This window comes from Paenibacillus harenae, assembly GCF_030812415.1.
Classification (GTDB): Bacteria; Bacillota; Bacilli; order Paenibacillales; family Paenibacillaceae; genus Pristimantibacillus; species Pristimantibacillus harenae_A.
The window spans coordinates 576,713-634,383 of record NZ_JAUSST010000005.1; the positions used below are offsets into that span (position 1 = coordinate 576,713).

Below are 57,671 nucleotides of genomic sequence, written 5' to 3' on the forward strand. Positions count from 1 at the left end.
TAAAGATGCCGTTAAATCATATATTAACGGTATATACGCTAGTGGAGGTACTGCCACCGGCGACGCGGTATCGGTAGCCCAAAATATTCTGGCAAACAATCTTCGTCCGGAAGCACATCCTGTAATCGTGATTCTTACCGATGGAGAGGCAACTGAACCGAGCAACGATCCATTCGGCTATGCGAAGCAAAAAGCAATGGATGCAAAAAGCGCCGGAACGGTTTTCTATACGATCGCGCTGTTAAAGCAGACGGATGATCCTGAGACTAGCGGGCCGAATCAGTTGCTTCAGGAGATGGCAACGACGGCCAGCCACCATCATTTCGTTCTTGGTTCTACCGGTCTGAGCGAAATTTATGCGGCGATCGTTAGGGAAATTGGTTTGGCCAGCGCCTATGACGTAACGGTGACGGATGTCGTGACGCCTGATTTTGAGATCGTTCCAGATTCGTACACCTCTAATATTCCCCAACCTACAGTTAGCGGCAATACATTAACGTGGAAGTTTAATGAGTTGAAGGACAGTACGCTTACGTTTACATATAGAATTAGACCGGTAAGCGCTACGAAGACGGGAGCTTTGCCGATATCTACAGTTAACTCTGTTATAACGTATAAAGATTATGCCGGGGCCGCTCGAACGAAAGCAATTCCTATCGTTAACTTGAACGTGAAGTTGCCTGCTCCCGAAATTACTTCTATCGTTCAATCGTACGGTCATCCTAATGGAGGCGAGACCGTTACGATTGCAGGGAAAAATTTCGTAAGCGGAGCAACGATCACTTTCGGTGGAAAACTGGCGACGAACGTTACGATTATTAGCCCAACGGAAGCAACGGCAACCGTTCCTTCAGGCAATCAGGGTCTTGCAACGGTTACTTTAAAAAACCCGGATAGCCAGACAGCGACCGGAGAATACCGGTATAAAGCCGATCCTATTGTTACCAACATATCACCTGCTAATGGGCCACTCGCAGGTAATAATAAAGTAGTAATTCAAGGAAAATATTTCATGCCAGGTATTACAGTGAAATTCGGGGATAATGTTGCGGCTATGTACTATTACAGAGATCATACGTATATGCAAGTAACCGTTCCTGCAGGAGTGCAGCCGGGTCAGGTGGACGTTACGTTGACGAACCCGGACGGCACATCAACCGTTGTGAGCAATGGTTATACGTACGACACACCGCCAAGCACATTGCCGGAAGTGATCAGTATCTCCCCGAATACAAGTACGCTTACTGGAGGGACGACCTCATACGTAAACGGACGGAATTTCGTTTCCGGGTTGGTAGTGAAAATTGGAGAAAATGAGTCTATTACAACATTCGTATCGGATACCAGACTTCAAATAACAGTTCCGGCGAACAGCACGGCCGGCGTTTACGATGTTACTGTAATCGATAGTCAAGGCAACCAATATACGTTGGTCGGCGCGTTCACTTATACGGCACCGGTGTACCCGGTTCCTAGCGTAAAGTCGATAACTCCAGTATCAGGTCCGCTGGAAGGCGGAACGACCGTCTATGTTAACGGGTCAGGCTTCACGAAAGATTCGACAGTATTTTTCGGTGAACAACAATCCGCAGCAGTAACATTTTTAAGTGACACTCGAGTAAGCGCAAAGTCGCCGGCAGCAACAGCAGCCGGGAAAGTAGACATTACAGTTGTGAACGTGAATCAAACGGGTGTTCTTTCGCAAGCATTCGAGTACATTGTTCCGCAGCCTGAACCCGTTACGATTACGAGCCTTACGCCTAATGTCGGAACAACGCAGGGCGGAGACACTGTTTATATCACCGGTGACAACTTGAAAACAGGTGCAACCGTTTCGTTCGGCACTGTTTCGACGAGTATAACATTAATCAGTTCAACCAGAGCAAGCGTAAGGGTACCGGCGAGCGCAGTGGTAGGATTTGTAGATGTGACTTGGACAAATAAAGACGGAATGTCGAGTACGCTGGCACAAGCCTATGAATATACACCAGTGAAACCTACGATAACGGGTTTATCTCCTAGCACAGGTTCGAAGGATGGGGGAACGACGGTTTATATTAGTGGTACTTTATTTGACGCAAGCATGACGGTTTCGGTTAATAGCGTCATTGTACCTGTAACGCTTGTCAGCGATACAAGGGCGAGAATTGTAACACCGCCAGGACCGCTGGGCATTGTTCCACTAACGGTGACTGCGGCAAATGGCCAGTCAGCTACTACTGATTTTACGTATGTAAATCCGATCTTGGGTCCAGCTCCGATCATTCAGAGTTTGACAAAAACGTCAGGCGTGGCAGCGGGCGGATTTACGTTATATATCAATGGCTCCAATTTTGTTAACAAACCAATCGTAATGTTTGGCTCTGTTGAAGCCACTTCCGTAACTTGGACGAGTTCTACTCGCTTGACAGTGAAAGTTCCTGCAGGTGTCAGTGGTCCGGTTGAAGTGAAGGTTATTAACCCGGATAAACAAGAAAGCAATACGACCACCTTTACCTACTTGTAATTGTGGTCAAATAAAAAGCACACTTGGAATGAACTCGGATCGTACTAATCCGATAAAGTTCCAAGGGTGCTTTTTTTATTAAATATTGTTCATCCAGCGATGAGCGGAATCTATAATTTCTGTGTTTAGCATACGGACATTTTCAGATGAACAATTTTCGTGAATGAGCCCGATGAACAGGGGCGAATGCTCTAATTGATAAGCTTGTAGCCAGCACTGAAACGCTGACTCGGGATCGCCTATGTTGACGTGCAGTTGTCCAAGCAATTGAAGGCTGGAGGCATTCAGAGCTTGATGTTGGAGAAGTAATTCAAGTAACTCGACCGTCTCGTCTGTTCGTCCAATTCTACTGATGGCTGCAGCGAGATTGTTAATGGTTTCTGTATTCTCCACCGTTTCGAGAAGAGCATAATAATGATCAGTATGACCGTACTTAAGCAGATATAGCAATGTATCCATTAACGGTTCCTGCTGAGAGAGAGCTTCTGGTGTGACGTTATGATAGATAATATCTACCATCGCCGATACTGAAACTGGGATCAAGGATTTGGTTTCAGTTATGTCCGGACAACTAGCTGATCGGCTCAGCATAGTGAACAATAATGAGTCCAATGCGTTGATCTGTAAATGCTGATGGATCAATAGCTGGTTGTAATACACCGAAACGGCAAGATTGCCCGCCTTCAAGGCGGCATTATGCAACAGCAATATGTGAAGCGGCTGATGAGAAGGGTATAGTTCATTTAATCGGTTCACAATTGCCTCTGGATCCATGAACAACGTCAGGTGATCCATATATTGTTGCAAGACGGAATAGTTTTTCGGTTGATTTTGCAGCGTTTTTGACCAGTAGGAGATGGCGTCATCTAATCTGCTTTGTTGCCTCGCGATTTCCGCTAACCGATGATACGGAATAACCTTCCTGTGAGACATCTCGAGAACATTGGGAGAGCGGCCGGCGGCATCAGCTTTTTCTGTAAATTTGATGCAAGTTAAATAACGTTCGGATGCGGCATTCAAGAACCCGAGTTCTTCTAATAATAAACCGTGCAGGCAATGATAGTCGATAGTGTCAGGGGCTGTGATTAAGCCTTGTTGGATATGAACGTTGGCTTGCTCGAATTCGCTGGTCTGAAGCTCCAGGCCGATTAAGCTCGTCAAGAGATAGTGATACCATGCATCCGTAGGCCGGCTCTTTTCGTAGGACCGGTAGTAACATTGAAGGGCTTCCTGCTTCTCGTCTGTTGATTTGTACTGGTTGCCTAGGACGAATTGATAATAAGGGTCCGTTTCTTGTCCAGACTTCATTTGTTCAAGAATTAACATATTGCGTGCAGATTTATTCTGTTCGTTGACAACGTTGCTCGTATAACCGGTATGATAAATGGTGAAGGGTAATGCTTGCAAAATTAACTTTTGTTTTTCACAAGTCAGTTGTTCGTGCAAAGGCTGCTTATAATAGATTAGCCCGTTATTCGCAAACAATCGTGCACCTTGCGATTTCAATACTTGGGTTTCATCATCTCCGTCGCCTAGAAGATTCATAATATTTAGAAGAAAAACTTCCGGCTTTCGTTCAGGGCGAGAAGAAAGAAGTTTTCGCAGCTCTTCGTGATTGTACTGTTCGATATATTCATCGGCATCCAATATTAAAATCCACTTTCCGGTGGCGTACTTTAATGATTCATTTCGTGCGGCAGCAAAATCGTTTATCCAAGCAAAATCGTAGACATGCTCCGTATACTCCAGGGCAATTGCTTTGGTCCGGTCTGTAGAGCCTGTATCCACTATAATAATTTCATCGACCAGCGTTTTTACGCTTTCTAGGCAACGGGACAGCAATTTTTGTTCATTTTTGACGATCATGCACAGTGAAAGTAATTTCATAGGCCCTCCGGGGTACAAGTGAATTCGAATGATTTATTCATCTATTATATCGGATTTTCGACGGATTCTGTCGATGATTAATTTCATCAGGTTAATAAAAAAATATAATTTGCCGATAAACACATTAGAACGCTAATCTATTATTCTAGCTTCTATTAACTTATTGTGCAGGAGCTGACGCATGTTGAATAAGCAATTAATCAGACAATATATAGAAATGGGTAAGTTAGAAGAAGCAAACGAAATTATTTCTAAGTTAGAGCAGCAAAAAGCACTTGATATTGAGATTATTTCTATGAAAGTTGTTACATTAATAATGCAACAAGAACTTTCGGAAGCCCTGGAGTGGACGTCTAAAGGGCTGCGTGAAAATCATACATACAGTGATCTTCTATATAATCGGGGCTACATTCTTCAACAGATCGGGGAACTGCATAAGGCGAAAGAATACTATAATCTTTCAATTGAAACGGGTGCAAACCAGGAATTGGAAGAATCCGTAAAATCCTCGTTAGATTCTGTTAATCAACAGCTCTCAGAAAGAGGGATTAAACAAAAACCGCTCGTCAGTATTGTTTTACTTGCCTACAATCACATTGACTACACCAAATTATGTGTTGAAAGTATATTACGTTATACAAGTCATATCAACTATGAGCTTATACTTGTTAATAATGGTTCGTCGGATGGAACCAGGGAACTGTTCGACTCAATAACCGACGCCAAAGTAAGACACCTCTCGAAAAATGTCGGCCCGGTAAACGGGTTTAATGAGGGGATTGAGGCTGCGGAAGGAAAGTATATTGCATGTGTATGTAATGATTTCATATTTACACCAAGATGGATGGATAATCTATTGGCTTGTATAGAATCTGATGAGACGATTGGCTTCGTTTCACCAGGAGCAAGTTTTGTCAGTAATCATCAGTCGATATCCGGCAGCTACACAAACATAGGTGAAATGTTGAACTTTGCAGAACAATATAATAAATCGGATAGTAGTAAGTGGGAAGAGAGAGTAAGGCTGCTTCCATGTGTATTAATGGTTCGAGCGAAATTGTTTCGTGAAATAGGGAAATATGATCCTCATTTTTATTTTGGAGAATTCGCAGATGATGATATAAGCTTTCGAATTCGCCGTGCAGGATATAAATTAGTTTATTGTAAAGATACATTCACCTATCATTTTGGTTCTATTACTACTAAAGACGATCAGATAAACAATAACTCATTGTCAGTTAGCCGCCAATTGTTTATCGATAAACATGGATTAGATGTTTGGGTTGACGGGGTGTTTTCATCCCTTCTTTTAGACGGGCTAAAACTTACGACTCAACGTACGCCTATAGCGATTCTTGGAGTTCATACGAAATGTGGAGCGAATCCTCTTCAACTCAAGAACCGACTGAAGGAGCAAGGCGTTCTCGAGGTGGGGATTACAAACTATTGTATTGATTCCAAGTATATGGCTGATTTGCGCTCGGTTTCGAACTATGTTTTTGAAGGAGATATAGCGCAGCTAAAGAATAAATTAGATGGAGTCAAGTATGATTATATTATATTTGAACATCATATCGATATATTCAAAAGTAATCCCTTCATTATCGAGCATTTAATTCAATTGCTCACGAATGATGGGGAAATTGGACTGTTAATCAAACTGGATCGCGAAGATACACCCTATCTAGATCTTGTCCGCCAATTAGAACAACAAGAATGCAGGATTAATTATTCAATATTAGAGAAAGAACCTTTGAACAGTTATAACTTAATCATTACAGCTCAAAGGAGTATAACACGATGAAGGCAGTCATCTTAGCAGGCGGTCTTGGGACAAGGCTTAGTGAAGAAACGGATGTTAAGCCGAAGCCTATGGTTGAAATCGGTGGCAATCCTATACTATGGCACATAATGAAAATGTATTCTGTGCATGGTATCAACGATTTTGTTATTTGTCTTGGCTACAAGGGTTATGTAATAAAAGAGTTTTTCTCCAATTATTTTCTTCATCAATCCGATGTAACATTTGATTTGGTTGGGAACAAGGTCGAGGTTCATAACACTAATAGTGAACCTTGGCGTGTTACCTTGGTAGATACTGGTTCTAACACAATGACTGGTGGACGATTGAAAAGAGTAAAAAAATATTTGGATAACGATACGTTTTGTTTTACCTATGGTGATGGTGTTAGTGACGTGAATATTCGGCATTTAGTAGACTATCACAAGCAGCAAGGTGCAAAGGCAACGTTGACTGCCGTGGAGCCGCCTGGACGTTTCGGTGCATTACAAATCGAACATGAGAAGGTAAAGCAATTTCATGAGAAGCCGCGCGGCGAAGGGAGCTGGATAAACGGCGGCTTTTTTGTACTTGAGCCTGACGTTTTTCAATATATTACGGATGATTCAACAATCTGGGAGCTTGATCCACTGGAACGTTTAGCCCGTGAAGGTCAGCTTGTAAGTTATAAACACAACGGTTTCTGGCAGCCTATGGATACGCTCCGTGACCGATTGAAACTGGAGGAGCTTTGGGCAACGGGAGAAGCACCTTGGAAAGTGTGGGATTAAGATGAATTTCTGGAGAAATAAAAGAGTTCTAATAACCGGTCACACTGGTTTCAAGGGAAGCTGGCTTTCACTATGGTTACAGCAAAAGGGTGCTGTTGTTTTTGGATACGCACTTCCACCGCAAGACGATACGAGTTTGTTTAAACAAGCGGATGTTGGAGCAAATATGTTATCTATTGAAGCTGATATAAGGGATCGTCAAACCTTGCAAAAAGTTATAAATACCCACAAACCGGAATTCGTATTTCATTTAGCGGCGCAGCCGTTAGTTCGCAAATCATATGAAGACCCAGTGGCTACTTATGATGTGAATGTAATGGGCACTGTTCACCTATTAGACGCTCTTCGGCAATGCGAATCAACCAAGGTTGTAATCAACGTGACAAGTGACAAATGCTACGATAATAAGGAATGGGAATGGGGATATAGAGAAACGGATGCGCTTGGAGGATATGATCCTTATAGCAGCAGCAAAGGCTGCTCAGAAATTGTAACGAACGCGTTCCGCCGTTCTTTTTTTCATGAGAAAGAAGTACATGTAGCAAGTACTCGTGCTGGCAATGTCATTGGAGGCGGTGATTGGTCGGAGGACAGGCTTGTTCCTGACGTCGTACGTGCTTGCCGAGAAGGGAGAGCGCCACTAATTCGCAACCCTTATGCTGTGCGCCCATGGCAGCATGTATTGGAGCCGCTTAGTGGTTATCTAACGTTAGCTGAAGCTATGTGGACCAAGGGAGAAAGGTTTGCAGAAGCTTGGAATTTTGGGCCGAGTGATGACCATGTAATGAATGTGGGGGATATTACTAAACACATTGTAGATCTATGGGGAACAGGCTTGAAATGGGAATATGACAATAAGAAACAGCCGCATGAAGCGAATTTGCTTAAACTTGACTGTTCCAAGGCTAGAAGCAGCCTAGGTTGGAGTCCAAAGCTGACAGCCTACGAAACGTTAAGCTGGACGGTAGATGCTTATAAGCAGGAGGCGGAGGACGCCGATATGCGGAAGGTATTGGAATCTCAAATAGAAGCTTATGAGCGTAAGGGGTCTACAACATGGATACAAGAACATGCCGATTTTGCCATTCGCAATTAAAAGATTCGTTAGTTAATTTAGGATTATCTCCATTTTCCAATAATTTTGTCCGTTCTGATCAGGCAGGCAGAGGTAGTCAATTTTATCCGCTGCACGTATTCGTATGTGAGAATTGTTTGCTTGTTCAGCTTAATGAGTTTGAGTCGCCAGAACATATTTTCAGCAATGAATATGCCTATTATAGTTCCTTCTCGGATAGTTGGTTGCTTCATGCGAAACAATATGTGGATGATATAGTTAGCAATTATAATTTAGATCAGACATCCAAAGTGGTCGAGATTGCCTGCAATGACGGGTATTTACTCCAGTATTTTGTTAAGAGGGGGATACCGGTGCTCGGAATCGAGCCTGCTGGAAATGTAGCAAAAATGGCCGAGACAAAAGGGATAACGGTTATTTCTGATTTTTTCGGGGAGCAGCTTGCTGGACATCTTGTAGATAATGGCGAACAAGCCGATCTAATTATCGGAAATAACGTTCTAGCACATGTGCCGGATTTAAACGATTTTGTGAGAGGTTTAAAGAAACTGCTAAAGGAAACCGGAATTATTACAATGGAGTTTCCGCATTTGTTGAAGCTTATGCAGGATAACCAATTTGATACGATCTATCATGAGCATTTCTCTTATTTTTCGTTTATGACCGTTGAGAAAGTGTTTGCGCGGCATGGTCTGACCATATTTAATGTAGAAGAACTATCGACACATGGTGGTTCGCTTCGAATTTACGTAAGACATGAGCATTACGAAAAATTACAAGTGTCGGCCGACGTAAAACGTCTGGTTGCATTGGAAATGACGGCGGGACTTCACAAAATGGAAGCCTACCATACGTTTTATAAGAGAGTAGAGCAAACAAAACGAGACATTTTATCGTTTTTAATAAACTTGAAAAACAAAGGTGCAACAATTGTTGGATATGGTGCTCCTGCAAAAGGAAATACATTACTTAATTACTGCGGGATCAGAAATGATTTCATTGAATATGTTGTAGACCGGAACCCGCATAAACAAGGAACATTTCTCCCGGGCACGTTGATTCCGGTGTATGAACCGGAGCGTATACGGGATACCAAGCCGGATGTCGTCGTTATTATGCCATGGAACATTAAAGACGAGATTATAGATCAAATGGCTTACATAACAGAATGGGGAGGACGGTTCGCGGTGTTCATACCCGAACCGAAAATGATAGAGTGAAGTTTATCGAGCTGGAATTGCCGGGTGTTTATATTATTGAACTAGAACCAATTTCAGATGAACGGGGTTTTTTTGCACGTTCTTGGTGCATTGACGAATTCGAAAAGCATGGCCTAAACACCAAATTAGTTCAATGCAATGTATCTTATAATCATCGAAAAGGTACGCTAAGAGGCATGCATTATCAGACTAAACCGTTTGAAGAAGCGAAGTTAGTCCGTTGTATACGGGGTTCTATTTATGATGTGATATTGGATTTACGTCCTGACTCCGCAGCATTCGGAAAGTGGGTAGGGGTGGAATTAACGCAGAATAATAGTAAGATGGTTTATATTGCTGAAGGGTGTGCGCACGGCTTTCAAACATTAGAGGACGAGACAGAGGTGTTCTATCAGATGTCTGAATTTTATCAACCTGAATATGGTGCCGGAGTGCGATGGGATGATGCTGCTTTTCAAATTCATTGGCCTTTACCAAATCCCATTATGAATGATAAAGATATAAACTATCCTTATTGGCAGTTGTAGGAGTGATCATAATGATTTTCATATCCGAACAAGCAATGGTTTCAAAATTAGCAGACATAGAACCTTCCCAACGCGGCACGCGAATCGTAATTGAAGAAGGCGTTATGATAGATTCTTTTGTCAAGATAAAACCTGCTGGCGGTACCGGGGATGTCATGATCGGGAGAAATAGCAAAATAAATTCAGGATGTGTCCTTTATTCCGGAAATGGCATTCAAATTGGAGAGGACGTCCTGATAGCCGCTAATTGTACATTAGCACCAGTAAATCATGAATACCGCTCCCGTCACCAGACGATAAAAGAACAACGGTTTATGAAGAGCAGAGGCGGTATTGTAATAGAAGATGACGTATGGATCGGGGCAAACAGTGTCATTTTGGATGGTGCTATCTTGCGAAAGGGATGTGTGGTGGGTGCAAACTCCTTGGTAACTGGAGAACTGGAGCCCTATACCGTATACGTCGGCAGCCCAGTAAAAAAAGTGGGTGTCAGGGATTGAGAACCACCGTTATAGGTGCGAAAGGTTTTATCGGAAGACATGTCATGAATAGGCTTGAACAGCTCGGGATGAAAGCTTACGGGCCTAGTCGTGAAGAATTATCCCTACATGAAAATAATTTAGGGCATGTTATCTATTGCGCAGGGGTTACTTCAGATTTTCGGCAACGCCCGTTCGATACGATACGAGCACATATCAGTTTTCTTGCAGAATTATTAGAGAAAGCCGCATTTGAATCGTTTCTATATTTATCTTCGACTCGGGTTTATGTAAACCAGACGACAGATGAAACGGGTGAAGAAGAAGGAGCGCTCCTCGTCAATCCGTTCCAGGCGGAAGATTTATTTAACTTGTCTAAAATCACTGGAGAATCACTCTGTCTCACGGTTAATAGACCAAACGTCAGAGTGGCTCGTGTATCGAATGTTTGCGGACCTGATTTTGAATCTAATAATTTTATCTACTCGATTATTAAAGACGCTGTAAATGACGGAAAAATTGTTCTTCAAACTTCGCTCGATTCGGAGAAGGATTATATCACTGTAAACGATGTGGCTAATATACTTATTCATATCGCACACAATGGGAAGCAGCGAATGTATAATGTCGCTAGTGGCGTTAATACGACGAATAAACAATGGGTAGAGCGGATTACTCATTTTACGGGGTGCGAGGTTGAAGTTGCATCGAATGCCAAAACTATTAAATTTCCGACCATGAATATTGTTCGACTACAATCAGAATTTAGTTTCAATCCGCAGAACTGTTTGGATATGGTTGAAGATTTAATACGACAATATGCTGACGGAAAGAAGTGATTAAGATAGAATTGTCGCTTTCTTTATATGATTTTAAAGGCTATACGTCTGCTCAACTCAATCATTTTTTTCCGGATAATCAAACGGTTCGTTTTCAAGATGCCGGGCAGTCTTTTTTTGATATTGCATTAGATCGCACAGCTCTTTGTTTCTCGAAAATATCTTTGGAGTCATATCGGAAAAACGGCACTGCGTTTCTTAATCATTTGCATTCAGATCAATATGCCGTTTTTTTATGGTTCCTGTCGAATAGTGTATGGACAGAAAGTGAAAATACGGCTTTAGCTAATAAAATCTTTTATTTAAATAAGTCACTTCACGGATTTAGCTGTATGTACGATACGAAGTTACCTGACATCTTTCTGCTCTTACATACGGTAGGAACGGTGCTGGGTAAAGCTGAATATTCCGATTTTTTGGTCGCGGCGCAAGGCAGCACGGTTGGAGCTCAAGGCGGAAAATATCCGAAACTCGGTAAAGGAGTGTCATTGCTTCCTTACTCATCAATCGTCGGAGATTGTTTAATCGGAAATCGGGTTTCGGTAGGAATCGGTGCTTCAGTATATGAACAGAATATTGAGAGCGGAATGGTTGTTTATAAAGAGCAAGATGGATCTATCAAGCACAAGTTTAAACAAAAATGTTGGGCGCAAAGGTTCTTCTTAAGTGATATATAATTCATGCTTAAAAGGAATGTATCCGCTTCCAATAAATTGTTTGACAATTCCATTAACGTGGTGTTATAGTCAAATTGTGGGCCAGACCTTAAGACGCCTCACAGTATTTTGAAGATGAAGGGAATGTTTGCGATGCAAGGTAAAGTAAAATGGTTTAATGCTGAGAAGGGTTATGGATTCATCGAAACGGAGCAAGGCGGCGACGTATTTGTTCATTTCTCCGCAATCCAATCCGAAGGCTTCAAAACACTCGAAGAAGGCCAATCGGTTGAATTCGACATTGTAGAAGGCGCACGCGGTCCACAAGCTGCAAACGTAGTCAAACTGTAATCATCCGGCTATCATTGGCCACCTTATAGATGGTTCGATTGACAAGTGCCTAACACATAAGCTCCGGGAAACCGGGGCTTTTTTTTGTTATGTACAGTTAGACGACGAAGCACCGCTTTACACTGGAGTTTGTGCTTGGCTGTTATATAAATGAAAGGACTGTGTCATCGACACAGTCCTTCTATTTTAACTGGCTAGGGCGCTCTTTGCTGCATGATTCCGAGGTTTATCAGAGTTCACTTGAGCTGCCGGTATTTACGTTGTAGGCGTTGACTTCGAATGTAATGATCTTATCGAATATTATATAATCTTTGCGATTGACGAACGGACCGATATTGTTTGATGATTTGTCAATTGCGAACGTAATCGGGCCGGTGCCCGATGCACGGAGTTCGTACCAGCCGATAAAGGCGTCGACTACACTCATGGATACGTCATATTCCTTCATTTCGCCGGTCATCAGCATAATTCTCAGTAGAGCGCGAGTACCTTCGTTCTCAACAGGCGGTTCTTGCGGTTCTTCAGTGCCGCTTGGCATTGCCGATGCCTCGTTCGAGTCTGCGCTTGATCCAGTCGCGTTATCCGCGGTGACCACGTAATAGTAGGTCGTTCCATTCGTAACTGCCGAATCGATATATGACGTCGTAGCCGTCGATATGGTCGTCAATACGGTATAAGGGCCTCCTGCTGTCAACGAGCGTTTGATCGTATAGCTTGTCGTATTGTTGACGGCGCTCCAACTAAGCGTAACCTTTTTATCGCCGCCAACTGCCGTCAAGTTCAGCGGGGCGGCTGGCGCCGTTGCGTGATCTTCGCCAAACAGGTTCCATTCTTTAATACTCGAATATTTATTGGTTGTCGTGTTATATCTTAATACGACCAATTTAACATTAGTAACAGACGTAGGCAAGCCTTCAATCGCCTCGCTGGTTATCGGCGTATAAGTCAGTAGGGTTGGAACTGCCGGTGCTGCCGAAGGATGGCCGAATAAATTCCATTCATTGATCGACGATGGATTTGCATTTACTTTCAGAACTGCCAATGACACATTATTCAATGTATTTAGCAATGATTCTACATTTCCACTCCCAATGGGAGTATAGCTTGAGAGTAAGTTTCCATTATCATCGTAAAACTCCATTATAGGGAGTTTATAAGTGGTCGAAATAAACGAAGCCGTAATTACCGAGTTGACTGATTGAGGAGTTGGGAATCGGTAGAAAACAACCGAATTACTTGTTGTAGTCATATTAAAGTTGTTGCTTTCCACATTATCGGTCAGCATCCTCGTAGTCCCGGTGGGATTTGATACAGACATTCCTGTACGCAATTCCGCCCGATCCAATAAGCCGCCTGTATATTTTGTTTTCATAGGCTTTATGCTTTTTGCTGTTGAGTCTGTGCTTTCGCCTGCCTCATTGGAAGCGGAAACAACATAATAGTAAGTATTGCCGTTAACTGCCGTATTGTCGCTATAAGATCTTTCTTTTAAATTGGCAGCGATCGTCGTAAATGGTCCGCTGGCAGAAGAAGAACGTTTTAAATTGTATGATTGCGCACCTGTATGATTCCAGAACAGGTCGACGACCGAATGTGGCCTTGAATCCAAGAGATTTCAGGTGTTACCGGAGCAGCGGAAGGTGTTTGAAAAAGATTGAGTTCGTAAATAATCGAAGATTTTGTGGTGCTAGTGGATTTAACGGCAATAAGAGAAGCATTGTCAATGACCGCAGGCAGCGATTCAACCCCGTCATTGGCCAGAGGGGTATAATTATAAATTAAAGTACACTAGCATCGTAGAAATAGAGTTGAGGGGTTACGATCTCCATCCGTCGTACTCGTATCCGTTCCGACCGTCGTTCCTAATTGCATCGTGACGCCATCAAGCAGACCGCCCGTATACTTGCCGGCTGCGGATGTCGTTTCGGCAGGCATGGTGAGCCATGAGATGAACGAAAGCAAAATCATTAATTTTAAAACATGACTTCTAAATATTTAATTTCCTCCATTGGTAGTATTTAAGGACATGGACAATTATATATTTAGAAAAATATACATGTCAAAAGAACTAGTAATATTATATTTATATTAAATCGGTATTACTTTAGTAGTGGTTTGGCAATGTTATTCTGCAATCTGTATTAATGTTTTTAGTTGTAAATATTTCAACGGTCCTAATAAATGAATTATTAGAAAATTCACAATAAACTAAAAACTATTTTGTGCTCACCGCCCGCATATGATATAATAAGGGCATGTAAAGGAGGAGTTCCCCATGATGTACAACATTCGAGGTCAACGCTTTCAAGTAACTGATGCTTTGAGAGACTACGTCGAAAAGAAACTCAGCCGATTGGAAAGATATTTTGAAACGCCAGTCGCCTCCGAAATCAACGTTACCTTATCGGTGACCAAAGGTCAGCACACGGTAGAGGTGACAATCCCGCTCGTCGGCGTCATGCTTAGAGCCGAAGAGAAGAGCGAGGATATGTACGCATCCATAGACGTTGTAGTAGATAAGCTGGAACGTCAAATTCGCAAACATAAAACGAAGGTGAATCGCAAATTCAGGCAAGGCAGCGGCGTACGCGCTCTATTCCGGGAGGAAGGATCGGCCGTATCCGTATTGGATGAGGAAGATGAGCTGGAACTCGTGCGCACGAAGCGCTTCACGCTCAAGCCGATGGATGTAGAAGAAGCGATTTTACAAATGAATATGGTAGGCCATAATTTCTTCGTTTTCGCCAATGTGGACAACGAGGAAGTGAACGTCGTTTATAAGCGCAGCGACGGCAAATATGGATTAATCGAACAAGGATAATCTGACCATACATGCAAGGTGAAACGGCTGAAGCCGTCCTTTGGCGGCGCGGCGCGTTTCAATCCGGAGAAATATATGGCATGGATTAAGTTGAGACTTACCATTCTTATATTTCATGCGGACAGCGCCCCTTCTCCCTAGCGGAGAGGGGGTGTTTTCCATTTAGAGGCATCCGTTGCGGCGGTGTCTACAAACTGTTACAATTTAAGGCAAAGAGACGTAATTCGAAAGGGGAACATTATGCTCGGATTAGTTAAAAAAATATTCGGTGATGCCAATGAGCGCGAAGTAAAGCGGCTCATGCGAACGGTAGATGAAATAAATGCAATGGAATCGAAATTCACGGCGCTGAGCGATGATCAACTCCGTGCGAAGACGGATGAATTCAAAGCGCGTATCGCGAAGGGCGAGGAGCTTGAGGACCTGCTGCCTGAAGTATTCGCGACAGTAAGGGAAGCATCGAAGCGCGTGCTTGGCATGCGTCATTTCGACGTTCAGTTGCTAGGCGGCATGGTGCTTCACGAGGGCAAAATCTCGGAGATGAAGACAGGCGAAGGCAAGACGCTCGTCGGCACGCTTCCGGTTTATTTGAATGCGCTGCTTGGCAGGGGCGTTCATGTCGTTACGGTCAATAACTACTTGGCACAGCGCGATAGCGAGCTAATGGGCAAGCTCTACAACTTCTTAGGCATGACGGTTGGTTGCAACTTGCACGGCTTATCGCATGACGAGAAGCAGGCGGCATACGCTTGCGATATTACGTACGGTACGAATAATGAATTCGGCTTCGACTATTTGCGCGATAACATGGTTCTATATAAGGAACAGATGGTTCAGCGCCCGCTCTACTTTGCGATTATTGACGAAGTGGATTCCATCTTGGTCGACGAGGCGCGTACGCCTCTGATCATTTCCGGACAAGCTGCGAAGTCAACGGAGCTCTATTACGCGGCAGACCGCTTCGTAAGCCGTCTGAAGCCAGAGGAAGACTTCACGATTGACGTAAAACTTCGCAACGTGACGCTGACGGAGTCCGGCGTAGAGAAAGCCGAGCGTGCGTTCAGCATCGAGAACTTGTTCGATCATGACAACGTGACTATCAATCATCACGTTCAGCAAGCTCTGAAAGCGAACTTTATTATGAAGCGAGACGTTGACTACGTTGTCCAAGAAGACGAAGTCGTTATCGTCGATGAGTTTACCGGCCGTCTGATGTCAGGACGCCGTTACAGCGACGGCTTGCACCAAGCGATCGAAGCGAAGGAACAATTGAAGGTGCAGAACGAGAGCATGACGCTGGCGACGATTACGTTCCAGAACTACTTCCGTATGTACCGCAAGCTGGCTGGCATGACCGGTACGGCGAAGACGGAGGAAGAAGAGTTCAAGCGTATTTACGGCTTGGACGTTATTCAAATTCCTACGAACCGTACAATGGTTAGACAAGATCTTCCGGACGTCGTCTACAAAACCGAGAACGGCAAGTTCAAGGCTGTCGTCGAGCAGATCGTGGAGCGTCATGCGAAGAACCAGCCGGTTCTCGTCGGTACGATCTCGATAGAGAACTCCGAGAAGCTGTCGGAGATGCTGAAGCGCAGAGGTGTAGCGCATAAGGTGCTCAATGCGAAGTTCCATGCGGAAGAAGCGGAAATTATATCCCGCGCGGGTCAAGCGGGTTCGGTTACGATCGCAACGAACATGGCCGGTCGCGGTACGGATATTTTGCTGGGCGATACGGTTAACGATCTGGGAGGTCTGCACATTATCGGTACGGAGCGGCATGAGAGCCGCCGGATCGACAATCAGCTTCGCGGTCGCGCAGGACGCCAAGGCGACCCGGGTTCCTCGCAATTCTACCTGTCTCTGCAGGATGAGCTCATGCGCCGCTTCGGCTCGGAGAACATTATGGGGATGATGGATCGTCTTGGTCTGGACGAGGATCAGCCGATCGAGAGCCGCATGATTACGAAGGCGGTTGAATCGGCCCAGAAGCGCGTAGAGGGCAACAACTTCGATACGCGGAAAGTCGTCTTGCAGTATGACGATGTCATGAACCAGCAGCGTGAAGTGATCTACAAGCAGCGTCGCGATATTCTTGGCTCGGACAACATCCGCCAAGAGGTAATGGCTATGATTAAGCCGGTCATCGATCGGATCGTTGAAGCTCATTGCTCGGAAGATATCCCGGAAGAGTGGGATCTGGAAGCAATCGTCGATTACGTGCATGCAACGTTTCTGGAGGAAGGCTCGATTACTCGCGATCAGCTCTGGGGCAAGGAGAAGGAAGAAATTATCGACTTCATCTATGGGAAGGTCGTTGCGCACTACGACCAACGCGAAGAAGAGCTTGGCCAAGAGACGATGCGCGAATTCGAGAAAGTTGTCGTGCTTCGCGCGGTAGACAGCAAGTGGATGGATCATATCGATGCGATGGATCAGCTTCGCCAAGGTATCCATCTCCGCGCTTACGGCGGCACGGATCCGCTTCGCGAATACCAATTCGAAGGCTTCGAAATGTTCAAGGAAATGATCGAGAACATTCAAGAGGAAGTATCGAAATACATTATGAAGGCTCGCGTCGAGAGCAATCTGGAGCGCCAAGAGGTCGTGAAAGGGCAAACGACGAGCACGAGCGGCGGCGGCGAGGCTGCCGAGAAGCGTCCGGCGAAGCGCGAGGAGCGCGTTGGCCGCAATGACGCATGTCCATGCGGCAGCGGCAAAAAGTATAAGCAGTGCCACGGCAAGTAATCGATCGTACGCCAACACACGATATTCGCGTCATGCGAATATCGTGTTCTATTGGCAATAACAATCATTTTGAGGTGAAGCATACGCTATGATAGACATAACGGTAAAGCAAGACCTGCGTGAAATGGCGAAGCGACTCCAAGAGCTCAGGGGGTCTCTTTGACTTAGACATTAAGCAAGAGATGATCGCGAACTTCGAAGAGAAAATGTCGTCGCCGGACTTCTGGGATGACAACGAACGGGCGCAAGGTGTTATATCCGAGCTCAATGCCGTGAAATCGGTTGTCGAGCAGTACGAACGCATGAACGCCGATCAAGAGGATCTGCAGATGATGCTGGAGCTTGCGGAGGAAGAAAACGACGATTCGCTGATCGCCGAGCTTGTTAGCGGCGTACAGTCGCTCAACAATACGCTCAGCGATTTCGAGCTGCAACTGCTGCTCAACCAGCCCTATGACCGGTTGAATGCGATCGTCGAGCTGCATCCGGGCGCAGGCGGTACCGAGTCGCAGGACTGGGGAATGATGCTGTACCGGATGTATACGCGCTGGGCGGAGAAGCGGGGTTTTAAGGTAGAGCTGCTCGATTATTTGCCTGGCGATGAAGCGGGCATCAAGAGCGTGACGATTCTCGTCAAAGGCCATAATGCTTACGGTTATATGAAAGCGGAGAAGGGCGTGCACCGACTCGTGCGGATCTCGCCGTTCGATTCGGCCGGCAGACGGCATACCTCGTTCGCTTCCTGCGACGTCATGCCGGAGATCGACGACGATATCGAGATCGATATTCGGTCCGAGGATCTGAAGGTCGATACGTACCGCGCCAGCGGCGCGGGCGGTCAGCACGTTAACAAGACGGAATCGGCGATTCGGATTACGCATGTTCCGTCGGGAATCATCGTGGCTTGCCAGCAGGAGCGTTCGCAGATTGCGAACCGCGACCGGGCGATGAAGATGCTGCGTTCCAAGCTCTACGAGCGTAAGATCGAGGAGCAAATGAAGCATCTGGCCGAGATTCGCGGCGAGCAATCCGAAATTGCTTGGGGCAGCCAGATTCGCTCTTACGTCTTCCACCCGTACAGCATGGTCAAGGATCATCGGACGGGCGTGGAGACGGGCAATGTCGGAGCGGTAATGGACGGCGACCTGGACGCATTCATCGATGGATACTTGCGCAATCAGATTCGCCACGAGAGCTAAGGGGAGTTATCTCCAACTGGGCGAGGCAAGCGAGTTCCCAGTTGCATAGGATAGGAGAAGAGTTCCAACACTGATAAGGTGTGGAACTCTTCTTTTTGCAGCTTGCAACGTACATAGATGAAATTTATTTAAGAACCGTACGCGCCGTTTACTGGATAAAGGAGATGACATCATGGCGGATAGTAGGGTTAGACGGAGAAAAAGCAGAGTACAGGTTAGTCCGCGGACGCAGCTGGCCTGGCAGATTGCACAACTGCTGATCGGTTCGGCGATCGTAGCGGTAAGCTTCAACATGTTCATGGTGCCGAACGGCATTGCCTCCGGAGGGGTATCCGGTTTATCGATCCTTGTGCAGAGGCTGGCGGATATTACGCCGGCGATCACGCAGTGGGCGATTAATATCCCATTGTTTTTTGCCGGGTTATGGCTGCTTGGCAGGAAGTTCGCCTTGAAGACCGCGCTTGGCTCGGTGCTGCTCCCGCTGTTCGTTCTGTTCACGGACGGCATTCATACGCCGACGCATAATCCGCTTCTGGCGGCCATCTACGGCGGTATCGGCGTAGGGCTTGGCCTGGGGCTTGTATTCCGGGGGGGAGGCTCGACGGGCGGCGTCGACCTGGCCGCTCAAATTTTGCACAAGTACACGGGGTTGCCGCTTAGCCTTGCGGTTGTATGCTTCGACGGCTGCGTAATTGCCGCGGCGGGTTTTATTATTTCGCCGGAGATTGCGCTCTACGCGCTCATAGGCTTGTTCGTCACGAGCAAGACAATCGATTTTGTCCAGACGGGCCTTCAGCTGTCGAAGGTGGCTTTCATCATTAGCGAGCAGTCGGAGCAAGTCGCGGACGCTATTTTACATGATCTGGACCGCGGGCTTACGCGGCTCGACGGCCATGGCGGCTATACCGGTGCCGGACGTACGGTACTCATGGTTGTTGTATCGCAGAACGAAGTGCCGAAGCTGAAGCAGCTCGTACGGGCTATTGATCCAAGCGCCTTCGTCATCCTTAGCAATACGGCAGAGGTGCTAGGTCAGGGCTTTAAGCTCGATGCCTAAAAAAAGTCGCAAAAACAAATCGCAAGCGGGTGCTGCGGCTGCCGCCAAATGTTCGTTGTATTTTTATTAATCAAAATGTATAATAATACGAAACGCTGTATGTATTTTCATCAACTGTGGAATGATGTACAATTAAAAGTTGTGGAAGAGATCACGCTTCCGTTCATAAATAGGAGAAAGAATACGGAATCAACAATAGATCGAGCGGCTGCGCAAGTGCCTTGGCAAGCGTTATGGACGAGGAAACGGCCGGTTATGGGGAGAGGTAAATATGGGGAAAAAGTTGAAAATAGCTATTGTAGGCTCGACCGGCTACGGTGGCGTTGAATTGATTCGGTTGCTGGCTTCTCATCCGCTCGCGGAGGTGACATCGGTCACCTCGTCCTCCAGCGCTGGAACGCCGATTTCGCAGGGCTTCCCGCATTTGACGGGCATCCGCGAAGAGCTGCTGGACGATGTGACGCCTGAGACGATCAAAGCGAAAGCGGATGTCGTGTTTTTGGCGACGCCGGCTGGCGTAGCTTCGAAGCTCGCTCCGCAACTGCTGGAGGCCGGGCTTAAAGTGATTGACTTGTCTGGCGACTATCGTTTGAAATCGCCTGGGCTGTACGAAGAGTGGTACAAGAAGCCGGCGGCAGACGAGCGTTACTTGGAGCAAGCCGTATTCGGCCTTGCTGAAGTATATGGAGACAATGTACGCGATGCGGCATTCATATCGAATCCGGGCTGTTATCCGACTGCGACGCTGCTTGGGCTTGTTCCGGCCGTTAAGGAGGGCTGGATCGATCCGTCAACGATTATTATCGATGCGAAGTCCGGCGTATCCGGCGCAGGCCGCGGTGTTTCGCTCGGCAATCATTATTCCGAAATCAATGAAAACCTCAAAGCTTACAAGCTTAACAAGCATCAGCATGTTCCGGAAATCGAGATGGTGCTGTCGGACGCGGCGGGCAAGCCTGTCGTGACGACGTTCTCCACGCATCTTGTGCCGATGACTCGCGGTATTATGTCGACGATGTACGCGACGGTGCTGGGCGATAGAAGCGCTCAAGACTTCATCGAGCTCTACCGCAGCTATTATGAAGGACGCCGTTTCGTGCGCATCCGTCCGGAGGGCGAGCTTCCTTCGACGAAGGAAGTATGGGGATCGAACTATTGCGATATCGGCTTCGCGGTCGATAAGCGCACAGGGCGGATTACGATCGTATCGGTTATTGATAACTTGGTCAAGGGCGCAGCCGGTCAAGCGATCCAAAACCTGAATTTGATGATGGGCTGGGACGAGACGCTCGGCTTGCAATTCGTTCCTGCATATCCTTAAGCTTATATTTTGCATGTCAAAATACTACTTATATTCATATATTCGATCAGATGAAGGAGAACGATCTTACTATGGGACAGGAGAATCATTCGCTGTTCTCGGTCGTCGCGGACGGCTCGATAACGACGCCAATGGGCTTTACGGCCGGCGGATTGCATTGCGGATTGAAAAAATCGACGCGCCACGATCTTGGCGCGATCGTCTGCGAGGTGCCCGCAGCGGCGGCCGGCGTATACACGACGAACGTATTCCAGGCGGCGCCGCTTCAAGTGACGCGCGAGAGCATCGGCTCGGGCGGCAAGCTGCGCGCCATGCTCGTTAATAGCGGCAACGCGAACGCGTGCACGGGCAAGCAAGGCGAGGCGGACGCATATGAAATGCGCGCCAGGTTCGCGGAGGCAATCGGCGTTTCGGCCGATCATGTAGCGGTAGCATCTACCGGCGTAATAGGCGAACTTCTTAAGATGGACAAAGTAAGGAACGGTATCGATGATCTGCCGGGACGGCTCGCAGGAGATCGGACTGGAGCGGATCACTTCTGCCAGGCGATCTTGACGACCGACCTCGTGCAGAAGATGGTCTGCGTGGAGCTTGAGATCGACGGCAGGCGCGTAAGCGTTGCGGGAGCGGCGAAGGGCTCGGGCATGATTCATCCGAACATGGCGACGATGCTTGGTTTCGTGACGACGGATGCGGCGATCGGCAGCGAGGCGCTGCAGCAGCTGCTGCGCCAGACGACGGACCTTACATTCAATATGATTACGGTGGATGGCGATACAAGCACGAACGATATGCTCGTAGCGATGGCAAGCGGCCTCGCAGGCAACAACGAGCTGACACCGAAGCACGCGAGCTGGGAAGCTTACGCTGCGGCTGTTCGCTATGTATGCGAAGCGCTCGCCAAAGCGATTGCCCGCGACGGCGAAGGCGCGACGAAGCTTGTCGAGGTGCAAGTACGCGGCGCGGTGAGCGACGAAGCGGCGCAGGCCATAGCGAAGACGGTCATTGGTTCGTCGCTCGTGAAGTCGGCGGTATTCGGCGCCGATGCGAACTGGGGCCGGATTATTGCGGCCGTAGGACGCGCGGGCCAGCCGGTTAATCCGGGAACGGTCGATATTCGGCTAGGCGACATTATTACGCTCGAGCAGTCGCGTCCCGTCGCGTTCGACGAAGCGGCAGCCTTGGAATATTTGAAGGGCGACACGGTCGTTATCCTCGTCGATCTACATATGGCAAGCGGGCAAGCAACGGCTTGGGGCTGCGATCTGACCTATGATTATGTCCGCATTAACGCGGCATATCGGACATAGGCGAGTCTAACGTTGGAGGGCATAATACATTGATGGAGCAACGGTTTGTAATGAAATGCGGAGGCAGCACGCTAGCTGCGCTTCCTGACGGTTTTTTCGATGAGCTGCGCGAGCTGCAGCAATCGGGCGTACGTCCGGTTATCGTGCATGGCGGCGGCCCTGCTATATCCGAGACGCTCGCCAAGCTAGGCATCGAGTCCGAATTCGTAAACGGCTTGCGCAAAACGAGCGACGATGTACTCGATGTCGTCGAGATGGTGCTTGCAGGCCGCATTAATAAAGAGATCGTCCGCAAGATCCAGACAAGAGGCGCGCAGGCGCTTGGCTTGTCCGGCGTAGACGGCAAGCTGATTCAAGCGAAGCCCGTGGCGAATGCGCATGAGATCGGCTTCGTGGGCGATGTGACGGACGTGAACGCGGCGGTCATCGAAGGCGTTATGGGGATGGGCTACATCCCTGTCATCGCCCCGGTTGGCATAGATGCGGCCGGGCAGCGCTACAACATTAACGCGGATACGGCAGCAGGAGCGGTCGCTTCCCATCTGGGCGTAGAACGTATGATCGTCGTAACGGACGTGCCGGGCATATTGAAGACGGTGGACGGCGAGAAGCAGGTGCTTCCTACGGTTACGGTGGAAGAGATCGAAGCGATGATCGCGAGCGGTGAAATATACGGCGGCATGATTCCGAAGGTACGTGCGGCCATTCAGTGCATTCAAGGACGCGTGCGCGAAGTCGTCATCGTCAGCGGCGAGCAGCCGGGCGTATTGACGAAGGCAGTCCGCGAAGGCGGCGTAGGTACGCGTATTGTGCAAACAAGCGAAGGGCGGGTGTAATGACGATGAGCGAGACGAAGACGGCGGTTGACGCCGGTCAATCGCTTTTGCCTACTTATGCAAGGTACCCGATTGCGTTGGTGAAGGGTGAAGGCAGCTGGCTATGGGACGATCAAGGCAATCGTTATTTAGACTTTATGAGCGGTATTGCCGTCACGAATCTGGGCCATGCGCCTAAGCGGGTCAAGGAAGCGCTTGTGAAGCAACTCGACGAGCTGTGGCATGTGTCCAATCTGTTCCGCATCCCGAACCAGGAAGAAGCGGCGAAGCTGATTACGGACAATAGCTGCGGCGATGCCGTGTTTTTCGGCAACTCGGGCGCGGAGGCGAACGAGGCGGCCATTAAGCTGGCGCGTCGGTACCAGCAGCTCGTGCAGAAGAACGGACGTTATGAAATCATTACGTTCGAGCAGTCGTTCCACGGTCGGACGCTTGCGACGCTGACGGCTACGGGCCAAGCGAAAGTGAAGGAAGGTTTCGCGCCGTTGCCGGAGGGCTTCGTCACGATACCGCTTAATGATCTTGCCGCGCTGGAGGCAACGATTTCCGATAAGACGGCGGCGATAATGCTGGAAATGGTGCAGGCCGAAGGCGGCATTTATCCGGTAGACATGGATTATATCCAAGCGGCGAAGGCACTATGCGAGAAGCATGGCATTTTGCTTATTGTCGATGAGATTCAGACCGGCATCGGACGTACGGGCAAGCTGTTCGCCTATGAGCATTTTGGCATCGAACCGGATATTTTCACATTGGCCAAAGGTCTCGGGAGCGGCTTCCCGGTCGGCGCGATGGTCGCGAAGGAGAAGCTGCGTGAAGGGTTTACGGCAGGCAGCCATGGCTCGACGTTCGGCGGTACACCGATTGCGACGGCCGTCGTGAAGGCGACGCTTGAGACGATCGTAGACGACAGTCTACCGGCACGAGCCGCCGAGCAAGGCGAATATTTGATGACGCAGCTGCGCGAGAAGCTGCAGGGCAATGCTTTCGTACGCGATGTACGCGGACTCGGTCTGCTCGTCGGCATCGAATGCGCGGAGCCGATCGCATCGATTCTGGTGGAAGCGCAGCAGAAGGGCTTGCTCGTCATCTCCGCAGGACCGAACGTCATTCGCTTGCTGCCGAATCTGCTCGTTACGACAGAAGAGATCGACAGCGCCGTAGCTATTTTGGCGGAGTTGCTTGAATCGAAACGTCCGAACTAATTGAATAGATAAGCATCATGAACACTGCGGGACGATGACTTACGCTGAGCTTCAGAGTGAGGCAGCATCGTTTACGCTTGAAGGAGGGCAAACGCATGCAAGGAACGGTTAACGAGGAGTTGGCGTTAAGCCTGAAAGGGCGCGACTTCCTTATGCTGGTCGACTACACGCCGGAGGAAATCCGGTATTTGATCGACCTCGCGATCGATTTGAAGAAGAAGCAGAAGGCGGGCGAAACCCATCAACTGTTGAAAAATAAAACGCTGGGCATGATTTTCGAAAAATCATCGACGCGCACGCGCGTTTCGTTCGAAGTAGGCATCTACCAATTAGGCGGCCAAGGGCTGTTCCTAAGCGGCACCGACCTGCAAATCGGGCGCGGCGAGCCGATCTGGGATACGGCGCAAGTGCTGTCGCGTTATCTCGACGGCATCATGATCCGTACGTTCGAGCATCGCAAAGTGGTCGAGCTTGCGCGCGGAGCAACGGTTCCGGTCATTAACGGGCTGACGGATCTGTCGCATCCATGCCAAGCGCTTGCCGACTATCAGACGGTGCTTGAGCATAAGGGCCACCTGGAAGGACTGAAAGTCGCTTACGTCGGCGACGGCAACAACGTTGTGCATTCGTTGCTGATGGGCGCGGCCAAGCTCGGCATGCATATGTCGGTTGCTACGCCTGAGGGGTATGAGCCGGACGCGGACATCATCGAGCAAACGATGAACACAGCTTCCGAGACGGGCTCGATCATCCAGATCGGACGCGATCCGAAGGAAGCTATCGCGGGTGCCGACATCGTCTACACGGACGTATGGGCGAGTATGGGGCAAGAAGCCGAGCAGAAGGAGCGCGAGCTTGCTTTTGCCGCTTTCCAGGTTAACGAGGCGCTGACCAAATATGCGAAGAAGGATTACCTGTTCATGCATTGCTTGCCTGCGCACCGAGGCGAAGAAGTGAGCGAAGGCGTTATCGACGGCGCGAATTCGGTTATTTTCGACCAAGCGGAGAACCGTTTGCACGCTCAGAAAGCAATTATGGCGGCGATTATGTCTTAGTCGATCGTGTATCGATTTATTTTCATAGAAATTTCAATCGAAGGGGAGTAAATATTCGTTATGGCAAAAGAAAAAATCGTGCTTGCCTACTCCGGCGGCCTGGACACATCGGTTATTCTCAAATGGTTGAAAGAAACGTACGACGCGGAAATCATCGCATTCACGGCTGACATCGGCCAGAAGGACGAGCTGGACGGCCTCGAGGCGAAAGCACTCGCAACGGGCGCATCGAAAGTATACATCGACGACTTGCGCGACGAGTTCGCAAAAGACTTTATTTACCCGATGTTCCAAGCGGGAACGATGTACGAAGGCCAATACTTGCTCGGCACGTCGATCGCCCGCCCGCTTATCGCGAAGCGCATGGTTGACATCGCACGCGCTGAAGGCGCTACGGCGATTGCGCACGGCGCAACCGGCAAAGGAAACGACCAAGTCCGCTTCGAGCTGACGGCCGCGGCGCTTGCGCCCGAGATCGGCGTGATCGCGCCTTGGCGTCTGGAAGCGTTCCGCGAGCAATTCCCTGGACGCGCCGAGATGATCGCTTACGCGGAGAAGCACGGCATTCCGGTAACGGCATCGGCTGCCAAGCCGTATTCGACAGACCGCAACCTGCTTCATATCAGCTTCGAGAGCGGCATGCTTGAAGATCCTTGGTTCGACCCAAGCTCGGAAGAGAACGAAAGCATGTACGTGCTGAGCGTATCCCCGGAGAGAGCGCCGGACAAAGCGGAATATGTCGAGCTTACTTTCGAGCAAGGCAACTGTACGGCTATCGATGGCGAAGAGCTTAGCCCGCTTGAAGTGATGGAGAAGCTGAACGAGCTTGGCGGCAAGCACGGCATCGGCCGCGTCGATATGGTAGAAAACCGCTTCGTCGGCATGAAGAGCCGCGGCGTGTACGAAACCCCGGGCGGCACGATCCTGTTCACTGCCCATCGCAAAATGGAATCGCTCACGATGGACCGCGAAGTGATGCATCTTCGCGATTCGCTTATCGCTAAATACAGCCAGCTCGTATACAACGGCTTCTGGTTCGCGCCTGAGCGACTTGCTCTGCAAGCGCTAGTCGAGGAATCGCAGAAGAACGTGAGCGGCGTCGTTCGTCTGAAGCTGTACAAAGGCAATGTGATCGGCGCCGGCGTGAAGAGCCCGGTCAGCTTGTACAATCCGGACATCGCGACGATGGAAGCCGACCCGTCCCAAGCCTACGACCAAGGCGATGCAACGGGCTTCATCCGCCTGAACGCGCTTCGTCTGAAAGTATCTTCGGCAGTCAAAAACAAATAAATCCGGAAGTAGACGTCAAGCATGAGGCAGAGGACTCGTCGCAGCAGCAGCAGCGGCGCTAAGGTCTGGTGCGTCATGCTTGACGTCCGTTCGTCCGGCGGGGAGTGAATGAACGAGTGAGCAAACTATGGGGCGGTCGGTTTACGAAGAAAACAGACCAATTGGTAGAAGAATATACGGCTTCGATTATGTTCGACAAGGAGCTTGCCGAAGAAGATATCCAAGGCAGCCTGGCTCATGTAACGATGCTTGGCAAGCAAGGCATCTTGCCTGCCGATGACGTTGAGAAGATCAAAGACGGCTTGCACCGGGTCCTTCAGCGCATTAAACGCGACGATATCGAATTCTCGATCGGCGACGAAGACATTCATATGAATATCGAGAAGACGCTGATCGACGATGTAGGCTCGGTAGGCGGCAAGCTGCACACCGGACGCAGCCGGAACGACCAGGTCGCAACGGACATGCACCTATGGCTTCGCAAGCGCGTCGTCGAGTTCGTTGACATGCTGCATAAGCTGCAATCAGCGCTCGTCGAGCAAGCGAAGGCGAACATCGATACGATCGTGCCGGGCTATACGCATTTGCAGCGGGCGCAGCCGATCTTGTTCGCTCATCATCTGATGGCGTACGTGTCCATGTTCGGACGCGACATCGAGCGACTGCAAGACAGCTACAAACGGATCAATGTGCTTCCGCTTGGAGCAGGAGCTTTGGCGGGAACGACGTTCCCGATCGACCGTCATTTCGTGGCGAGCCAATTGAAGTTCGATCGCGTCTATGAGAACAGCCTTGATGCCGTAAGCGACCGCGACTTCATTTTGGAGTTTCTGTCGGACGCCTCGATCATCATGATGCATTTGTCGCGCCTTAGCGAAGAGTTGATCATGTGGTCGAGTACGGAGTTCCATTTTGTCGAGCTCGATGACGCGTTCTGCACGGGCAGCAGCATTATGCCGCAGAAGAAAAACCCGGATGTGCCTGAGCTTGTGCGCGGCAAGACGGGCCGCGTGTACGGCAATCTCGTCGGCTTGCTGACGGTATTGAAGTCGCTTCCTCTGGCGTACAACAAGGATATGCAGGAAGACAAAGAAGGCATGTTCGATACGGTGAAGACGCTGCAAGGCGCGCTTCAATTGTTCGCGCCGATGATCGCGACGATGAAGGTGAACAAGGATCGGATGCGCCAAGCGGTCAATCAGGACTTCTCGAATGCCACCGACATTGCCGACTTCCTCGTTGGCAAAGGGCTGCCATTCCGCCAAGCTCATGAGGTAATCGGCAAGACGGTATTGTATTGCATCGAGCAAAACAAATTTCTGCTCGACCTTACGCTTGACGAATTCAAGCAGTTCTCGCAACTGTTCGACGACCGCATCTACGCGGTGCTTCAACCGGAACAAGTCGTTAACGCGCGCAACGTATACGGCGGCACGGCCAAGACGCAAGTCCAAGACGCAATCGGCCGCGCCGATGCCGCGCTTGCGGAGACGGCTGCATGGGTAACGGAATATATAGAGCGCAGCCGCTAGAGTATCTAGGCCATAGGTCTATAGGAAGAAAGGCGTCCATCAGGGCGCCTTTTTTGTTGCGCTCATAGGGTTGTTCAATAAAGAAGCATCTAAAATCCTTTTTTTCTAAACGAAACGATTTGTAAATCCGATAATAGTATTAGTTTTATTATTTTATTTACTATACATCTGGCGAAAGAGGGTATTAGAATGAAGAAAGCACTAAGTTTATGGCTGAGCATCGCATTAATCGTGATTATGCTCCCGGTGGCAAGCGTGCAAGCCGCCAAATATTTGCCGTACGATATGGTCGGCGATTTTAGCGAAGGGCTGGCTTGGTATGTAAGTTACGACGAGGAATCGGACGTGGAGCGGTTCGGTTTCCTCAATACGTCGGGCAAAGTCGTTATCGCAGCAAAATATGATTGGGTAGGCGGCTTCCATGACGGATTGGCGGCATTCGAGCTGAATGGAAAGATGGGTATGATCGATAAAACGGGAAAAGAGATCATTAAACCGGTCTACGACGTAATCGACGAGCAGTTTATGGATGGTCTGCTTGCTGTGGCACAAGGCGAGAAGTGGGGCTACATCAACAAAGAAGGAAAATTCGTAATCGAAGCGACTTATGATGGCGCTACCCGTTTCGGGAATGGAATCGCCTTGGTAGTCGTGAATGACGGGTACAGCATCATCGATACGACCGGCAAGCAAGCTTTCGAAGCGGATTACGATGAGGTTTTCGAATTCACCGAGGGCTACTCGGTCGTTGCTTCCGGCGAGAAATGGGGCTTTATCGATACAACGGGCAAGGAGCTTGTAGCTCCGAAATATGCCGAAGCTTATTCGTTCCAAGAAGGACTTGCTCCTGTACGGACCGGGAATCTTTGGGGCTTTATCGACCAAACGGGCAACGAAGTCATTAAGCCTCAATATGAAGACGTATACGAGTTTAGCGAAGGGCTGGCAGCCGTAATGAAGAACGGTCTGTGGGGCTTTATCGATAAGAGCGGCAAGGAAGTCATCAAGCCGAAATATGCGGAAGTATTGTCCGAGTTCAAAGAAGGCCTTGTTCTTGTAAGCAAGTACGATAAGGAAGAAACTCCTATGCAAGGTTATATTGATGCAACAGGCAAAGAAGTGACGAAGTTTGATTACGACTTTGACGGCGGATCGTTTAACGGCGGTTATGCTGCAGTATCCGATGGCGGATTTGGTACGTACTATATTATGAAAAACCCGCTGCTTGCGCCGGTATCCGCGAAGCCTACCGCTTCCAAGGTCATGGTGAACGGCAAGGCGGTATCGTTCGAAGCGTACAACATCGGCGGCAGCAACTACTTTAAGCTGCGCGACCTTGCCCTTGCGGTGAACGGCACGGACAAAAACTTCGAGGTCGGCTTCGACAAAGCGAAAAACGCAGTAAACCTGCTGGCGAACAAAGCCTATACGCCAGTCGGCGGCGAGCTTGTCGCTTCCGGGGGCCAAACGGGCAAGTCGGCTGCGCCGTCCGTTTCCAAAATCTATGTGGACGGTGTCCAAGCCCCTCTTAAAGCGTATAACATCGGCGGCAACAACTACTTCAAACTAAGAGACATCGCAAAAGCGTTCAATATCGGAATTACGTTCGACGCATCGACGAGCACAATCGGCATCGATACAAGTCTTTCATACACCGAATAGCCGATAACCAAATAAGACGAACAAAGTCCCTCGCAGAACTTCTGCGGGGGACTTTGCTGTAGCTGGAGATGCCAGAGTCCCTGCTTGCCGCCAAATAAAGAAAAAACCTTTCACTATAACTCTTGAATTACTCTGTTCTCGCGGTGATAGCGAAAAAAAATTACGTTATTTCTGTCATAACGATATCAATCGCAGCCCATATAGCTACAACGAACAGAAATAGCGAAAAAACGTTTCCCTATTTCATTCCAACTAGCCGACATCAACGAAATAACTCGAAAAAGTTACGTTATCCCAACGGGTTGTTGCTTTAACGGGTGACGATACCTATCGCGCGCCATGCCTTAGATTCCGTCCTCCACGACCGAGTCGTTCGGTGTCGGCGTTGGCGCAGGGGAGCTCTCGCCTTCCTGCGGTCCGCGCTCGATGATTGTCGGCTGCGCGCGATACGTGTCATGCGTGATCCGCTCTCGGGACTTCTCCTTGCCATCTTTGTAGAGGATGAGGAACGTGTCAACGACATACCCTTGCTTGCCGCTGTCCACGACGACCTGCTTGCCGGTCGGCAGCGAGGCGTTTACGGTCTCGACTATTTTAGGCGAAAGCGTATTTAAGGTGACGGATTCGACGTCGTAACGAAGGCTCTCGTCCATTGTGCCGAACAGCTTGATCGTCAGCTTGCGGTCCTTCACCTCCGTACGGATGACGAGATGCTTGCCGGTCGTATTTTTGAAGCGGAAGTTGATGGATCCTCCGGAATAAGTCGCGTCTTGCCCGAGCGGCAGATAAGCGACGGGAATCGAGTGATTGCGCCGTTCTACGATTTCAAGCCCTGCACGCAACACTGCGTTGTACAGTGTGCTAGACACTTGGCAGATGCCTCCGCCGATGCCGGGCACCAGCTTGCCGTTCAGGATGACGGGGGCTTCGCGGTACGTGTGCTCTTTCTCCGTTGCCGTAATGAGCTTATCGTAATCGAACACGTCTCCCGGAGCGAGATGCGTGTCGTTCAACATTTCCGCGGTAATCGTTACATTATGGGCGCGGCCTTCCGCGCTCGTCTTGAAATCGGTCGTGAATTCCACGATTTTACGCTCGATGCCCTCCTCCTTCAGCGCGGCAAGCGTTATCCTCGGATGAATCGCCGTAACGGGAAGCTCATCGGTAAACGTACGTTCAACCGGCTTTCCTAGCTCCTGTTCGCCGATCCATACCCATTCATCGACCTTAGCGGATAACGGTTCCAGCTGGATTCGATAGCCATCGACATGCGGCACATAACGCACTTCGTCCTCATCGGTGATCGTCCGAGCGGCATCCTTCGGCTCGTTGTTTTCTACCCAGCCCCATTGCTTGCGGACGGCCGCATCGAATGTATCCCGTTCCCAGCTCTGCGACAGCGAATACGACTTCGGAAAGCGATAGCGGTATTCGGCCCGATCCCATACGCGCCCTTCGCGCAGCTTATGCAGAGCTTCCTTCACGCCCTTGAACTCCGCCTTGTATCCCAACTCGCCAACCGACCATTGCTTGCTGTCGCCTGCCGCCGTATTCGCCTTTATCGTAATGGCGCGATTCAGAAGCGATCGCTCGTATTCGTCCAACAAGCCAATCGCCTCGTCGATAGGCATGCCGCCAATCGGAATACCGCCTACGACAACCTCTTCCGGCACGGTATCCTGCGTGGCGTAGTTCCACACAAATCCCCAACCTACACCTGCCGCCGCAATCAAAATAACGAACGTTATTGCCAATCCGAGGTACAGTCGCTTCAAAATGAACAACACCCTTTCCTGATATGAAAAATCATTCCGTCTATCAACTATATGCGTCGGGCCCTTCGTTCTTGTCTGTAGCAGGCTTGTTGCCACAATGGGCGCGGCTTTAACGGCTTTCGACAAACGGCCGCATTATTAGAATTGTGAAAATATGAGGAAACAAAGCCCTTTTTGAAGGATTTAGTGGCACCCTGTCGAATTACATAAAGCTGACTATTAACAGGATGTGATGAATGTGATTGAAATGCAGGACATATGGAAGACGTATGCGGATGGCACTCATGCGCTTCGCGGCGTTTCCGTTCGAATAGATCGTAATGAATTTGTATACCTCGTAGGACCTTCCGGCGCAGGCAAATCGACCTTCATGAAGTTGATCTATCGCGAGGAAGTGCCGTCCAAAGGCCAAATATCGGTGAACGGTTTCAATATCGGCAAGCTTAAGCCTCGCAAGATTCCATACGTGAGACGCAACATCGGCGTTATTTTCCAAGATTTCAGACTGCTTCCCAAACTTACCGTATTCGAAAATGTCGCCTTCGCCATGGAAGCGATCGAAGCGCCTCGCAGAGTCATCAAGCGGCGGACGATGGAGGTGCTGGAGCTTGTAGGGCTTAAGCACAAGCATGCTTCCTTGCCGGCACAGCTCTCCGGCGGCGAGCAGCAGCGGGTCGCCATCGCACGCGCGATCGTGAACAATCCGTCGGTAATTGTCGCGGACGAGCCGACAGGCAACCTGGATCCGGAGACGTCGCTAGGCATTATGAACCTGCTTGAAGAGATTAACTTCCGCGGATCGACGATCGTCATGGCTACGCATAACAAGGACATCGTCAACTCCATGCGTAAGCGCGTCATTGCAATCGAGAACGGCAACATCGTTCGCGACGAGGCGAGAGGAGAGTACGGCTATGAAGCTTAGCACGATTCTCCGCCATATGCGCGAAGGCGCGAAGAACATCATCCGCAACGGCTGGATGTCGTTCGCCTCGATGAGCTCGATGTTCATCTCGCTATTTATTTTAGGCGTGTTCCTGCTGCTTGCATTGAACGTGAATGCGATGGCGGACCAGATAGAAAGCCAAGTTCAGATCCGGGTTTATCTGCAGTTGAATGTCGATCAGGCCAAAGTGACGGAGCTGCAGAACAAGATCGGCAATATCACGGAAGTGAGCAATGTACGGTTCGTATCGAAGGCCGAAGGGCTTGAAATATTGCGCGAAAGCTTAGGCAAGGAGAATGAAGACTTAATCGAGGGCTATGAGAACGAGAAGAACCCTCTGCCAGACTCCTTTACCGTGGAGGTTTACGACCCTCTAACGATTGAAACCGCGGTCGCACAGATCGAAGCGGTCAATAAGGCGGACGAAGCGCTGCCGATTGCGAAGGTCAAGTACGGCCAAGGTACGGTCGAGAAGCTGTTCACGATTACGAACGTCGTACGCAACGTCGGCTTCGTTGTCGTTATCGGTCTTGGCATCACCGCGATGTTCCTCATCTCGAACACGATCAAGATGACGATTATCGCCCGACGTCGCGAGATCGGAATAATGAAGCTCGTCGGAGCGACGAACTCGTTTATCCGTTGGCCTTTCTTTATAGAAGGCGCGTTAATCGGCATTATCAGCTCGGTGCTAACGACGGTTGTCATTTTGGTCGCTTATTCGCAATTTGTGGATTTCACGGAGACCGATCTTGCGCTCATGATGATAAAGCTCGTCACGTTTAAGGAAGCGGCCGGAATGACCGCTCTGCTGTTGATCGGACTAGGGACATTGTTGGGCATTTGGGGCAGCACCATTTCGGTACGAAAGTATTTGAAAGTGTAGGTGATAATGGCAATGAGGAGAATAGCTGGTGTTATTGTAGTAACGTTGTTGGCCGTATTTATGTTGCACCCGCTGAGCGGAGAAGCGGCTTCGCTTAGCCAGATCAAGAGGCAGATCGAGGAAGCGAAGAAAGAGATGCGCGACGCCGAGAAGCGTGCGGCCGAAGCGCAGCAGCAGGCGGCCAACGCGAATTCCCAGAAGAACGACATTGAAGAAAAGAAGACCGCAACCCAAGCCTCGATTCAGAATTTACTTGCGGAGATCGACAATGTAACGGTTAACAAAATGAAGACGCAGGAAGCAGTCGATGCGAAGGAAGAGGAATTGCTGCAGACGGGCGTTGAACTAGAGCAAGCGGAAGAGCGCGTCGTCGAGCGCGACGAGCTGCTGCAATCCCGTATGCGTCTCTTGTATACGAACGGCTTCGTCTCCTATATGGATGTATTGCTAAGCGCAACGAGCTTCACCGATTTCATCGACCGGTTCGATGCGTTGCAGTCGATCCTAAGCCAGGATCGCGATATGCTCGAGGAGCAGAAGCAAGAGAAAGAACTAGTTGTGAAGAAGAAAGCCGAGGCGGAGAAGCAATTCGCCGAGGTGAAGGAAATGTACGCCAAGCTGGAGAAATACGAGAATCATCTCATCGCCAAGGAGCATGAGAAGGAACAAATGATCGCAAGCTATAATAGCGATCTTCAATCGCTTGACTCCGAGCTGGAGGAGCTTGAGGAAATTGGCGAAGAGGCAGAGCAGCAATTGATGCAGCTCGCTTCAGAGGTATCCAAGCTGAACTCCGAGGCGAACCGGATATCCAATCCGTATAGCGGCGGCAAGCTGGGGATGCCGGTCAAGGACAACTACCGAGTCAGCTCGAACTTCGGCACGCGAGTGCATCCGATCACCGGCAAGAAGCATACGCATTCAGGCATCGACTTTGCCGCGCCGCAGGGCACGGACATTTACGCAGCCGAAGACGGCGTGGTTATTATCTCGCAAACCTGGAGCAGCTACGGCGAATGTATCGTTATCGACCACGGTAACGGCCTGTGGACGCTGTACGGACATATCCGCAAGGGCGGCCGTATGGTCAGCAAAGGCGATACAGTCGAGCGCGGCGACAAGATCGCCGAAGTCGGCAGCACAGGCAACTCGACTGGACCGCATTTGCACTTCGAGGTTCGCAAAAACGAGGTTGCCGTCAATCCCGGCGGTTACTTGAAATAGGCTATATGCGATAACTTATACAAATTCAACCAAGAGGCAGCCGACATATGGCTGCCCTTATTTCTTCTTAAGATCATTTTTGAAGCGCTGCCCTTGCAAATAATTGTAAGCCGCTTGTCATATACTAGGACGGTATTAGGAAGATAGCCAAGCCTGCGATTCGGTTCGGCACAGGCAATTCTGGGAAAATATGAAGGTGGTGTAGGAAGGTGCAATTCAAAGGACGCACAGTGTTCGCGTTCGTGATGCTGACGATGTTCGCCTCGGTGCTCGTAACGCTGACGATCGCGGACAAGCTTATCGACCCGAAGGAGCGCGCGGAAGCGGCGCTTACCGCTGCAGCATCGGACCGCGCGAGTCGTTACGGTCTCAAGGAAGATGAGCTCACGAAGCTGAACGCCGTGCTAGAGCTGATCGAGACGAAATATTACGAGAAGGTAGACCGTCACGAGCTAGTGGATGGCGCGGTGAACGGTATGATGTCTTCGCTTGAGGATCCTTACTCCGTTTATATGGAGAAGGAGGTCGCACAGCATTTTTCGGAGTCGATCGAAGGTTCTTTCACCGGAATCGGCGCCGAGGTCACGATGGAGAACGGCAAGATCATTGTCGTTGCTCCGATCAAAGGATCGCCGGCCGAACGTTCGGGCTTGTTAGCCAAGGATGTTGTTATTTCGGTGAATGGGGAGAAGCTTGATGGCCTGAGCTTGCAGGAAGCGGTAGCTAAGATTCGCGGTCCCAAAGGAACCAAGGCGAAGCTGCAGGTACTTCGCAGCGGCTTCTCCGAACCGGTGCAGCTCGTGCTTGTTCGAGACGATATCGACGTGGAGACCGTCTATGCGAACTTGCGTAAGGATGGTATCGGAGTGATAGAGATCAGGCAGTTCTCATTGCATACGGCAGAGCGGTTCAAGGAAGAGCTGGCCAAGCTGGAGCAGCAGGGGATGAAAGGGCTGGTCATCGATGTAAGAAACAATCCAGGCGGCATTCTTCCCGTCGTCGTGGATATTGCCGAATCTTTTCTCGCCAAAGGCCAGACGGTCGTGCAGGTCGAGGATCGCAGCGGAGAGCGCGAGAAGACGCTGTCGGAAGGCGAGAGCAAGACGTATCCAATTTCCGTGCTTATGAACAAAGGAAGCGCAAGCGCTTCTGAGATATTGGCCGGCGCGCTCCAAGAGGGAGCGGGTGCGAAGCTGATCGGCGAGACGTCGTTCGGCAAAGGAACCGTGCAAGTCAGCTACAACAAGGCGCTGGGCGACGGCAGTCTCGTGAAGATGACGATCGCGAAGTGGCTGACGCCAAACGGCAACTGGATTCATGAGAAAGGCATTAAGCCGGATATTGAAGTGCAGCCACCGGATCTCTACACGGTGGCAAGACTGAGCATGTCCGATACGCTTCAGCAGGATATGCTCGGCGAGCAGGTTCGCAGCGTTCAAATTATGCTTCATGGTCTAGGCTACGAGCCGAAGCGCGAGGACGGCTACTTCGGCTTGGAAACGAAGGAAGCGGTCAAGCGATTCCAATCGGAGCATAGCTTGAAGGTAACGGGCAAGGTAGACGTAAAGACCGCCGAAGCGCTAGAGCAAGCGGTCATTAAGTGGATTCAGGACGAGAACAACGATGTTCAGCTCCATGAAGCAATCCAGGCGGCAGGCAGGAAATAAAACGCGAGTGTCGAATGAATAAGAGGTTGGCTCTGTCATAGAGCCGGCCTTTTATTTTTATAGAAATTGCGTGAGCGGAGGAGTGTGGATATTGGCAACGATGATTGACTTGCTGGATGGGTTCGGACAGGCAGCCTTACAACTATTAGCGCAGCCTTTTTATTATATTTCGGTATTATTTATTATTTTGCAATATAGGAGACAGATTAAGACGGAAAGACAGCTGTTTGCCGTTAAGCTTCATAATTGGCCTTCGCTTGTGCTGCGGGCAATGGGTGCAGGTCTGCTGGTAGGTCTGGCCGTATCGGCGGCTGGAGCCTTTATTGGTACGGCTTTGACAGGAGAAGCGGTCTTATGGCTATGGGCGATAGCGGTTGTATTGATGCTCGTACGCGTTCGTTACCTATGCTTCGCTTATAGCGCCGGCATTATTGCCTTGCTGCAGTGGGCGACCGGCTTTACGTCGCTTGCCGACGGAAACGACTGGCTCGGATCGCTCTCCGCATCGCTTGCCGGGATCGATGCAGCGGGGTTGCTAGTGATCGTTGCGCTGCTCCATTTGGCGGAGGCGGCGCTCGTCCGCTGGCAGGGAGACAAGCTGTCGACGCCGTTGTTCGTGGAAGGGAAGCGGGGCAAGCTTGTCGGCGGTTATATGCTGCAAGGGTTCTGGCCCGTGCCGCTGCTAATGATCGTACCGGCAGCGGGAGGCGGCATGTCCCACGCGGCGCTGCCATGGACGCCGCTCTTTGGAGCCGATTGGGCGCAAGGCTGGTCTGTCATTGCGTTGCCGATGGTGATCGGTTTTACGGAGATGACGCGTTCGCTGCTGCCGAAGCAGAAGGCGAAGCATGCGGCCAAGGGGTTGCTGATGTACGGTATAATTGTAGCCATTGCCGCACTCGTTGCCTGGCAACTGCCGATCTTGCTTCCGCTCGCAGCGCTTATAACGGTGCTGCTGCATGAGGCTCTTGTATGGCGCAGCACCGTATCGGAGGCGCGAAGATCGCCGTTGTATATTAATGATTCGCGAGGCTTGCGTATATTGGGTATTGTGCCGGGCACGCCTGCCGAGGCGATGGGATTGCTGCCGGGCGAAGTAGTCCACAAGGTGAACGGCATTCGAATCAAGTCCAAGGAAGAGATGTATGAGGCGCTGAGGAATAATCCTGCGTTCTGCAAGCTCGAAATATTGAACTTCGAGGGCGAGATCAAATTCGCGCAGCGTGCGCGCTATGCCGGCGAGCATCATCAGCTCGGCGTCATCTTGGCGCCGGATGAGCAAGCCAACTACTATGCGGCTGCAGGGCCGGCATCGCTGCTTCAGCTTCTACGGGCTGCGCGAACGGCTAATAAGCGCGGCGGGGAAGCAGCGGCAGCGAGCGAGAGCTCCGAAGGCTAGCACATCAATTGAAACAACAAAACAAGCGGTTGAAAGGGAACCCTTCCCCTCAACCGCTTGTTCTTTTTTTAAATACGATTATTTATTTGTGACCAGAAGACCGTTTCAATCGAAGAGCTGCTCCGATTAAAACAAGGGATACCCCGAGCGCGACAAATGGCATGCTGCTTGAATCGCCCGTCTTAGGCAACGTGTCGACATCAGGCGTTTGCGGTGTTCCATCAAGTCCGCCTTGCGGGATTTCCTCCACATCGATTTCGAAGAACAGCGTCTCTACTTCGCCGTTCTCGTTCGTTACGACGATGGAGAATTTGTCCGTCCCGACAAAACCGGGATTCGGTGTATATACCCATTTCCCATCAGGCGAAACGGTTACTTTGCCGTGCTCCGGCAACTTGCCTACCTTTGCGTTTCCTTTCTTGGGAACGTCGACCTTATCCTTAACCGGTTTATCCTCCTTCGTTACTTCTTTCTCTATAGGAGGTGTAGGCGATGGTTTAGTCGTTGGAGCAGGCGTTGCGCTAGGCGCAGGCGTCGCTACAGGTGTTGGCTCCGGCGTTATAACCGGCGTTGGCTCCGGCGATGTTGCCGGCGTAGGGCTTGGGCTAGGCGTTACTTCAGGTTCTGGGTCAGGGGTGATTACCCGTCTTTGATTTGTCACCGTAATAGCTTCTTCATCCGCATCGATCGTGATCGGATACTCGCCATCACCATCGATTTTATAACCGGAAGGAGCTCTGAACTCCTTCAAAATATAATTGCCGTAAGGAAGATTCACGAATACAGCCTTACCTGCGGCATCGGTCGTTACCTGTTGCAGCTTCGACGTCTTCGTGCTGTCGTATAGATCGAAGACGGCATTGGCCAACAGCTTCGTATCATCGTTGGCAGCGACTTTCGTGACGGTCAAGTTACCGGTCAATTTAGCGTTTGTTATCGTCATTTCCTTCGTGGCTTGAGAGTCGATCGTCACTTGGTATTCGCCGGTGTTTACGATCTTGTAGTCGCCTGGAGGAGAGATCTCCTTCAGGGTGTATTGACCGTATTTCAAATCGGTGAATGTGGCTTCGCCGTTCATATCTGTAACTGCAGTACCGCCGACCTGCTGGCCGTTGGAATTGCGGGTGAGCGTAAATTGCGCTCCCTCAAGCTTAACGGTATTGTCTGCCGAGTCGACTTTGACGATCTTCAGCCCGCCTTTATAGACGCTGCCGGACCCGTCCCCGCCCGACAATCGTACGGACACCTCCGAGGGATCATCGACCGTAACCAGTTCAACGCCGTCTCCTTTGAAGCCGACGCTATTGCTAAGCGTGTCGCCGTCCACGGCATCAATGATCGTTTTGTATTCCAAAATATATGGTTTCTTAATGACGGAATTGAACGTTAAAGTGAATATGCTGTCTCCTTCGCCGGCAGCCGGGTCTGGATTGGCTTCCACTTTCACTGCATATTGGTTAGTGTCTGTTAAGCCTGCTTTCGTTACGTTGCCGTTTTCGTCCACGACCGTATCGTAGAGGACGAAGGAGTCGTCGACGATAACTTGTTTGCTGCTTGGCGTATCGATAATGCTGGCGTTCTCAACCGTAGATTGACCTCGGTTGATGTAGACGGTCCAGTCGATAACGTTCGGATCGCTGTCGTTCTGGTCACCGCTCTTGGCCACATACTCGCCTGCTTTCGGAATTTGAACCGTCTCGGATAGCGTCTTCGGATCATAGCCGTCAGCCGTAAGGATTGCATTGTTGACGATCGATTCGTTGTTGATGAACTCGTCTTCCAGTTCAGTGCGGAATGTCACATAGTAAGGGCTTGTAATATTTCCGAATTCAATGGCAAGCTTTTGTCCATCTGGTTCATTCACAACGCTGAACGTATAATCCGCAGGATCGACAATTGTGCCGTTATTGTTTGTAGATCCATTGGCAGAAACGGTCATATGACGAACTTCAAGTGAATTCTCCACGTATTTCTGCTCGGAGGAAAGCTTGTCTGTTACGATAGCATTCGGCATCGTCTTACTGTTGTAGTTGATGCCGACCTCCCAGGCTATTTCCTTTGTGTCGGCATAATAACGACCATTCTTGAAGCCGTTGTCGCGAGTTTCCGGATTAGAGCCGCGGTTAGGGGTCGTTGTTCTGCTCTTCTCGACTCCCAGTTCGACTTCTTTCCACTTCAGAACGCCGGTATTGTCATAGCTTGTCTTGCTCGTATCATACGAGCCGTCCGTGAAGTCGTAGCGGGTTGTGTATGTGATCGTATGCGGATCGCCATTATCTCCGAAATCGACGGAGAATCCTTCAACCGTAGACAGATCCGTATCGGTAGGTTTGTAGTGAATAGTGTGACCACTGTTGGCAGCAAGAACCCCGTCGATCATTAGACTGCCTGCCACAAGCTGTTGACCGCCATTCGTGAAAGTGTCATCGAACAGCATATCATGCAGATCATACCCGTTGCCGTTGATGCTGATTGTCCAATCGATCGTTCTTGCCGCAAAATCGATGCCGGAGCTGCTCTTCGAGAAAAACTTTTGTTTAATATTTCGAGAGATGGAGTCCGTATCGCCATCGGTCGTAACATTGTTGTTGATCTGGGTATCATCATAGACATTGGTTGTTGGCTCTGTTTGATATTCAATAATGTAAGCCGCGTTGATCTCGCTGTTGAACGTCAGAATGAAGCCGTTTTTGCCCACATCGGCATGATCGATTACGGTATAATCGCTTGCGGGTACGAGGTCGCCCTTCGCGCCGGTATTGGGGTCTGGTACCTCAAATACGCTGACCAAGCCGGCAAGCTTATGCTTATCATCGAACAAATCGGTAATCGACGCTGGGTTTATCGTGTTTTCACCGAAATTGTACTTGATTTGCCAGTCGATGAGTTGAGTCGATTCGTTGTAGCTTGTTGACGATTTTTTCAGAAGCTCTCCGCGCTTGTTGTCTACCAATTTGGAAGCGGAGGTAGGGCTGATGTTATCGCCAGTAAAGTTTACCGTATTCGTAAAACTTTGAGTGTTGATATGCGTACTGTTGATATTTGTCGAATAGGTTAGGCGATAAGCCGAGTTGATGTCTCCTAGTGCGATTACTAGCTCGTTGGCTGGATCGGCAGGCAGCATCACGCTGTAATCCGCCGGATCGACGATTACGGGATTCGAAGCAACGCCGTCCGTATCGATATCAAGTTTCTCCAGCTTCAACGTACCGTCGGCAAACGTAAGCCCGGCAGGAATGATGTCGCTGATTTTCGCATTGGTAACCTTATTGAGCGCTTTATTGACCTCGATGGTCCATGTAATATTTTGTGCATTGATCGATTTGTCGGTTACGCCGTCCTTCGTCGTCGATTTACTTACATTCGGCTTGATATGAAGCGTAAATCCATCCCCGATGTTGAACTGGATCGGCACTTCGGTTTTGTTATTGACGCTCGCCTTGGAGAAGTACGTCCAGAAGCTTAGCGAGCCCTCTACTTCGGAGTCTACTATACTTTCGTTAAAGGTCATCGTCACTTTACCGTCGGTGCTTGCGACAAAGGTGCCTACCGCCCCGCCGTCCCCATCCTTAAGTTGGCCGTTAGTAATGGCTGCGTACATAACAAGCTCAGGCGGCAATTGGAATTCGAATGTATCCCCGTTTTGATAAGTATGACCGGCTTCCAGTTTATAGCCGTATTCGATGTTGAGCTTTTGTCCAAGCGCAATCTGCAAGTCCGCGTTCACTTCGGGAGGCATCGCTTCATCGATTTGGACGATAACGTCCTGGGATACGGTGTCCGTGAGTTTAATGCTTGTAATAATATTATCTGCAATGGCTGCCGCGTTAGCTTGTTTCGTTATGCCTCCAATACTGACATATTGGAAAATAAGAAAAAAAGCGACGAGCATTGCTGCTATTTTTTTCTTCATATTAAGTTAACCTCCGTTTGAACTTAATTAATTACTTTATTGCAGGTTTCCGACGATATATAGACTGCAGCCTCCTTTTTCTTAAGGTTTGTATGTATGAAATAATGCACGGACCTTCTGGCCTTCGGTGTAAGAGCGACAGTGTTACGGCCGATTTATTTCAACTTACTTATTTTACCGGCAGGATCTGAACAATTTCTGAACAAAGTGACAATCGTTGACAATGTTTTTATAATCGAGGTAGTTGGATTTTTGGATTGGAGAAGGCGGGGACCCGTATGAAAGCAATATTAGTAGATGATGAACGTCTGGCGCTCGTTCATATGGAGAAAATGCTTGGACGATATGAGAGTATAACGGTGATTGGCAAGTTTCAACTTGCGGGGGAAGCCATTAAGCAGGCAAAGGAGCTTCAGCCGGATGTTGCTTTCCTCGATATTCATATGCCGGAGTACACGGGGCTGCAGGCAGCCGTCTTGCTGCAAGAGGTTTGTCCTGCCATCCAGATCGTATTCGTAACGGCTCATGACCAATATGCGTTGCAGGCGTTCGAGCTCGATGCGATCGATTATTTGACGAAACCGCCTGTCGCCGAACGTCTTGACATGACGGTCGAAAGATTGTTCAAACGCAGAGGAGAGCAAGGGCAGGTTAAGGAAGGCAGCTCGATGGCCTACGGAATCAATTGCTTCCAAACGCTTCGCTTTCAATATAAGGACAGACCGGCAGAACTGCCAAAATGGCGAACGGCCAACTCGCAGGAGTTGTTCGCATATATGCTGCACAACCGGGGGGAAGTCGTTCGCAAGTCTACGTTGTTGGAACTGTTATGGCCGGAACTAGATAAGAAGCGGGCAATGACGCAGCTTTACACGGCGATCTACATCATTAGGCAATGCCTGCAGAAGATGAACGTCGATATAACGATCGTAAACTTAAGCATACAAGAGGGTTATGTGCTGGACATTGGCCAAGTGTCGATAGAGACGGAGCTGTGGGAGCGGGAACTGGCGCAAATATCAGATTCGCTAGAGGAGTCGCATCCTGCGCTAGGCAAGGTGTTGGAGCGGTATGAAGGTGATTATTTGAAGGACTATGACTATATTTGGGCCGAGCCGGAGCGTGAGCGGCTGCGCAAGCTATGGCTGTTCCATGCACGGCGTCTGTCACGCTTTTATTCAGATAAGCCGGATCTTAGGACCCAGTCGATCAAGCTGCTGGAGAAAATACAAGCCTTCGATCCATATAACGAGGAAGAAGGTGTTGTACTTTTAAGGTTGTATGATGAGGCGGGCGAATATGATAAAGTAACGGCCAGTTATCGTCGATTATACGATGCTTATATGGTTGACCTTGGTATTGGCATGCCGAAAGATGCGGAACAATGGTTCGAGGATTGGAAAAGCAAACGTGAGCGTGCCGAAATGATGCCGTAAATAGATTTTTTGCCAAATACAGCCATTTAGCATGGTCTATTATTGCAACGGCGGACATTAGACGATATAATAAATAAGAACACATATTCTCATATGAATTCGGCAATTGAGGCCGGTTTTTTCGCTTGAAACGGTTTAATTTGCCTATACTGATAAGATAGATGCAATAACGGAGGTGGAGATTAGGCGTGAGCGAGCTAGTGAAGGACACGAGGCTTTTCGAGTTGAAATCGGATTATACGCCGCAGGGCGATCAGCCTAAAGCGATCGCAGAACTGCTTGAAGGGATTGCAAGCGGCAAGCGGCATCAGACGCTGCTCGGCGCGACGGGAACGGGAAAGACGTATACGATCGCGAATACGATCGCGCAGCTTAATCGGCCGACGCTCGTTATTGCGCATAACAAGACATTGGCTGCGCAGCTGTGCAGCGAGTTCAAGCAGTTTTTCCCCGACAATGCCGTCGAATATTTCGTAAGCTATTACGATTACTACCAACCGGAGGCCTATATCCCTTCGACGGATACGTTTATCGAGAAGGATTCAAGCATCAACGATGAGATCGATAAGCTGCGCCACTCGGCTACGAGCGCCTTGTTCGAGCGCCGGGACGTTATTATCGTGGCGAGCGTATCGTGCATATACGGCCTCGGTTCCCCGTCGGAATACGGCAGTCTCGTGCTTTCGCTTCGAGTGGGGATGGAGAAGCCGCGCGATGCGATTCTGCATAAACTGGTCGATATTCAATACCAGCGGAATGATATTAGCTTCACGCGCGGCACGTTCCGCGTACGAGGCGATATTGTGGAGATTTTCCCTGTTGCCAACAATGAGAGAGCAATTCGCGTCGAGCTGTTCGGCGACGAGATCGAGCGGATCTCGGAGATCGACGTGCTTACGGGAGAGATCGTAGGCGAACGCGAGCATATTGCTATATTCCCGGCGTCTCACTTCGTTACCCACGAGGACACAATGAAGATTGCGCTGGTCAATATCGAACGCGAGCTCGAGGAACGTCTTGCCGAGCTGCGCGAAGCGGGCAAACTGTTGGAAGCCCAGCGGCTCGAACAGCGGACGCGCTATGATCTGGAGATGATGGCGGAGATGGGCTTCTGCTCCGGCATCGAGAACTATTCGGGCCCGATGACGTTCAGGGAACGCGGCGCAACGCCTTATACGCTGCTCGACTTCTTCCCGGACGATATGCTCGTCGTGATCGACGAGTCCCATGTATCCTTGCCGCAGATTCGCGCCATGTACAATGGCGACCGCGCGAGGAAAGAGATGCTCGTCAATCACGGCTTCCGTCTGCCTTCGGCGATGGATAACCGTCCGCTTCGCTTCGAGGAGTTCGAGCAGAAGACGAAGCAATTGATCTATGTATCCGCGACGCCTGGGCCGTACGAGCTTGAGCATTGCGAGACGATGACGGAGCAGATCATTCGTCCGACCGGGCTTATCGATCCAATAATTGACATTCGTCCGACGAAAGGTCAGATCGATGTTTTACTGACTGAGATCAGAGATCGAATTGCGAAGGACGAGCGCGTCCTTGTTACGACATTAACGAAGAAGATGTCGGAGGATTTGACCGATTACTTGAAAGAAGTCGGCATCAAAGTTCGTTATCTCCATTCTGATATTAAGACATTAGAGCGGTTGGCGATTTTGCGGGATTTGCGTCTGGGCGTTTTCCATGTGCTCGTAGGGATCAACTTGCTGCGGGAAGGTCTTGACCTGCCGGAAGTATCGCTCGTCACTATTCTCGACGCCGACAAGGAAGGTTTCCTGCGTTCCGACCGTGCGCTGATTCAAACGATAGGCCGCGCGGCTAGGAATAGCGAGGGCCGCGTCATTATGTTTGCGGATAAAATAACGGATTCGATGGATCGCGCCATAAAGGAGACGGAACGTCGCCGCGCGATTCAGCTTGCATTCAACGAGAAGCACGGAATAACGCCGCAGACGATACGCAAGAAGGTGCATGACGTTATCGAGGCGACGAAGGTTGCCGAGCAGAAGGCCGATTATTTGGCCGGCGCGAGCGCCGGGAAGATGACGAAGAAAGAACGTCAGGCATTGCTGCAGAAGCTGGAGGCAGAGATGAAGGAAGCGGCGAAGAGCTTGCAGTTCGAGCGTGCCGCCGAGCTTCGCGACGCGCTTCTCGAGCTTCGGGCAGAATTGGAATAAGTAGGGGGAGAAACGATTGGCAAGCGACAAAATAGTCATTAAGGGAGCTCGTGCCCACAACCTGAAAGGCATCGACGTCACGATCCCGCGCGATAAATTCGTTGTTCTAACCGGGCTTAGCGGCTCTGGCAAGTCATCCTTGGCGTTCGATACGATCTACGCCGAAGGGCAGCGCCGTTATGTAGAATCGCTGTCCGCATACGCGCGCCAGTTTCTTGGCCAGATGGAGAAGCCGGACGTTGATTCCATAGAGGGCTTATCGCCGGCAATATCGATCGACCAGAAGACGACGAGCCGCAATCCGCGCTCGACCGTCGGTACCGTTACCGAAATTTACGATTACTTGCGTCTGTTGTTCGCTCGTATCGGCAAGCCTCATTGCCCGGAGCATGGCATCGCGATCGCATCCCAGACCGTCGAGCAGATGGTCGACCGCATTATGGAATATCCGGAGAAAACGAAGCTTCAGATATTGGCTCCGATTATATCGGGACGCAAGGGCGAACATACGAAGCTGCTGGCCGATATTCAGAAGCAGGGCTTCGTGCGCGTACGCGTTAACGGCGAGCTGCGCGAGTTGAGCGAGAAGATTGAGCTGGAGAAGAACAAGAAACATAGCATCGAGGTTGTCGTAGACCGTATCGTCGTGAAGTCCGACGTACACAGCAGGCTTGCGGATTCGCTGGAAACAGCGCTTAAGCTGTCGGAAGGCCGCGTGCTCGTTGATATTATCGATCAAGAGGAGCTCTTGTTCAGTTCCAATCTGGCTTGTCCGGAATGCGGCTTCAGCATCGAGGAGCTTGCGCCGCGCATGTTCTCCTTCAACAGCCCATACGGCGCTTGTCCGGAATGCGACGGTCTCGGCGCGAAGATGATCGTCGATCCGGACCTGCTTACGCCGGATGGAAGCAAGTCGATTCAAGAGGGAGCCTTCCTTGCCTGGGCAGGAAGCACGTCGAACTATTATCCGCAGTTTCTAAGCGCGGTGTGCGAGCACTATGGCATTCCCCAAAACGTGCCGGTCGACGAGCTGCAGCCAGAGCAATTGAAGAAGCTGCTTTACGGAACGGGCGGCGAGAAGGTTCGTTTCTTGTACGAGAACGACTTCGGTCATCGGAAGGAAGCGTACGTACCGTTCGAAGGCATCGTCAACAACCTGGAACGGCGATACCGCGATACCGCTTCGGACATGATGAGAGAGCATATTGAAGGTTATATGAGCGCCAAGCCTTGCGGCGGCTGCAAGGGACAGCGGCTGCGGAAGGAAAGCTTGGCTGTTACGATCGGCGCGCAAAACATTGCGCATGTAACGTTGCTTTCGATCGGCGAAGCAAACCGCTATTTCGAAGGATTAACGCTAACGGAGAAGGAACTGACGATCGCGAACCTGATTCTGAAGGAGATCAACAGCCGTCTCGGCTTCCTTGTCAATGTGGGCCTTGAATACTTGTCGCTTAGCCGTGCGGCAGGCACATTATCCGGCGGCGAAGCGCAGCGGATCAGGCTTGCCACGCAGATCGGATCCAGCTTGATGGGCGTCTTGTATATATTGGACGAGCCGAGCATTGGCTTGCATCAACGCGATAACGACCGCTTGATTCAGACGCTGGAGCATATGCGCAATCTCGGCAATACGTTGATCGTCGTCGAGCATGACGAGGATACGATGCTGGCTGCCGACTATATCATCGACATTGGACCTGGAGCGGGCATCCATGGCGGTATGGTTATCGCGCAAGGAACGCCGCAGGAAGTGATGAACGATGAGAACTCGCTAACGGGTCAATACTTGAGCGGACGCAAGTTCATTCAAGTGCCGATCGAGCGCCGTCCAACGAACGACAAGTGGCTGGAGGTTCGCGGGGCGAAGGAGAATAACCTGCGCAATGTGAACGTGAAGATTCCGCTTGGCGTATTTTCCGCGGTAACGGGCGTATCGGGCTCAGGGAAGTCTACCTTCGTCAACGAAATCTTGTATAAGACGCTTGCGCGCGACTTGAACAAGGCGAAGGTTCGTCCAGGCCAATACAAGGAAATGCGCGGCCTGGAGCATTTGGAGAAGGTCATCGATATTGACCAGTCGCCAATCGGCCGTACGCCTCGCTCCAATCCGGCAACGTATACAGGCGTATTCGACGATATTCGCGATCTCTATGCAAGCACGAACGAAGCGAAGGTGCGCGGCTATAAGAAAGGCCGCTTCAGCTTCAACGTGAAGGGCGGCAGATGCGAAGCATGCAGAGGTGACGGCATCATTAAGATCGAGATGCACTTCTTGCCGGATGTATACGTGCCTTGCGAGATTTGCAAAGGCAAGCGCTACAACCGCGAGACGCTTGAAGTGAAGTACAAAGGCAAGAACATTGCCGAAGTGCTGGAGATGACGATAGAGGACGGCTGTATCTTCTTCGAGAACATTCCGCGCATTCATCGCAAAGTGCAGACGTTGCTTGATGTAGGCTTAGGCTATATGAAGCTCGGCCAGCCGGCAACGACGCTTTCGGGCGGCGAGGCGCAACGCGTGAAGCTTGCTGCCGAGCTTTATCGGCGCAGCACGGGCAAGACGCTTTATATTCTTGACGAGCCGACGACGGGTCTTCATGTAGATGACATCGACAGGCTGCTTACGGTCCTTCACAGACTCGTTGATTCCGGCGAGTCGGTACTCGTTATCGAGCATAATCTGGATGTCATTAAGACGGCTGATTACTTGATCGATCTTGGTCCGGAAGGCGGTAATGGCGGCGGAACAATCGTAGCAACGGGTACGCCGGAGCAGGTCGTTAAGGTGGAGCAATCGTATACCGGCAAATACTTGAAGCCGATCATGGAACGTGACCGCGAGCGTACGCTAGCTCTCCATAAGCGACTGGAGAATGCCGTCGGCGCTGCAGCCGAGTAAAGCTATGGGTGCACAACGATCCAAAGCTAACCCGGCAATGCATTGTTGCATTCCCGTCAAGGATGTGAAGCAAGCGGCTGTCTGGTATGTGAAATATATGGGCTGCGAGTATGGCGATACGATTACGGAGCGGCACGCTCAGTTGAAGTTGTCCGGCGGTCCCGATATTACCCTTATTGGCGTCGATGAGTGCTTTCAGCTGAAGCAGGACGGGCAAGTCATTCCGATGATGGACTTCTTGTGTGAAGATGTGCAAGAACTTCATGAATATTTTGAGTATAGCGGTATTCGCGTAGGTGCGATTGTCGATCAAGGCCGTTCAGGAAAAAGTTTTAAATTACTTGATCCGGACGGCAATCACTTGATTGTGTGGCAGACAGAATAGCCAACCGTCAGTGGAGCTTGAGATTGCCAGTCTATGTTATTCGATTAAGTTGAAAATAAGCAAAAAAAGAACCGTTTCGATAACAGAGTTCACACTTTGGCGAAGCGGTTTTTGTTTCTCTCATCAGGATGAGTAACACATTTTAAGGAGGAGAAGGAATGGCGAGTCATAGTCAGAAGATGACGACTTTTCTCATGTTTGCAGGGCAGGCCGAGGCGGCGATGAACGACTATGTGTCGATATTCGATGAGTCGGAGGTCATAAGCATAATCCGCTATGGTGCAGAAGGGCCTGGTGACGAAGGAACGGTCATGCATGCGCTGTTTACGCTGAAAGGGCAGCAGTTTATGTGTATCGACAGCAGTGTGAATCATGCTTTTACATTCACGCCGGCCATCTCGATTTTCGTCACCTGCGATACGGATCAAGAGATAGATGAAGTGTTCAGAAAGTTATCTGATGGCGGTTCTGTCTTGATGCCTTTATCGCAGACGCCAGTCAGCAAGCAGTTTGGCTGGGTGCAAGATAAGTACGGCGTATCCTGGCAGTTGAACTTGCCCAATCAACAATAGGTTAGAGCAGGTTCATTGATTTCTGCGCGCGTGTTGTTATAGATACTGGCAGAGATGGACATTTTATATTTGCGGGGCGGAATTGAGAAACCATCAAACCTGGTTGACTTTTATGCGGTGACATTTAATCTACGAGAAAAATCGTGACAAACTTGTTACGAATCGCGTTTCAGGCTTGCATCAACGGCCACTTGAAGCTAACATAGAGTAATATTAGGCAACGTGCGAATAAAAGGAGGTCCCCTCATGTTTTTTTTGGCAGCAGAAGAAGCAGCAAAGGAAGCCAGCAAAATTAATACATTCGACTGGTTCATGCTCGCATTCACCGTTATTATCCTCATCGGGTTTATTCGATTGCTGAATACGCGCCCGAAGAAAAACTATTTTGCAATCGGCTTTACTTTTGTGTCGCTTGCTTTGTTCCTGGTAATCGACTACATAATGATTTTCAAAATCTGGTTGGCTTAAGCCGTCAGACTGTCAGATGAAGGTTGTTCGATGAGCATTACGCTTATTGGACAGCCTCTTTTTTTTCGCTCTTTCATAATAAACAAGAGGCGTACAAGAATCGTTAACGATTCCTGCAAGCCTCTTTCTTCTTCATTAAAACGTATTAGATTAAACCCACCACATCTCGCCAAGCGGCTCGCGGATCAGTACTTGCTGCAGATTTTGAACGGCTTTCGTGAAGCCTTCGTCAACCGACATCAAGCCGTCCTCATGTTCAATGCTTACGACATAGTCGTAACCAACGAGACGAAGCGCGCTGATGATATCCGCCCATGTTTTCAGATCATGACCGAAGCCGACCGTACGGAACTGCCAAGCGCGGTCAAGCATGAGAGAGTAGGATTGCATATCCGTTACGCCGTGGTGATTGACGTTGATCGGATCGATCGTTGTATCCTTCGCATGGAAGTGGTGAATCGCGCCGGCGCGACCGAGAATATGAACGGCTTGCACGGGATCGATTCCTTGCCACCACATATGGCTTGGGTCCAGGTTAGCTCCGATTGCGTTTCCTGCCGCTTCGCGAAGGCGAAGCAGGGTGGACGGGCTATGTACGGAGAAACCGCCGTGAAGCTCAAGACCGATCTTGATTCCAGCATCGGTTGCCAGCTTGCCGATCTCGGACCAATATGGAATAACTTTCTCTTCCCATTGCCATTTCAGAATATCTTGATAATCGTTAGGCCAAGGCGCAACCGGCCAGTTCGGGTATTTAGCGTCTTCGTGGTCGCCAGGGCAGCCGGAGAACGTATTAACGACGGATACTTCAAGACGGTTGGCAAGCTCGATCGTTTTGCGGATCACTTCATCATGCTCGGTCGAAATCGCCTTCTGCGGATGAAGCGGATTCGCGTGGCAGCTAAGTGCGCTGATCATCAGTCCGCGCGATTCTACCGCTTGTTTATACGCTTTCAATTTGCCGCTGTCAGCTAGCAGGCCGTCAAGGTCGCAATGCGCGTTGCCCGGGTAGCCGCCTGTGCCGATTTCGATTGCTTGAAGTCCTTTGGAAGCGATATAGTCGAGCGCCTCTTCAAACGACTTCTGTGCAAACAATACGCTGAATACACCTAATTTCATTTGGAAAATAACCTCCTGAATCCATCATATGGATAGTATTCTAAGTCTCCTTCATTATATCACTTCTAGTCGGACAACACATAAGCCCAATCACATTTGACAAAATTGCATAATAACACAGCAAACAAGAGGAGTAGAGAAGACATAGGCCGGTAGTCTTATTTTTCATTGTAAGATTTATGTAAACATGTTACATTCAAACGTGATTGCTTATTTTCCCAATTGGCAATAGATTTATAGATTGCTGGCTACATAATGGAAAGAAGGAAGCAGGGGGGGGAATAGTATGAATCGCAGAATGATGCGTATTTGCAGCCTGATTGTACTGGGGGCGTTAGCCGCAGCAGGAACAGTATGGGCAGCGGGAAGCGGCGCTTCGTCACCGATCGTGTTGAACGCCAAAAACATTAATGGAGAAATCTATGTCAAGGCAAGCTCCTTAACGGGCAAACTGGGCGGTTCGGGAACCTTCGACGCCAAGACGGGCACTTATTCCTATACGCCTGCGGCGGACATCTCGTCGGTCATTAAGAAAGTATCGCCATCGGTCGTAGCGATAATCGGCAAGCCGAGCGATATCGGCACAGCCGACCCGCGGTACGCGCTGGCGCATGGAACGGGCGTTATTATCCGTGCGGACGGCTGGATCGTAACGAACGCGCATGTCGTAGATGAAATGACGAATCTCGTCGTCGTAACGGCGGATGGGAAGCAATACGATGCTGTGCGCACGCACTACGATGAGGCGAGCGACCTCGCGCTAGTGAAGATCAAAGCGACGAAGCTTCCAATTGCCAAGCTTGCGCCTTCGCCGCTGAAGGTAACGATCGGCGAATCGGTTATCGCGATCGGCACGCCGGTAGATTTCTCGCTGCGCAACACGGCGACAAGCGGTATTCTCAGCGGGATGAATCGCAGCATATCGTCGGCGTACAACTTGTTGCAGACGGACGCTGCGATCAATCCGGGCAACAGCGGCGGACCGCTCGTTAATATGAAAGGCGAGATTATCGGCATCAATTCGCTGAAGTTCGTTGAAGTAGGCATCGAGAGCCTTGGCTTCTCCATTCCCGCGGATACCGTTACCTATGTAACGAATCACTTTTTCAAATACGGATATGTCAACCGCGCTTCGCTTGGCCTGCAGCTTGAGGAAAGCTGGTCGGCGATTATCGGCATTCCGAGCTCCGATCCGCTCACGGTGAAGACGGTCGATTCGGAATCGGCGAAGAAGGCGGGCATTCAAAGCGGCCAGCTGCTTTATAAAGTGGCAGGCAAGCAAGTCTCTACTATAGTAGAGATCAACGAGCTGTTGAAATCGTATTTGCCGGGTCAGCAGGTCGAAGTGATGCTTCAAATCGACGGCGACCTCGTAACGAAGAAACTTACGCTTGCTAAAGGTTAGATTATTTAAGCTCTGCAATCACAGAACAAATTACATTTAGAGGGAGCAATTATAACCATGAATCATTCCATGACACAAAAAATGTTCGCCCTGCTAATGGCCGTCATTCTCGTAATCTCGCTGCTGCCGGCAGCGGTTCTTGCAGCGGATGCGAGCAGCGTAGAGGTTAAGCTGACATCAGGCAAAGCGACCGTGAGCATCAATGGCAAACCAACCGTTGTTCAAGCTCCTTATGTGGCAAGCAACACGACAATGGTACCGCTGAAAATCATTACGAACGCCTTCGGCGCGGCTCTGAAGCTGGAGAACGGAAATGGCATTACTTTGACTTACAACGACCGCAAGGTTGAGCTTACGTTCGGCAGCAAGACGGTTAAGGTGAACGGCGTTGCGAAGACGGTCGCGGTAGCGCCTGTCGTCATTAAGGGCACAACAATGGTGCCGCTTCGCGTTATCGTTGAAGCTTTTGGCGCGAAGATCACGATCGATCAGAAAACGAGCGAAGTGACGATCAAAGGCGAGCGCGCGCAGTCTACAGGCGGCGGAAGCACGTCGATCGATTCCGATTACGGCAAGACGAAGGTCGGCGACAGCTACCAAGACTGGTCGCTTAATTATCCCGCAGCGCTTGTACAGGTAGACCAAAGCGACAACGGAAGTTTCGTAAGATGGGCAGACGCGAAGGAAGACGCGCAAGTCATAATTATGACAGAGTCGATTGGAGATGAGTTGACGTCCAGCGAGCTGCGCGAAGAGCTGTCGCTTTATTACGATTATGACGAATACTCCCTGGACGAGAGAACGATTAAAGTCGGGGACAACAGCTTCGAGAAAATCATTACGCGCTCAAAGGACAGCCAGATGTTCTATGAATACCGGGGCATCCAGAAAGGCGAGACGTTCTACATCATTATTGTAGGTGTCAAAGCGACCGATAAGTCCGCGCTGAACGCTTACCAAAATCTGCTCGACAGCTTCAAGCCGTCTTTCGACAAAGCTGACAAAGCGCTTAAAGATATTACGAAGGTAAAGGATGGCTTCATCAGTTATGTTGACGAAGACTACGGCTTTTCTGTGAAGCTGCCAGCCGATTGGTACTATGACAGCGAGGGAGAAGAGCCTTACTTCATAGGCGAAGACGACGATCTCCAATACTCCTTCACTTCGCTCGAAGAGGGCGATTCGCTGGAGAAGTGGGCGGCGCGCAACGAAAGCACGCTTAAGGGCGATTTCGTAAGCGGCTACCTGCGCAACGTCTCTTCCGCTCCGATCAAGCTGCAGGACGGCAACGCGATCGTGCTTAGCTATGAAATGTCATTCGATCAAAAGGATTGGTTTGCGTATAAAGAAGTGATGTTCGTGTCCGGCAGCTACAAATATTTGATTACGTACAGCTACGATGCGAAAACGGCAGCGACAAGCACCCAGTCGTTTAACCGCATAATCGGCAGCGTAGATATCGATACGGCTTACATCGACAAAAACTTCGGGTATAAGGAAGATACGTCGACATCGGCAGGCAACCGCGACGAGAAGGTGACGAAACGCAGCACGGAATACGGCTACTCCATTGAGCTTCCGGCTTTTTGGTACGGCTATGCGAAGGATTTCAACGATACGAGCGTGTTCTACAGCTACCAAGGCGGATCGCTGCAAATAGAATTCGACGAGGAATCGAAGGCCGCCGATCTCGAGGAAATGCTTCAGCTCTATGTCGACTCCGAGGAAGGCGAGGAAATGGGACTGGAGATCAAAGAAAATACGAACGTTACGATCAACGGCAAATCGGCGCATAAGTTCGTCATTCACTCGGATGGAGGCAACTTCGATATCGCGTATACGGAGTATACCTACGTCTTCGATACGCCGAAGGGCGCAATGATTTATACTTTCAGTATTAACGGCGCTAACGCGACGGAATCCAATATGAAACGGATAGAGGAAGCGGTGCAATCGATACGTTTCAACTAAAATAGCTTTGACGAAAAGATCGGTTTCCGAAAGCGGGAACCGGTCTTTTGCTGTGCGGCTTTCAATGCCATATATGTACGGTGGATTACTTGCGGGCGGTTTGATAAGATAATAGCAGCAGTTTTAAAGGATGTGAGGGATTGAACGCTAATATGATTGATTCGATAGTAAGATCGGATGTAGAATTGCTGGCTCCGGCCGGCGATTGGGAATGTATGCGCGCCGCGGTAGCGAACGGCGCGGATGCGATATTTTTTGGCGTGGAGAAGTTTAATGCTCGTGCCCGGGCGAACAATTTCCGCAGCGAGGAGCTGCCGGAAATTATGGCTTTCCTGCATACGTACGGCGTAAAGGGCTTCCTTACGTTCAACATTCTCGTCTTTGAAGACGAACTGCGCGATGCGCAGAAACTGATCGAGATGTGTATCGATGCTGGCGTCGATGCCGTTATTGTGCAGGATCTTGGATTGGTTAAGCTTATTCGCGAGCTGTCTCCGGATTTCCCGATTCACGGATCGACGCAGATGACGATTACGTCGCCGGAAGCAGTGGGATTCACGAAGCCTTTCAATATAGAACGGGTCGTGCTCGGCCGTGAAAATAACTTGAAGCAGATCCGGACGATTGGCGAGCAAGCGAAGCTTCCGATGGAAGTGTTCGTGCATGGCGCGTTATGCGTTTCCTATTCCGGTCAATGCCTGACCTCGGAAATGTGGGGCGGGCGTTCGGCCAACCGGGGCGAATGCGCGCAAGCGTGCAGGCTGCCGTACGATCTGATGGTCGACGGCGAAATCCAGCCGATGGGCGATATCGCGTATTTGCTGTCGCCGAAGGATTTGGCGGCGATCGATATTATCCCGGAGCTGATTCAAGCGGGCGTCACGTCGTTCAAGATCGAAGGACGACTGAAGAGTCCGGAATATGTCGCCAATGTCGTGAGCAAGTATCGGAAGGCGATCGATAAATATTTCGACGGCGATCTGTCGAAGCCGTCGAAGGAGGAAGTGCGTGAGCTGCAGCAAAGCTTCTCGCGCGGCTTCACGCATGGTTTTCTTGGCGGAACGAACAACAAGCAGCTCGTTGAAGGGACGTTCCCTAAGAGCCGAGGCGTCTACCTCGGCCGGGTGGAGCGCATTATGCGCGATGCCGTTACGCTGCGACTCGACGCGCCCGTGAAGCGCGGCGACGGCATCGTGTTCGACGCGGGCGATCCGACGAAGAAGGAAGAAGGCGGCCGCGTCTACGATATTCGCCGCCAAGGCGTCAAGATCGAAGGCGAGGCGCAGGAAGGCACGCTGATCGAACTTGTCTCCGGGCGCAACGATGTCGACTTGCGCAAGGTGCATGTCGGCGACCGTGTTTGGAAGACGAACGATCCGGCGCTGGACAGGCGTCTGAGAGCGACCTTCGAGACGGACAAGCCCTATCGCGTGTTTCCGCTTCATGTACGAGTAACGGGAACGGCAGGCGAGCCGCTGCGGACATGGTGGACCGATGTTCAGAAAGGTACGACGGTAGAGATTGCATCCGAACTTATGCTTGAGCAAGCGATGAAACGTCCGATGGACGCCGCGCTGCTGGAAGATCAGCTAGGCCGTTTAGGCGGAACCGTATACCAGCTCGATCATCTGGAGGTTGAGCTTGACGGCGATTTGATCGTTCCGGTTCGAGAGCTTAACCGGATGCGCCGCGAAGCGGTCGAGCAGCTTGCGGGGGAGCGTCCGAAGCCGCCTGTCTATATCAAGCGCGAGGTTAAAGCGCATGCCGATGCCTTTAAGGGCAAGGACGCGCTTGCTCCGCGCAGCGGCAAAGACGCGCAGCTGACGGCGTTATGCCGCAGTCTGGAGCAGGTGGAAGCGGCGATCAAGGCGGATGTATCGTACATCTATGCCGACTTCGAATTTATCAAGCAATTCCCGGCAGCCGTGGATGCGGCGCGTGCCGCCGGCAAGCCGATTGCTCTTGCGACGCCGCGCATTCATATGCCGGGCGAGAACGGCTACCATGCGAACATTTTAAGATTGCAGCCCGATGCGGTTCTCGTCCGCAACACGGGAGCGCTCTATTATTATTTGCGCGCCCGCGCAGCTAATCCGGATAAGCCGTTTCCGAAGCTGATCGGCGACTTCTCGCTTAACGTGGCGAATCACAAAGCGGTGAATCTGTTCGCCGAAGCGGGTATCGATCTCATCACGCCTTCGTACGATCTCAACATTCAGCAAATGGTCGATCTGCTGGAGAACTCGGATACGTCGCTGCTGGAAGTCGTTATTCATCAGCATTTGCCGATGTTCCATACGGAGCATTGCGTCTATTGCACCTTCATGAGCGAAGGGACGGACTATACGAACTGCGGAAGGCCTTGCGAGGAGCAGCGCGCGTCGTTGCAGGATCGGATCGGCATGGCGCATCCCGTGCGCGTTGACGAGGGCTGCCGCAATACGGTATACAACGCCGTCGAACAATCGGGCGCGGAATATATCCGCAACTTCGTCGGACTTGGCGTATCGAACTTCCGCGTCGAGTTTCTGGAGGAGACGCCGGATAAAGTGCTGGAGGTGCTGTCTCTGTACCGTGATGCATTGGACGGCAAGATCAGCGGCACGCAAGTATGGCGCAGCTTGAAAGCAACGAATCAGCTTGGCGTAACGCGCGGACAGCTGGTCAATAAATAAAGGCATGAGCATACCGTCTTCTCTGCAAAGGGAAGGCGGTATTTTTGTATGGTCAATGATGCAAGCCTATAAGCGTGAAGTGGGCAAAGACCCCGCTCTGCGCGCGCTCGCGAGGCTGATTGGATTTGGCATAGACGATGAAGAAGGGGATTTGGCCGAGGCGCTCCGATATTTGGACCAAATCGCCGATCCGAGCGAAAGCGATCGTCAATTGCAGGCAGATTTTCGAGAGCGGCTGCAAAAGATATAAGCGGTCGTCGTTCTTTCGCGAGTAAGGTTTGACACGTTAATCCCCCTGACTTAGCATAGAAGCATATATGCTTTAGGGCGATTATAAAAATAAAGCGAGGCGTAATCATTGATGAACGGTGCTTGGTATTCCGGATGGAGGCATGTATTTAAGCTTGATCCTGAGCGCGAATTGTCCGACGAGGCGCTTGAAGCGATCTGTATGTCCGGTACGGATGCGATTATCGTGGGCGGATCGAGCGGCGTAACTTTCGAGAATACGGTCGACCTCATGTCGCGTATTCGCCGCTACGAGGTCGATTGCGCGCTTGAAGTATCGACGATGGAGGGAGCCGTTCCAGGC

General features: G+C 50.2%; 44 protein-coding genes (2 of these 44 running past the window's edge). 38 read left to right on the top strand and 6 right to left on the bottom strand.

Features of this window, described 5'->3' with window-relative positions; translation table 11 throughout:
* Positions 1 to 2,506, top strand: the 3' portion of a protein-coding gene (locus J2T14_RS20695; RefSeq protein ID WP_307473753.1) for an IPT/TIG domain-containing protein. It extends 401 nt beyond the left edge of the window; the window shows 2,506 of its 2,907 coding nt (coding positions 402-2,907); its start codon lies off the left edge, out of view; its stop codon occupies positions 2,504 to 2,506.
* A gap of 78 nt (positions 2,507 to 2,584) precedes the next feature.
* On the opposite strand, the gene J2T14_RS20700 is transcribed toward J2T14_RS20695, so the two are convergent.
* Positions 2,585 to 4,393, bottom strand: coding sequence for a tetratricopeptide repeat-containing glycosyltransferase family 2 protein (locus J2T14_RS20700; protein ID WP_307473755.1), 1,809 nt, complete (start codon positions 4,391 to 4,393; stop codon positions 2,585 to 2,587).
* Between the two features lie 181 nt (positions 4,394 to 4,574).
* On the opposite strand from J2T14_RS20700, the gene J2T14_RS20705 reads away from it, so the two are divergent.
* The 9 genes from J2T14_RS20705 (at position 4,575) to J2T14_RS20745 (ending at position 12,111) form a co-directional block, all read left to right on the top strand.
* Positions 4,575 to 6,197, top strand: coding sequence for a glycosyltransferase (locus J2T14_RS20705; protein ID WP_307473757.1), 1,623 nt, complete (start codon positions 4,575 to 4,577; stop codon positions 6,195 to 6,197).
* A complete protein-coding gene (rfbF, locus tag J2T14_RS20710; RefSeq protein ID WP_307473759.1) occupies positions 6,194 to 6,964 on the top strand; it encodes a glucose-1-phosphate cytidylyltransferase in 771 nt (256 codons plus the stop codon). Before J2T14_RS20705 ends, rfbF begins: the two co-directional genes overlap by 4 nt.
* A 1-nt stretch (position 6,965) precedes the next feature.
* Positions 6,966 to 8,060, top strand: coding sequence for a CDP-glucose 4,6-dehydratase (gene rfbG / locus J2T14_RS20715; protein WP_307473761.1), 1,095 nt, complete (start codon positions 6,966 to 6,968; stop codon positions 8,058 to 8,060).
* A complete protein-coding gene (locus tag J2T14_RS20720; RefSeq protein ID WP_307473763.1) occupies positions 8,021 to 9,259 on the top strand; it encodes a class I SAM-dependent methyltransferase in 1,239 nt (412 codons plus the stop codon). The genes rfbG and J2T14_RS20720 overlap by 40 nt, the downstream gene beginning before the upstream one ends.
* On the top strand, positions 9,256 to 9,786 hold the full coding sequence (gene rfbC, locus J2T14_RS20725) for a dTDP-4-dehydrorhamnose 3,5-epimerase (protein WP_307473764.1): 531 nt from the start codon (positions 9,256 to 9,258) through the stop codon (positions 9,784 to 9,786). Before J2T14_RS20720 ends, rfbC begins: the two co-directional genes overlap by 4 nt.
* Before the next feature lie 11 nt (positions 9,787 to 9,797).
* Positions 9,798 to 10,286 carry an acyltransferase gene (locus J2T14_RS20730; protein WP_307473767.1) on the top strand — a complete coding sequence of 163 codons (489 nt, stop codon included), beginning with the start codon at positions 9,798 to 9,800 and terminating at the stop codon, positions 10,284 to 10,286.
* The gene (locus J2T14_RS20735) at positions 10,190 to 11,104 is read left to right on the top strand and encodes an NAD-dependent epimerase/dehydratase family protein (RefSeq protein ID WP_307473870.1); all 915 of its coding nucleotides are present in this window, start codon (positions 10,190 to 10,192) and stop codon (positions 11,102 to 11,104) included. Before J2T14_RS20730 ends, J2T14_RS20735 begins: the two co-directional genes overlap by 97 nt.
* Positions 11,101 to 11,781, top strand: a complete 681-nt coding sequence (locus J2T14_RS20740; RefSeq protein WP_307473768.1) for a hypothetical protein — start codon at positions 11,101 to 11,103, stop codon at positions 11,779 to 11,781. The genes J2T14_RS20735 and J2T14_RS20740 overlap by 4 nt, the downstream gene beginning before the upstream one ends.
* A gap of 132 nt (positions 11,782 to 11,913) precedes the next feature.
* Positions 11,914 to 12,111 carry a cold-shock protein gene (locus J2T14_RS20745; protein WP_028599014.1) on the top strand — a complete coding sequence of 66 codons (198 nt, stop codon included), beginning with the start codon at positions 11,914 to 11,916 and terminating at the stop codon, positions 12,109 to 12,111.
* A 229-nt stretch (positions 12,112 to 12,340) separates the two neighbouring features.
* On the opposite strand, the gene J2T14_RS20750 is transcribed toward J2T14_RS20745, so the two are convergent.
* Both J2T14_RS20750 and J2T14_RS20755 read right to left on the bottom strand, forming a co-directional pair.
* Entirely contained in the window at positions 12,341 to 13,153 is an 813-nt protein-coding gene (locus tag J2T14_RS20750; RefSeq protein WP_307473770.1) for a fibronectin type III domain-containing protein, read from the bottom strand.
* A 746-nt stretch (positions 13,154 to 13,899) separates the two neighbouring features.
* Entirely contained in the window at positions 13,900 to 14,079 is a 180-nt protein-coding gene (locus J2T14_RS20755; RefSeq protein ID WP_307473772.1) for a hypothetical protein, read from the bottom strand.
* Between the two features lie 307 nt (positions 14,080 to 14,386).
* On the opposite strand from J2T14_RS20755, the gene hpf reads away from it, so the two are divergent.
* The 12 genes from hpf (at position 14,387) to J2T14_RS20815 (ending at position 30,147) form a co-directional block, all read left to right on the top strand.
* A complete protein-coding gene (gene hpf, locus J2T14_RS20760) occupies positions 14,387 to 14,932 on the top strand; it encodes a ribosome hibernation-promoting factor, HPF/YfiA family (protein ID WP_307208634.1) in 546 nt (181 codons plus the stop codon).
* A 240-nt stretch (positions 14,933 to 15,172) separates the two neighbouring features.
* Positions 15,173 to 17,680, top strand: a complete 2,508-nt coding sequence (gene secA, locus J2T14_RS20765) for a preprotein translocase subunit SecA (protein WP_307473773.1) — start codon at positions 15,173 to 15,175, stop codon at positions 17,678 to 17,680.
* Positions 17,681 to 17,768: 88 nt separating this feature from the next.
* A protein-coding gene (prfB, locus tag J2T14_RS20770) for a peptide chain release factor 2 (RefSeq protein WP_307473775.1) occupies positions 17,769 to 18,879 on the top strand; the annotation gives its coding sequence in 2 pieces (ribosomal slippage) (positions 17,769 to 17,840 and positions 17,842 to 18,879; 1,110 coding nt in all).
* A 172-nt stretch (positions 18,880 to 19,051) separates the two neighbouring features.
* A complete protein-coding gene (locus tag J2T14_RS20775; RefSeq protein WP_307473777.1) occupies positions 19,052 to 19,936 on the top strand; it encodes a YitT family protein in 885 nt (294 codons plus the stop codon).
* A 271-nt stretch (positions 19,937 to 20,207) separates the two neighbouring features.
* On the top strand, positions 20,208 to 21,257 hold the full coding sequence (argC, locus tag J2T14_RS20780; protein ID WP_307473779.1) for an N-acetyl-gamma-glutamyl-phosphate reductase: 1,050 nt from the start codon (positions 20,208 to 20,210) through the stop codon (positions 21,255 to 21,257).
* A 71-nt stretch (positions 21,258 to 21,328) separates the two neighbouring features.
* Positions 21,329 to 22,567, top strand: a complete 1,239-nt coding sequence (argJ, locus tag J2T14_RS20785) for a bifunctional ornithine acetyltransferase/N-acetylglutamate synthase (protein ID WP_307473781.1) — start codon at positions 21,329 to 21,331, stop codon at positions 22,565 to 22,567.
* Between the two features lie 32 nt (positions 22,568 to 22,599).
* Positions 22,600 to 23,403 carry an acetylglutamate kinase gene (gene argB, locus J2T14_RS20790; RefSeq protein WP_307473782.1) on the top strand — a complete coding sequence of 268 codons (804 nt, stop codon included), beginning with the start codon at positions 22,600 to 22,602 and terminating at the stop codon, positions 23,401 to 23,403.
* Positions 23,404 to 23,408: 5 nt separating this feature from the next.
* Entirely contained in the window at positions 23,409 to 24,608 is a 1,200-nt protein-coding gene (locus J2T14_RS20795; protein WP_307473785.1) for an acetylornithine transaminase, read from the top strand.
* Positions 24,609 to 24,703: 95 nt separating this feature from the next.
* Positions 24,704 to 25,663: an ornithine carbamoyltransferase gene (gene argF / locus J2T14_RS20800; RefSeq protein WP_307208644.1), complete on the top strand. Its 960-nt coding sequence runs from the start codon at positions 24,704 to 24,706 to the stop codon at positions 25,661 to 25,663.
* Between the two features lie 60 nt (positions 25,664 to 25,723).
* On the top strand, positions 25,724 to 26,953 hold the full coding sequence (locus J2T14_RS20805) for an argininosuccinate synthase (protein WP_307473787.1): 1,230 nt from the start codon (positions 25,724 to 25,726) through the stop codon (positions 26,951 to 26,953).
* Between the two features lie 116 nt (positions 26,954 to 27,069).
* On the top strand, positions 27,070 to 28,485 hold the full coding sequence (argH, locus tag J2T14_RS20810; RefSeq protein ID WP_307473789.1) for an argininosuccinate lyase: 1,416 nt from the start codon (positions 27,070 to 27,072) through the stop codon (positions 28,483 to 28,485).
* Positions 28,486 to 28,674: 189 nt separating this feature from the next.
* Positions 28,675 to 30,147, top strand: coding sequence for a WG repeat-containing protein (locus tag J2T14_RS20815; RefSeq protein ID WP_307473791.1), 1,473 nt, complete (start codon positions 28,675 to 28,677; stop codon positions 30,145 to 30,147).
* 344 nt (positions 30,148 to 30,491) lie between these two features.
* On the opposite strand, the gene J2T14_RS20820 is transcribed toward J2T14_RS20815, so the two are convergent.
* Entirely contained in the window at positions 30,492 to 31,922 is a 1,431-nt protein-coding gene (locus J2T14_RS20820; RefSeq protein WP_307473793.1) for a VanW family protein, read from the bottom strand.
* A 238-nt stretch (positions 31,923 to 32,160) separates the two neighbouring features.
* Between J2T14_RS20820 and ftsE the strand changes: the two genes are divergently transcribed.
* The 5 genes from ftsE to J2T14_RS20845 all read left to right on the top strand — a co-directional run bounded on the left by ftsE (position 32,161) and on the right by J2T14_RS20845 (position 38,044).
* Positions 32,161 to 32,847, top strand: coding sequence for a cell division ATP-binding protein FtsE (gene ftsE / locus J2T14_RS20825; protein WP_307208650.1), 687 nt, complete (start codon positions 32,161 to 32,163; stop codon positions 32,845 to 32,847).
* Positions 32,837 to 33,754 carry a permease-like cell division protein FtsX gene (gene ftsX / locus J2T14_RS20830; RefSeq protein ID WP_307208651.1) on the top strand — a complete coding sequence of 306 codons (918 nt, stop codon included), beginning with the start codon at positions 32,837 to 32,839 and terminating at the stop codon, positions 33,752 to 33,754. Before ftsE ends, ftsX begins: the two co-directional genes overlap by 11 nt.
* Before the next feature lie 12 nt (positions 33,755 to 33,766).
* A complete protein-coding gene (locus J2T14_RS20835) occupies positions 33,767 to 34,978 on the top strand; it encodes a murein hydrolase activator EnvC family protein (protein ID WP_307473796.1) in 1,212 nt (403 codons plus the stop codon).
* Positions 34,979 to 35,187: 209 nt separating this feature from the next.
* Entirely contained in the window at positions 35,188 to 36,645 is a 1,458-nt protein-coding gene (locus J2T14_RS20840; protein WP_307473798.1) for a S41 family peptidase, read from the top strand.
* Positions 36,646 to 36,745: 100 nt separating this feature from the next.
* Positions 36,746 to 38,044 (top strand): PDZ domain-containing protein, encoded by a 1,299-nt coding sequence (locus tag J2T14_RS20845; protein ID WP_307473872.1) that lies wholly within the window; start codon positions 36,746 to 36,748, stop codon positions 38,042 to 38,044.
* Between the two features lie 82 nt (positions 38,045 to 38,126).
* Here the strand turns inward: J2T14_RS20845 and J2T14_RS20850 are convergent, their stop codons facing one another.
* Positions 38,127 to 41,957, bottom strand: coding sequence for a collagen binding domain-containing protein (locus J2T14_RS20850; RefSeq protein WP_307473801.1), 3,831 nt, complete (start codon positions 41,955 to 41,957; stop codon positions 38,127 to 38,129).
* 278 nt (positions 41,958 to 42,235) lie between these two features.
* Between J2T14_RS20850 and J2T14_RS20855 the strand changes: the two genes are divergently transcribed.
* The 6 genes from J2T14_RS20855 to J2T14_RS20880 all read left to right on the top strand — a co-directional run bounded on the left by J2T14_RS20855 (position 42,236) and on the right by J2T14_RS20880 (position 49,909).
* Positions 42,236 to 43,393 (top strand): response regulator, encoded by a 1,158-nt coding sequence (locus J2T14_RS20855; RefSeq protein WP_307473803.1) that lies wholly within the window; start codon positions 42,236 to 42,238, stop codon positions 43,391 to 43,393.
* Between the two features lie 188 nt (positions 43,394 to 43,581).
* Positions 43,582 to 45,582, top strand: a complete 2,001-nt coding sequence (gene uvrB / locus J2T14_RS20860; protein ID WP_307473805.1) for an excinuclease ABC subunit UvrB — start codon at positions 43,582 to 43,584, stop codon at positions 45,580 to 45,582.
* Between the two features lie 16 nt (positions 45,583 to 45,598).
* Positions 45,599 to 48,484 (top strand): excinuclease ABC subunit UvrA, encoded by a 2,886-nt coding sequence (gene uvrA / locus J2T14_RS20865; protein WP_307473808.1) that lies wholly within the window; start codon positions 45,599 to 45,601, stop codon positions 48,482 to 48,484.
* A 4-nt stretch (positions 48,485 to 48,488) separates the two neighbouring features.
* A complete protein-coding gene (locus tag J2T14_RS20870) occupies positions 48,489 to 48,869 on the top strand; it encodes a VOC family protein (RefSeq protein ID WP_307473810.1) in 381 nt (126 codons plus the stop codon).
* 158 nt (positions 48,870 to 49,027) lie between these two features.
* Positions 49,028 to 49,441 (top strand): VOC family protein, encoded by a 414-nt coding sequence (locus tag J2T14_RS20875; protein ID WP_307208661.1) that lies wholly within the window; start codon positions 49,028 to 49,030, stop codon positions 49,439 to 49,441.
* A 246-nt stretch (positions 49,442 to 49,687) separates the two neighbouring features.
* Complete coding sequence (locus J2T14_RS20880) at positions 49,688 to 49,909, top strand: hypothetical protein (protein WP_307208662.1); 222 nt, start codon at positions 49,688 to 49,690, stop codon at positions 49,907 to 49,909.
* Positions 49,910 to 50,059: 150 nt separating this feature from the next.
* Here J2T14_RS20880 and J2T14_RS20885 read toward each other — a convergent pair whose 3' ends face one another.
* The gene (locus tag J2T14_RS20885; RefSeq protein ID WP_307208663.1) at positions 50,060 to 51,028 is read right to left on the bottom strand and encodes a sugar phosphate isomerase/epimerase family protein; all 969 of its coding nucleotides are present in this window, start codon (positions 51,026 to 51,028) and stop codon (positions 50,060 to 50,062) included.
* A gap of 286 nt (positions 51,029 to 51,314) precedes the next feature.
* Between J2T14_RS20885 and J2T14_RS20890 the strand changes: the two genes are divergently transcribed.
* The 5 genes from J2T14_RS20890 to J2T14_RS20910 all read left to right on the top strand — a co-directional run.
* Positions 51,315 to 52,433: a S1C family serine protease gene (locus J2T14_RS20890; protein ID WP_307208664.1), complete on the top strand. Its 1,119-nt coding sequence runs from the start codon at positions 51,315 to 51,317 to the stop codon at positions 52,431 to 52,433.
* A gap of 57 nt (positions 52,434 to 52,490) precedes the next feature.
* Complete coding sequence (locus J2T14_RS20895) at positions 52,491 to 54,404, top strand: stalk domain-containing protein (RefSeq protein ID WP_307473813.1); 1,914 nt, start codon at positions 52,491 to 52,493, stop codon at positions 54,402 to 54,404.
* 152 nt (positions 54,405 to 54,556) lie between these two features.
* Complete coding sequence (locus tag J2T14_RS20900) at positions 54,557 to 57,079, top strand: U32 family peptidase (protein WP_307473873.1); 2,523 nt, start codon at positions 54,557 to 54,559, stop codon at positions 57,077 to 57,079.
* Positions 57,080 to 57,083: 4 nt separating this feature from the next.
* Positions 57,084 to 57,329, top strand: a complete 246-nt coding sequence (locus tag J2T14_RS20905; protein WP_307473815.1) for a hypothetical protein — start codon at positions 57,084 to 57,086, stop codon at positions 57,327 to 57,329.
* A 111-nt stretch (positions 57,330 to 57,440) separates the two neighbouring features.
* Positions 57,441 to 57,671 carry the 5' portion of a heptaprenylglyceryl phosphate synthase gene (locus J2T14_RS20910; RefSeq protein ID WP_307473817.1) on the top strand. Its footprint extends 489 nt past the window's final position, so 231 of the gene's 720 nt are visible here — the first part of the coding sequence; it begins with the start codon at positions 57,441 to 57,443; its stop codon lies off the right edge, out of view.

Coding starts and splice junctions, on each gene's coding strand:
- J2T14_RS20850 (WP_307473801.1), bottom strand. CDS start 41,957: ATGAAGAAAAAAATAGCAGCAATGCTCGTCGCTTTTTTTCTTATTTTC.
- J2T14_RS20880 (WP_307208662.1), top strand. CDS start 49,688: ATGTTTTTTTTGGCAGCAGAAGAAGCAGCAAAGGAAGCCAGCAAAATT.
- J2T14_RS20735 (WP_307473870.1), top strand. CDS start 10,190: ATGTGTGGTGGGTGCAAACTCCTTGGTAACTGGAGAACTGGAGCCCTA.
- J2T14_RS20795 (WP_307473785.1), top strand. CDS start 23,409: ATGAGCGAGACGAAGACGGCGGTTGACGCCGGTCAATCGCTTTTGCCT.
- J2T14_RS20730 (WP_307473767.1), top strand. CDS start 9,798: ATGATTTTCATATCCGAACAAGCAATGGTTTCAAAATTAGCAGACATA.
- J2T14_RS20835 (WP_307473796.1), top strand. CDS start 33,767: ATGAGGAGAATAGCTGGTGTTATTGTAGTAACGTTGTTGGCCGTATTT.
- secA (WP_307473773.1), top strand. CDS start 15,173: ATGCTCGGATTAGTTAAAAAAATATTCGGTGATGCCAATGAGCGCGAA.
- argJ (WP_307473781.1), top strand. CDS start 21,329: ATGGGACAGGAGAATCATTCGCTGTTCTCGGTCGTCGCGGACGGCTCG.
- J2T14_RS20895 (WP_307473813.1), top strand. CDS start 52,491: ATGAATCATTCCATGACACAAAAAATGTTCGCCCTGCTAATGGCCGTC.
- J2T14_RS20885 (WP_307208663.1), bottom strand. CDS start 51,028: ATGAAATTAGGTGTATTCAGCGTATTGTTTGCACAGAAGTCGTTTGAA.
- J2T14_RS20775 (WP_307473777.1), top strand. CDS start 19,052: ATGGCGGATAGTAGGGTTAGACGGAGAAAAAGCAGAGTACAGGTTAGT.
- J2T14_RS20805 (WP_307473787.1), top strand. CDS start 25,724: ATGGCAAAAGAAAAAATCGTGCTTGCCTACTCCGGCGGCCTGGACACA.
- J2T14_RS20890 (WP_307208664.1), top strand. CDS start 51,315: ATGAATCGCAGAATGATGCGTATTTGCAGCCTGATTGTACTGGGGGCG.
- argB (WP_307473782.1), top strand. CDS start 22,600: ATGGAGCAACGGTTTGTAATGAAATGCGGAGGCAGCACGCTAGCTGCG.
- argC (WP_307473779.1), top strand. CDS start 20,208: ATGGGGAAAAAGTTGAAAATAGCTATTGTAGGCTCGACCGGCTACGGT.
- ftsX (WP_307208651.1), top strand. CDS start 32,837: ATGAAGCTTAGCACGATTCTCCGCCATATGCGCGAAGGCGCGAAGAAC.
- rfbG (WP_307473761.1), top strand. CDS start 6,966: ATGAATTTCTGGAGAAATAAAAGAGTTCTAATAACCGGTCACACTGGT.
- argF (WP_307208644.1), top strand. CDS start 24,704: ATGCAAGGAACGGTTAACGAGGAGTTGGCGTTAAGCCTGAAAGGGCGC.
- J2T14_RS20875 (WP_307208661.1), top strand. CDS start 49,028: ATGGCGAGTCATAGTCAGAAGATGACGACTTTTCTCATGTTTGCAGGG.
- J2T14_RS20705 (WP_307473757.1), top strand. CDS start 4,575: ATGTTGAATAAGCAATTAATCAGACAATATATAGAAATGGGTAAGTTA.
- J2T14_RS20855 (WP_307473803.1), top strand. CDS start 42,236: ATGAAAGCAATATTAGTAGATGATGAACGTCTGGCGCTCGTTCATATG.
- J2T14_RS20745 (WP_028599014.1), top strand. CDS start 11,914: ATGCAAGGTAAAGTAAAATGGTTTAATGCTGAGAAGGGTTATGGATTC.
- J2T14_RS20845 (WP_307473872.1), top strand. CDS start 36,746: ATGATTGACTTGCTGGATGGGTTCGGACAGGCAGCCTTACAACTATTA.
- J2T14_RS20720 (WP_307473763.1), top strand. CDS start 8,021: ATGGATACAAGAACATGCCGATTTTGCCATTCGCAATTAAAAGATTCG.
- J2T14_RS20900 (WP_307473873.1), top strand. CDS start 54,557: ATGATTGATTCGATAGTAAGATCGGATGTAGAATTGCTGGCTCCGGCC.
- J2T14_RS20700 (WP_307473755.1), bottom strand. CDS start 4,393: ATGAAATTACTTTCACTGTGCATGATCGTCAAAAATGAACAAAAATTG.
- J2T14_RS20905 (WP_307473815.1), top strand. CDS start 57,084: ATGAGCATACCGTCTTCTCTGCAAAGGGAAGGCGGTATTTTTGTATGG.
- J2T14_RS20870 (WP_307473810.1), top strand. CDS start 48,489: ATGGGTGCACAACGATCCAAAGCTAACCCGGCAATGCATTGTTGCATT.
- J2T14_RS20755 (WP_307473772.1), bottom strand. CDS start 14,079: ATGATTTTGCTTTCGTTCATCTCATGGCTCACCATGCCTGCCGAAACG.
- hpf (WP_307208634.1), top strand. CDS start 14,387: ATGATGTACAACATTCGAGGTCAACGCTTTCAAGTAACTGATGCTTTG.
- rfbF (WP_307473759.1), top strand. CDS start 6,194: ATGAAGGCAGTCATCTTAGCAGGCGGTCTTGGGACAAGGCTTAGTGAA.
- J2T14_RS20815 (WP_307473791.1), top strand. CDS start 28,675: ATGAAGAAAGCACTAAGTTTATGGCTGAGCATCGCATTAATCGTGATT.